At 41.6% G+C, this 57,671-nt stretch carries 46 protein-coding genes and 1 pseudogene (1 of these 47 only partly in view); 21 read left to right on the top strand and 26 right to left on the bottom strand.

Annotated elements, in window-relative coordinates; genetic code table 11:
- Positions 1-259 precede the first annotated feature (259 nt).
- On the top strand, positions 260-1,144 hold the full coding sequence (locus ACM0OW_RS12480; protein WP_414550418.1) for a ParA family protein: 885 nt from the start codon (positions 260-262) through the stop codon (positions 1,142-1,144).
- Positions 1,145-1,304: 160 nt separating this feature from the next.
- Here the strand turns inward: ACM0OW_RS12480 and ileS are convergent, their stop codons facing one another.
- Positions 1,305-4,181: an isoleucine--tRNA ligase gene (gene ileS, locus ACM0OW_RS12475; protein ID WP_414550417.1), complete on the bottom strand. Its 2,877-nt coding sequence runs from the start codon at positions 4,179-4,181 to the stop codon at positions 1,305-1,307.
- A 226-nt stretch (positions 4,182-4,407) separates the two neighbouring features.
- On the opposite strand from ileS, the gene ACM0OW_RS12470 reads away from it, so the two are divergent.
- Positions 4,408-5,430: an endonuclease NucS domain-containing protein gene (locus tag ACM0OW_RS12470; protein ID WP_414550416.1), complete on the top strand. Its 1,023-nt coding sequence runs from the start codon at positions 4,408-4,410 to the stop codon at positions 5,428-5,430.
- 96 nt (positions 5,431-5,526) lie between these two features.
- Here ACM0OW_RS12470 and ACM0OW_RS12465 read toward each other — a convergent pair whose 3' ends face one another.
- Positions 5,527-6,069, bottom strand: a complete 543-nt coding sequence (locus tag ACM0OW_RS12465) for an REP-associated tyrosine transposase (RefSeq protein WP_414550415.1) — start codon at positions 6,067-6,069, stop codon at positions 5,527-5,529.
- Positions 6,070-6,229: 160 nt separating this feature from the next.
- Here ACM0OW_RS12465 and ACM0OW_RS12460 point away from each other — a divergent pair, with 160 nt between their 5' ends.
- Positions 6,230-6,445, top strand: a complete 216-nt coding sequence (locus ACM0OW_RS12460) for a DUF4926 domain-containing protein (RefSeq protein ID WP_414550414.1) — start codon at positions 6,230-6,232, stop codon at positions 6,443-6,445.
- Positions 6,446-6,559: 114 nt separating this feature from the next.
- On the opposite strand, the gene ACM0OW_RS12455 is transcribed toward ACM0OW_RS12460, so the two are convergent.
- The 5 genes from ACM0OW_RS12455 to ACM0OW_RS12435 all read right to left on the bottom strand — a co-directional run bounded on the left by ACM0OW_RS12455 (position 6,560) and on the right by ACM0OW_RS12435 (position 12,388).
- Positions 6,560-8,593, bottom strand: a complete 2,034-nt coding sequence (locus tag ACM0OW_RS12455) for a caspase, EACC1-associated type (protein WP_414550413.1) — start codon at positions 8,591-8,593, stop codon at positions 6,560-6,562.
- A 1-nt stretch (position 8,594) separates the two neighbouring features.
- Entirely contained in the window at positions 8,595-8,981 is a 387-nt protein-coding gene (locus tag ACM0OW_RS12450; protein ID WP_414550412.1) for a sugar ABC transporter permease, read from the bottom strand.
- Positions 8,982-9,704: 723 nt separating this feature from the next.
- Entirely contained in the window at positions 9,705-10,436 is a 732-nt protein-coding gene (locus tag ACM0OW_RS12445; RefSeq protein WP_414550411.1) for a Ycf66 family protein, read from the bottom strand.
- Between the two features lie 53 nt (positions 10,437-10,489).
- Positions 10,490-11,098 (bottom strand): VWA domain-containing protein, encoded by a 609-nt coding sequence (locus ACM0OW_RS12440; RefSeq protein WP_414550410.1) that lies wholly within the window; start codon positions 11,096-11,098, stop codon positions 10,490-10,492.
- A gap of 36 nt (positions 11,099-11,134) precedes the next feature.
- Positions 11,135-12,388, bottom strand: coding sequence for a cation:proton antiporter (locus ACM0OW_RS12435; RefSeq protein ID WP_414550409.1), 1,254 nt, complete (start codon positions 12,386-12,388; stop codon positions 11,135-11,137).
- 241 nt (positions 12,389-12,629) lie between these two features.
- Between ACM0OW_RS12435 and gndA the strand changes: the two genes are divergently transcribed.
- Positions 12,630-14,060 carry an NADP-dependent phosphogluconate dehydrogenase gene (gene gndA / locus ACM0OW_RS12430; RefSeq protein WP_414550408.1) on the top strand — a complete coding sequence of 477 codons (1,431 nt, stop codon included), beginning with the start codon at positions 12,630-12,632 and terminating at the stop codon, positions 14,058-14,060.
- A 332-nt stretch (positions 14,061-14,392) separates the two neighbouring features.
- On the opposite strand, the gene patX is transcribed toward gndA, so the two are convergent.
- Both patX and ACM0OW_RS12420 read right to left on the bottom strand, forming a co-directional pair.
- Entirely contained in the window at positions 14,393-14,626 is a 234-nt protein-coding gene (patX, locus tag ACM0OW_RS12425) for a heterocyst-inhibiting protein PatX (protein ID WP_414550407.1), read from the bottom strand.
- 107 nt (positions 14,627-14,733) lie between these two features.
- Positions 14,734-16,533, bottom strand: coding sequence for an FAD-dependent oxidoreductase (locus ACM0OW_RS12420; protein WP_414550406.1), 1,800 nt, complete (start codon positions 16,531-16,533; stop codon positions 14,734-14,736).
- Positions 16,534-16,854: 321 nt separating this feature from the next.
- Between ACM0OW_RS12420 and ACM0OW_RS12415 the strand changes: the two genes are divergently transcribed.
- Both ACM0OW_RS12415 and ACM0OW_RS12410 read left to right on the top strand, forming a co-directional pair.
- Positions 16,855-17,955, top strand: coding sequence for a HindVP family restriction endonuclease (locus ACM0OW_RS12415; RefSeq protein ID WP_414550405.1), 1,101 nt, complete (start codon positions 16,855-16,857; stop codon positions 17,953-17,955).
- 5 nt (positions 17,956-17,960) lie between these two features.
- Positions 17,961-18,965: a DNA cytosine methyltransferase gene (locus ACM0OW_RS12410; protein WP_414550404.1), complete on the top strand. Its 1,005-nt coding sequence runs from the start codon at positions 17,961-17,963 to the stop codon at positions 18,963-18,965.
- A gap of 86 nt (positions 18,966-19,051) precedes the next feature.
- On the opposite strand, the gene ACM0OW_RS12405 is transcribed toward ACM0OW_RS12410, so the two are convergent.
- Complete coding sequence (locus ACM0OW_RS12405) at positions 19,052-20,215, bottom strand: PIN domain-containing protein (RefSeq protein WP_414550403.1); 1,164 nt, start codon at positions 20,213-20,215, stop codon at positions 19,052-19,054.
- A gap of 109 nt (positions 20,216-20,324) precedes the next feature.
- Between ACM0OW_RS12405 and ACM0OW_RS12400 the strand changes: the two genes are divergently transcribed.
- The 4 genes from ACM0OW_RS12400 to hetR all read left to right on the top strand — a co-directional run bounded on the left by ACM0OW_RS12400 (position 20,325) and on the right by hetR (position 27,907).
- Positions 20,325-21,371 carry a zinc-dependent dehydrogenase gene (locus ACM0OW_RS12400; RefSeq protein WP_414550494.1) on the top strand — a complete coding sequence of 349 codons (1,047 nt, stop codon included), beginning with the start codon at positions 20,325-20,327 and terminating at the stop codon, positions 21,369-21,371.
- A 121-nt stretch (positions 21,372-21,492) separates the two neighbouring features.
- Positions 21,493-22,797 carry an inorganic phosphate transporter gene (locus tag ACM0OW_RS12395; RefSeq protein ID WP_414550402.1) on the top strand — a complete coding sequence of 435 codons (1,305 nt, stop codon included), beginning with the start codon at positions 21,493-21,495 and terminating at the stop codon, positions 22,795-22,797.
- Positions 22,798-23,397: 600 nt separating this feature from the next.
- Entirely contained in the window at positions 23,398-25,794 is a 2,397-nt protein-coding gene (locus tag ACM0OW_RS12390; RefSeq protein WP_414550401.1) for an EamA family transporter, read from the top strand.
- A gap of 1,213 nt (positions 25,795-27,007) precedes the next feature.
- Complete coding sequence (gene hetR, locus ACM0OW_RS12385; protein ID WP_414550400.1) at positions 27,008-27,907, top strand: heterocyst differentiation master regulator HetR; 900 nt, start codon at positions 27,008-27,010, stop codon at positions 27,905-27,907.
- Between the two features lie 734 nt (positions 27,908-28,641).
- On the opposite strand, the gene ACM0OW_RS12380 is transcribed toward hetR, so the two are convergent.
- A complete protein-coding gene (locus tag ACM0OW_RS12380) occupies positions 28,642-29,277 on the bottom strand; it encodes a hypothetical protein (protein WP_414550399.1) in 636 nt (211 codons plus the stop codon).
- A 558-nt stretch (positions 29,278-29,835) separates the two neighbouring features.
- On the opposite strand from ACM0OW_RS12380, the gene ACM0OW_RS12375 reads away from it, so the two are divergent.
- Entirely contained in the window at positions 29,836-30,777 is a 942-nt protein-coding gene (locus ACM0OW_RS12375; RefSeq protein ID WP_414550398.1) for an N-acetylmuramoyl-L-alanine amidase, read from the top strand.
- 223 nt (positions 30,778-31,000) lie between these two features.
- Complete coding sequence (locus ACM0OW_RS12370; protein ID WP_414550397.1) at positions 31,001-31,654, top strand: hypothetical protein; 654 nt, start codon at positions 31,001-31,003, stop codon at positions 31,652-31,654.
- A 9-nt stretch (positions 31,655-31,663) separates the two neighbouring features.
- Here the strand turns inward: ACM0OW_RS12370 and ACM0OW_RS12365 are convergent, their stop codons facing one another.
- Positions 31,664-32,647: a CHAD domain-containing protein gene (locus ACM0OW_RS12365; protein ID WP_414550396.1), complete on the bottom strand. Its 984-nt coding sequence runs from the start codon at positions 32,645-32,647 to the stop codon at positions 31,664-31,666.
- 409 nt (positions 32,648-33,056) lie between these two features.
- On the opposite strand from ACM0OW_RS12365, the gene argJ reads away from it, so the two are divergent.
- Both argJ and ACM0OW_RS12355 read left to right on the top strand, forming a co-directional pair.
- The gene (argJ, locus tag ACM0OW_RS12360; RefSeq protein WP_414550395.1) at positions 33,057-34,370 is read left to right on the top strand and encodes a bifunctional ornithine acetyltransferase/N-acetylglutamate synthase; all 1,314 of its coding nucleotides are present in this window, start codon (positions 33,057-33,059) and stop codon (positions 34,368-34,370) included.
- Between the two features lie 44 nt (positions 34,371-34,414).
- The gene (locus tag ACM0OW_RS12355; protein WP_414550394.1) at positions 34,415-34,948 is read left to right on the top strand and encodes an NB-ARC domain-containing protein; all 534 of its coding nucleotides are present in this window, start codon (positions 34,415-34,417) and stop codon (positions 34,946-34,948) included.
- A gap of 100 nt (positions 34,949-35,048) precedes the next feature.
- Here the strand turns inward: ACM0OW_RS12355 and ACM0OW_RS12350 are convergent, their stop codons facing one another.
- Positions 35,049-36,377 carry a proton extrusion protein PcxA gene (locus tag ACM0OW_RS12350; protein ID WP_414550393.1) on the bottom strand — a complete coding sequence of 443 codons (1,329 nt, stop codon included), beginning with the start codon at positions 36,375-36,377 and terminating at the stop codon, positions 35,049-35,051.
- A 78-nt stretch (positions 36,378-36,455) separates the two neighbouring features.
- On the opposite strand from ACM0OW_RS12350, the gene ACM0OW_RS12345 reads away from it, so the two are divergent.
- The 4 genes from ACM0OW_RS12345 (at position 36,456) to msrA (ending at position 41,213) form a co-directional block, all read left to right on the top strand.
- Complete coding sequence (locus ACM0OW_RS12345) at positions 36,456-38,615, top strand: recombinase family protein (protein WP_414550392.1); 2,160 nt, start codon at positions 36,456-36,458, stop codon at positions 38,613-38,615.
- A 76-nt stretch (positions 38,616-38,691) separates the two neighbouring features.
- Positions 38,692-39,231, top strand: a complete 540-nt coding sequence (locus tag ACM0OW_RS12340) for a hypothetical protein (protein ID WP_414550391.1) — start codon at positions 38,692-38,694, stop codon at positions 39,229-39,231.
- Positions 39,232-39,308: 77 nt separating this feature from the next.
- On the top strand, positions 39,309-40,448 hold the full coding sequence (locus tag ACM0OW_RS12335) for a radical SAM protein (RefSeq protein WP_414550390.1): 1,140 nt from the start codon (positions 39,309-39,311) through the stop codon (positions 40,446-40,448).
- Positions 40,449-40,544: 96 nt separating this feature from the next.
- Positions 40,545-41,213, top strand: coding sequence for a peptide-methionine (S)-S-oxide reductase MsrA (gene msrA, locus ACM0OW_RS12330; protein ID WP_414550389.1), 669 nt, complete (start codon positions 40,545-40,547; stop codon positions 41,211-41,213).
- A 190-nt stretch (positions 41,214-41,403) separates the two neighbouring features.
- On the opposite strand, the gene ACM0OW_RS12325 is transcribed toward msrA, so the two are convergent.
- The 4 genes from ACM0OW_RS12325 to ACM0OW_RS12310 form a co-directional block, all read right to left on the bottom strand.
- Positions 41,404-42,027 carry a 4Fe-4S single cluster domain-containing protein gene (locus ACM0OW_RS12325; RefSeq protein ID WP_414550388.1) on the bottom strand — a complete coding sequence of 208 codons (624 nt, stop codon included), beginning with the start codon at positions 42,025-42,027 and terminating at the stop codon, positions 41,404-41,406.
- A gap of 98 nt (positions 42,028-42,125) precedes the next feature.
- Positions 42,126-43,877 carry a CocE/NonD family hydrolase gene (locus ACM0OW_RS12320; RefSeq protein WP_414550387.1) on the bottom strand — a complete coding sequence of 584 codons (1,752 nt, stop codon included), beginning with the start codon at positions 43,875-43,877 and terminating at the stop codon, positions 42,126-42,128.
- Positions 43,878-43,927: 50 nt separating this feature from the next.
- The gene (locus ACM0OW_RS12315; RefSeq protein ID WP_414550386.1) at positions 43,928-45,943 is read right to left on the bottom strand and encodes a CHAT domain-containing protein; all 2,016 of its coding nucleotides are present in this window, start codon (positions 45,941-45,943) and stop codon (positions 43,928-43,930) included.
- 223 nt (positions 45,944-46,166) lie between these two features.
- Entirely contained in the window at positions 46,167-46,760 is a 594-nt protein-coding gene (locus ACM0OW_RS12310) for a Uma2 family endonuclease (protein WP_414550385.1), read from the bottom strand.
- Positions 46,761-47,036: 276 nt separating this feature from the next.
- Here ACM0OW_RS12310 and ACM0OW_RS12305 point away from each other — a divergent pair.
- A pseudogene (locus ACM0OW_RS12305) lies at positions 47,037-47,363 on the top strand (sulfurtransferase); the annotation flags it as partial.
- 67 nt (positions 47,364-47,430) lie between these two features.
- Here the strand turns inward: ACM0OW_RS12305 and ACM0OW_RS12300 are convergent.
- From ACM0OW_RS12300 to petB, 5 genes are all read right to left on the bottom strand, one after another.
- Positions 47,431-47,808 (bottom strand): hypothetical protein, encoded by a 378-nt coding sequence (locus ACM0OW_RS12300; RefSeq protein ID WP_414550384.1) that lies wholly within the window; start codon positions 47,806-47,808, stop codon positions 47,431-47,433.
- A gap of 122 nt (positions 47,809-47,930) precedes the next feature.
- Positions 47,931-49,082, bottom strand: a complete 1,152-nt coding sequence (locus tag ACM0OW_RS12295) for a glycosyltransferase (RefSeq protein WP_414550383.1) — start codon at positions 49,080-49,082, stop codon at positions 47,931-47,933.
- Positions 49,083-49,174: 92 nt separating this feature from the next.
- Positions 49,175-49,618, bottom strand: a complete 444-nt coding sequence (locus ACM0OW_RS12290) for an ATP-binding protein (RefSeq protein ID WP_414550382.1) — start codon at positions 49,616-49,618, stop codon at positions 49,175-49,177.
- 299 nt (positions 49,619-49,917) lie between these two features.
- Positions 49,918-50,400, bottom strand: coding sequence for a cytochrome b6-f complex subunit IV (petD, locus tag ACM0OW_RS12285; RefSeq protein WP_414550381.1), 483 nt, complete (start codon positions 50,398-50,400; stop codon positions 49,918-49,920).
- Positions 50,401-50,728: 328 nt separating this feature from the next.
- The gene (gene petB / locus ACM0OW_RS12280; RefSeq protein ID WP_414550380.1) at positions 50,729-51,376 is read right to left on the bottom strand and encodes a cytochrome b6; all 648 of its coding nucleotides are present in this window, start codon (positions 51,374-51,376) and stop codon (positions 50,729-50,731) included.
- Positions 51,377-51,954: 578 nt separating this feature from the next.
- Here petB and ctpA point away from each other — a divergent pair.
- Positions 51,955-53,208 carry a carboxyl-terminal processing protease CtpA gene (gene ctpA / locus ACM0OW_RS12275; protein WP_414550379.1) on the top strand — a complete coding sequence of 418 codons (1,254 nt, stop codon included), beginning with the start codon at positions 51,955-51,957 and terminating at the stop codon, positions 53,206-53,208.
- Positions 53,209-53,329: 121 nt separating this feature from the next.
- Here ctpA and ACM0OW_RS12270 read toward each other — a convergent pair whose 3' ends face one another.
- On the bottom strand, positions 53,330-53,986 hold the full coding sequence (locus tag ACM0OW_RS12270) for an MBL fold metallo-hydrolase (protein WP_414550378.1): 657 nt from the start codon (positions 53,984-53,986) through the stop codon (positions 53,330-53,332).
- A gap of 290 nt (positions 53,987-54,276) precedes the next feature.
- Between ACM0OW_RS12270 and ACM0OW_RS12265 the strand changes: the two genes are divergently transcribed.
- The gene (locus ACM0OW_RS12265) at positions 54,277-55,752 is read left to right on the top strand and encodes a site-2 protease family protein (RefSeq protein WP_414550377.1); all 1,476 of its coding nucleotides are present in this window, start codon (positions 54,277-54,279) and stop codon (positions 55,750-55,752) included.
- A 131-nt stretch (positions 55,753-55,883) separates the two neighbouring features.
- On the opposite strand, the gene ACM0OW_RS12260 is transcribed toward ACM0OW_RS12265, so the two are convergent.
- From ACM0OW_RS12260 to ACM0OW_RS12250, 3 genes are all read right to left on the bottom strand, one after another.
- Positions 55,884-56,450 (bottom strand): phycobiliprotein lyase, encoded by a 567-nt coding sequence (locus ACM0OW_RS12260; protein WP_414550376.1) that lies wholly within the window; start codon positions 56,448-56,450, stop codon positions 55,884-55,886.
- Positions 56,451-56,521: 71 nt separating this feature from the next.
- Positions 56,522-57,202, bottom strand: a complete 681-nt coding sequence (locus ACM0OW_RS12255; RefSeq protein ID WP_414550375.1) for a HEAT repeat domain-containing protein — start codon at positions 57,200-57,202, stop codon at positions 56,522-56,524.
- A gap of 199 nt (positions 57,203-57,401) precedes the next feature.
- Positions 57,402-57,671 carry the final stretch of a TolC family protein gene (locus ACM0OW_RS12250; RefSeq protein WP_414550374.1) on the bottom strand. Its footprint extends 1,941 nt past the window's final position, so the window shows 270 of its 2,211 coding nt (coding positions 1,942-2,211); its start codon lies beyond the right edge, outside the window; it ends in the stop codon at positions 57,402-57,404.

Here is a 57,671-nt window from a genome sequence, read left to right as displayed (position 1 = left end):
TACTCTCCGCGCCTCTGCGCCTCTGCGTGAGCCAAAAAAGATTAAAAATTACAGTAAACAAATCAAAAAACCAGACTTTGAGTATTTTTCCCTACTAGTATTTCACAACTCAACCCGTACTGCTATAATCTAACTGCCTCAATGGAGACAAGCTAACTTTTAAGCTTGCGGAAAATATTAAATTTAATAGAAGTTTTAATTATTCAATAAGAGTATACGCTACCTAGATATGGGAATGCGTCAACAAAGGACTTAACCAATGGGATATGTAATTGCTACTGCAAATATGAAAGGTGGCGTTGGTAAAACCACCCTCACTGTCAACATCGCTACTTGTTTAGCCAAAAATCACGGAAAACGCGTGCTTGTGCTTGATTTAGATAGCCAAATCAGCGCTACGCTTAGTTTAATGTCGCCCTTAGACTTTGCCAAACTTCGCAAACAACGCAAGACGTTTCGATATTTGATAGACCAAGTTATCAATCCTGAACCAGAAGCAAAACTGACAATTCATGATATTATCAAATCTCAAGTTTGTAACCTGTCTGGGCTAGATTTATTACCCGGAGATATTGATTTATATGATGAGTTTCTAGTCTCCGAAATGCTGCACCAACAAGCAATTGCTTTGGGTGAACAGGACTTTGAAACTGTGTGGAATCGCTTTGAAAGAGTCTTGATTAATAACATCTTAAAACCAGTGCGTGAGGAGTATGATTTCATTCTGCTAGATTGTGCGCCTGGTTATAATTTATTGACTCGTAGTGCTTTAGCCGCCAGCGATTTTTACATTCTTCCGGCTAAACCAGAACCTTTGTCTGTAGTAGGTATTCAACTATTAGAAAGACGCATCGCTCAATTAAAGGACAGTCACGAACATGAAGCGAAGATAAATATCAAAATGTTGGGAATTGTCTTTAGTATGGCTAGTTCTAATCTGTTAAATGGCAGATATTACAGACAAGTTATGCACCGGGTTGTGGAAGATTTTGGTGTAGATAAAATCTGTAAAGCACAAATACCAGTTGATATGAATGTGGCTAAGGCTGTTGATAGTTTTATGCCGGTTGTTTTAACAGCATCTCAGTCATCTGGTTCCAAAGCATTTTCTCAATTAACTCAAGAGTTGTTGCAGAAGTTGTAATATCAAGTCCGGTTAATTAGTTACGATTACCACAATCATTCTACCCCACCCCCAACCCCTCCCCGCAAGCGAGGAGGGGAGTAGTAAGTGTCAAACCATACTTGATATTTTCCCCTCTCCTTAGTAAGGAGAGGGGCTGGGGGTGAGGTTCTGTATTTTATTAAAACTCTCCCGCTAAGGCTGGAACGCACCGTTCACACAGCAAGGGATGCTCTGCTGATTCTCCCACATGGGTAGAGTAATTCCAACAGCGATCGCACTTTTTCCCCTCTGCATCTATTACACCAATTCCCCAGCTATCAGACTGCAAATTATATTTCAAACCTTGCAATGCTTCCGGAGTATCTAATACTTCCACTTGGGAGGTAATAAACATATAGCGCAGTTCGTCGATACCATTACCAATTTCAGGATTTCGGGCTTTTACCGCAGAACGTAAATGCTCATCCTTGACATATAGCAGGATTTTTGCTTCTAGGGAAGAACCAATCATTTTTTCTCCCCTGGCTTGTTCTAATACCTTATTCACATCATCGCGAATTTTGCGGATTTGTTGCCAAAATTCTGCCAATTCAGGATTCCGCCATTTTTCATCTACCTGCAACCAACCAGCTTCAAATACTGATTTGCATGGTGTTTGGTAAGGGATAAATTGCCAGATATCCTCAGCAGTGTGACACAAAACAGGTGCGATCGCTCGTGCTAAATTCTCCAAAGCAATTTGCAAAACCGTTTGACAACTGCGGCGACGGAAAGCATCCGGGGAACTGATGTATAATCTATCCTTGGCAACATCTAAATAGAAGTTGGATAAATCCACCACGCAGAAATTCAGCACAGTTTGGAAAAAGCGGAAGAATTGGAAACTGTCAAAAGCTGCTGTAACTTCCTGAAACACCTCAGTCATCCGGTGTAACATATAGCGGTCAAGTTCTGGCAAATCTGACAAAGGTACTGCATCCTTTACAGGGTCAAAATCATGCAAGCTACCCAACAAGAACCGCGCTGTATTGCGGATTTTGCCTCTGACATCATTCATTTGCTTAATGATGTTACCACCCAGACGCACATCAGAGGAATAATCTACCGACGAAGCCCATAACCGCAGGATATCAGCACCATAAGGGGGTTCTTTTTTCTGGTCTTTCCCGCCATTAATCACAATTTGGGGGTCAACCACATTCCCCACAGATTTACTCATTTTCCGCCCTTGTTCATCTAAAACAAAGCCGTGAGTTAAGACAGTTTTGTAAGGTGCAATACCATTTACCGCTACACTAGTCAGCAGACTTGACTGGAACCAACCCCGATGTTGGTCAGAACCTTCCAAATACATATCAGCAGGATAGCGTAACTCTGGACGCTGTTTAACTACAGCCGCCCAAGATGAACCAGAATCAAACCAGACATCCATTGTATCTGTACCTTTGCGGTAAGACTTGCCATTATGGCGGTAAGACTCTGGTAATAACTCCTCAACCGACATTTCCCACCAAGCATTAGAACCTTTTTCAGCGATAATTGCTTGGACGTGGTTGATACTTTCCTCATTCAGTAATGGTTCCCCAGTGGCTTCATCGTAGAAAACCGGAATGGGTACACCCCAAGAACGCTGACGGGAAATACACCAATCAGAACGTTCTGCAACCATTGGTCTGATGCGATTTTCACCTTGGGCTGGAATCCATTTTACACTAGCGATCGCCTTTAAAGCCTCATCCCGAAATCCAGCCACAGAAGCAAACCATTGTTCAGTCGCCCGAAAAATCGTCGGCTTCTTCGTCCGCCAATCATAAGGATACTTGTGGGCGTAAGCTTCCTCCTTCAACAAAGAACCAGCCGCAGTCAGCGCATCAATTACCGCCTGATTTCCATCACCCAAAACATTCAACCCAGCAAACTCACCCGCCTCCTGAGTAAAATCACCATTGTCATCCACAGGCGCAAGAATCGGCAAACCATAACGCTGACCAACAATGTAATCTTCTTGACCATGACCCGGTGCAGTATGTACCAACCCAGTACCAGACTCAGTAGTGATATAATCACCACCCACCACAACCGGACTTTCACGGTCAAACAAAGGATGACGATAAGTAGAATGTTCTAAAACCTGCCCCTTAAACGTAGCCTTCACAGTCAACTCAGCATCCAAAGTAGCAGCCAACCTTTCCACTAAATCAGTAGCCACAATCAAAAACTCTCTCTGCGCCTCTGCGCCTCTGCGTGACACCTCCACCACAGAATAATTCAAATCACCATTCACCGCCACAGCCAAATTCCCCGGAATCGTCCAAGGAGTAGTAGTCCAGATAGCCACACCCAAATGGGGCAAAAATTCACCCAACACAGGTTTAGCAGCCTCAGACAGCCCGGTAACAGGAAAAGCCGCATAGATACTGCGCGAAGTGTGACCTTCGGGATATTCCAACTCAGCCTCAGCCAAAGCTGTTTTAGAACTAGGACTCCAGTGAACCGGCTTCAAACCGCGATAGATGTATCCTTTTAACACCATCTCACCGAACACACCGATTTGCGCCGCCTCATATTCCGGCTTCAGAGTCAGATAAGGATGCTCCCAATCACCCCAAATACCGTAACGTTTAAAACATTCCCGTTGGTCATCTACAGTAGCTAGAGCAAACTCTTTAGCTTTTTCCCGCAATTTTAAAGGCGTTAAACTTTGCCGTTCTGCCGACTTCATCTTTTGCAGAACTTTCAACTCAATGGGTAATCCGTGACAATCCCAGCCAGCCACGTATCTAACTTTACGCCCTTGCAGTAGTTGGTAGCGGTTAATAATATCTTTGAGAATTTTATTTAAGGCATGACCAATATGCAATGAGCCGTTGGCGTAGGGAGGCCCATCATGGAGTATAAATAATTCGCCGGGGTTTTCTTGGGAAAGGCGATCGTAAATGTTATTTTCCGCCCAGAATTTTTGGATTTCAGGTTCGCGCTTGATAGCGTTAGCCCGCATATCGAATTTAGTCTTGGGTAAGTTTACCGTATCTTTGTAGCTTCCAGGTTCTGTCACAGTCTCATGCCTAAGATTATATGTGCAGGTTATCCGATCAATTATAAGAGATGGGCATGATTCTAGTTCGTAGGTTGGGTTAAGCGCAGCGCAACCCAACGCAACCCATCGGTATATTGCAGTTAATGTTGGGTTTCACTTCGTTCTACCCAACCTACGGGACTGAACAGGTATAATCAGGCGGTTTTTAGTATAAATTAAATATATTATTACTGCTATCACCACGATGAAAAACAAAGTAGCATTACAAAAAACTGCTCAAGGCTGGAAATTTATTGATGAGGCTGAATTAGAAACCTTTGTTTGGGATAATTTGGCAGAAATATTTGAACTAAAGCCTTTAGCACGGCAATTATATATAAAAGGAGAGGTTTGTGACATTATAGGAATTGGCAAAAATAATCAACTAACTATTATTGAGTTAAAAAATACAGAAGATCGTTATATTATTAATCAACTGACACGGTATTATGAGAATTTAAGAGAAGAACGACCTTTTAAAGATAATGTTGATTATGAGCAAGAGGTTCGGTTATTGGCAATATGTCCTAATTTTCATCGGCATAATTTAATTGATGAGAAACATAGCCGTTTAAACTTCGAGCTATTTACTTTTTCTATTATATGTAAAGAAGATAACGAATTTTATTTTTCTGTATCTCAAATTTCTAACCAGTCAGAAGCAAAGCTGATAAAAATTAATTATCAACAAGTTAATTTACAAAATCAACAAAATGATAAAATTCCTGAAGCACCAAGATTATTGTTAGATTGGTTAGGTGCATTGGCAGAAACAGAATTAGAAAACTTAAAACAAATCAGACAGCAGATATTAAGTTTTGATCACAGAATAGAAGAAATCATAGTCAATAAAAGTATTGTCTATGCAAGTAAATATGGCAAGGATAAGTTGAGACAATGTGCAGAATTTTCATTTGATAGGAAATCAAAAAAGATTATATTATTTTTGTGGCTAATTATTCCCAACCGACAAAATAAAACGATTGTTAGAATGCAAGTTGATACAACAGAAGAATATCTCACATATTCGCGATATGCTCCTGTGAAAGAAAAAAGTATATTGTGGGAAAAATTCTTTAATAAAATATTTTATTCTGTGCCAAAACATTCAGGAAGATTATTGTCAGAAGTTATACATTTAGGACAAGCATACAACCAAATATTTGTTGATGAAACTAAAAATATTGTTAATAGAGCATTAAAAACATGGTTGGAAAGAATCAATTAAAATCAGTTTAATTGTAGGTTGGGTAGAGGAACGAAACCCAACACAACCCATCGGTATATGGCGGTTAATGTTGGGTTTCACTTCGTTCTACCCAACCTACTCATTGCCAATATGATCATCAAAAATAATATCCTCCCCTGCACCCCACATAATGTCATAAATACCTTGACGTACAGAACGATGAAAACTGGAATATTGCCAATCTTTTGGTGATTTTACCAAACCATGTTTCACCGGATTATAATGAATATATTCAATATAATTTTGAAAATGTATTTCATCTTTAATTAAATGTTCCCAAAAACGATTTTGCCATACTGCACGTTGTTGTTTATTTTGTCTAGATCCAGATAAATTTTCTGGTAGAATAGTTTCACATTTACGACTAAAGTAACTTTTAATCAAACGCCAACGCGTGGAAAAATCCTGATCGTTTTCTGGTAATGTCCAAATACAATGAAGATGATCAGGCAAAATAACAACAGAATCTATAATAAATGGATGTTTCTCCATTACATAACGAAAAGCATCTCTTAATAAAGAAACATTATTTGGTAAACATAATATTTTCTGTCTTTTTTCTGTGACTACTGTAAAAAAATATGTTCCTCCTTGCACCTTGGCGCGACGATATTCCATAATGAAAATATCTTTTGAGTAAATTTGTGTTTTATTATATTTATTTTACCCCGTAGGTTGGGTAGAGGAACGAAACCCAACACAACTCATCGGTATATTGCGGTTAATGTTGGGTTTCACTTCGTTCTACCCAACCTACAAATATTGGAGGTTAGAGAAAGTGAGTCAGAACACACCGAAGTTACTAGATATAATAGCACTCACAGATGATATACCTGAATATAATTTGTTGCGTGGTCAAGTTGGTACAATAGTCGAATTATTAGCCGATGGTGCTGCGTTTGAAGTAGAATTTAGTGACAAAAATGGACAAATCTATGAATCTGTTGGTTTAACTTCAGCGCAGATTATGGTGTTATATTTTGAGCCAGCATAACTTAATTTAGTGTCGGCATAGGTGAGTTAGAGGTGGAGTCATGCGATCGCCTACCCTCATTGAGCTAAAATTATCCGAGATGATGCGATCGCAGACGAATACAAGAAGACATAACTAAGGACTGACCCGCATTACCACCACCCGAAAACCGACAAAGATGTACCTGTTGCCACGCACATACCTATCGCGAAACGCTGAACGGTAACGCCAGGGGTCGTAGTACCAAGAACTACCAGGTAGGTGCATATATTGATTATTGTGATGACTTAGCCATGCTCTCTTATCCGTGAGCGCATCATTACTATGATCGTGCCACTCATCCTGACACCATTCCCATATATTACCGTGCATATCATATAACCCAAAGGAATTGGCAGGAAATGTTCCCACATCGGTTGTTTGCTCCCGATATTCACCATTTGCCCCTTGACCATAATTACCTGGGTACATGGTTCCTGGATAAACCCAGTTTGTGCCGTCGTAATTTGCTAAATCTGTGCTAATTGTGTTACCAAAATAAAATGGCGAAGTCGTTCCCGCCCGACAAGCATATTCCCATTCAGCTTCACTCGGTAAACGATAGGTTTTTCCAGTCCGTTGAGATAGTCGAGCGCAAAATTCAACCGCATCATCCCAAGAAACACATTCCACAGGTCGATTAGCACCTTTAAAATGAGATGGGTCGGGATTTAAATCAATATTAACCCGATCAAAGCCAGCCACAACTGCCCATTGGGCTTGAGTGACGGGAAATTTTCCCATGAAAAAGGGTTGAATAATGAAGCTATGCGGAAAACTTTCTCTATCAAGTCTTTCTTGATTATTTTCTGGCGAACCCATGAGACAATTACTACCGGGAATTGCCACCATATCTAAAACAACACTATTACCCAGACGTTCTGTAAAAGACTCTGTATTTATCCGCTTGGGGTTGATGGATTGCTCTGGGGCTGGAATTTGAGCAATGGATTCAGATAATTTTTCCTGATTGAACCGGCTGGGGTTGATGTATTCCTCTGGGGCTGAAATTTGAGCAATGGATTCAGATAATTTTTCCTTGGATGCAGTCGATTTTCGTTGACTAATAATCCGTGCTTCTATTGGTGCAACATCTTCATCTCTCAAACCTAAATGTTGCTGATAGTCTATCAGGTCGTTGAGAGTTCTTTCACTTAGCGTCGGCTCAACTTCCATTGTCTCAATCAGTGTCGCCTCATATTCTTCTAATTTGCGCTGATACTCCCGATATGGTTGTTGCACTTCAGCCTCAATAGCATCAGCAACATCAGGTTCAAGGTGCAACTGAAGGCGCAACGAGTTTAACAGACGACGGGCAGGAATAGTAAATTTACCACGACGATTGATGCGGCGTTCAACTTCTTTGCGATACTTCAGCCTGGGGTCATCTTTGGGCGACTTCGCCAGAAAAATTCGATAACCGTCCTTATGAGGATAAAACTCTGGGGTCATGGCGGGGGAAGCCTCTTGCACCTTGCTTTTCGCATACTGATGCAACTCATCGGCTGCAATCAAACCATCCCCATCTTGATCCGCTGCACCTGTCGAAATCCCTTCCACTAAATAATTAGTATAAATCGAAAGGTCTAAGTGATCAGACTCAAACGCATATTGTGTGGAAGTAGAAGCTGTGAGAATAGCCCTACCCTCTCCCCCTAAATGCTGTTGTAGGTCTATAGTCCCACTATCTTTAGCTGTCAAACCCTTGGCAAAAGCACCACTAAAGCAACAATCTAAAATGACCACCAATCGCTTAGACTTGCTCTTGTTCATCCAATTATGGACATTTGTTGCGGCTACAGCTGTGGTAGGAATCAATCTATTTTGATTTTTTTGGGTTTGGCGAGTCGAAAAGTAAAAATCACCACTCTCATCAGTCACCCCATGACCAGAAAAGTAAAAAAGTACCAAATCATCTTTATGACGATTGGCATATAAGTGATAAATAGCATCTTCCATGTCTTGACGTTGGGGATTTTTTAGCACCGTGACATCTTCTTCTGCAAAATTACCCATTTCTGGGTTTAGTAAAACTCGCTGCATAGCCTCAACATCTTTTTCCGCCTTGGGTAGTGATGCTAATCCTGCCTCATATTTACTAATCCCGATCAGCAGTGCTATTTTCGACATATTAGCTGTTTGATGTATTGTTCAAAAAATTCTGTGCTTTTTGGCAAGCAAATTCAAATTCTTCTCGACTATTGGCTTCTAGGTTGAGTTCTCTACCATCGGGCGCTTTCAGCACCATCTTAATAGGTTTGTTACCAAAGCGATCGCTCAGAAATTGAAATAAAGTCTTGATATTAGCCGGGTTAACTTCTGCATTTAACAACCCCAATAAAAAGCCACCTAAAGCCTTAGTTTTCTTGGGTGCATTTTCTACTGCTATTAAATCTGCATCTTCTACCCCGTCCACATCTCTTAACTGGGGGAGCAAATTTTGGACTTCTGCTTGTAAATCTTCATCGTCTAAATCCAGTTCAGTTAGAGAAATCGTCATCAAAACATTAGATTTCATGATCATATACCCTATACGCTTAAATATAGTTAGAGCCGTTTTAAACGATTGTATTGGTTATTGTAAGTGTTTTAGTAAATATTCAGCAATAAAACGCTAAATTTGCTCAGGAACGCACAATTTATGACGTTAAATTATACTCTCTCTAGAGAACTGTAGATTTTTTCAGTGCATCACTAAGCCCGGAATGTATAGAGTTACTCAAAACCGATTTATAACTTAACTCTTAAAAATATGTTTTTAAAGGACTCAAATCACAGCCGGCGCGAAAAATGCAAAAATTTGCGGTTTTTAATGAGTGCTGAGTAGGTAGGGGCGGGTTTAAGCAGTGAGTTTGCGGTTCGTCGAAATCCTTAGCGCTCTTTTATTACTCTCGTCATATAAAAATCATAAACCCTTATTTTTTATGACTTTGATCAATTCAGACGTAGGTTGGGTAGAGGAACGTTAACGTAGTTTGCCGAAGGCGTAACCCAACACCCACAATCCTTGGTTTCGTTGGGTTACTCTACGAGAAGGCTACGCCTACACAAGGCTCCAACCCAACCTACTCTTTTTTCTTTCATCAAAGTCATAAAAGAGCGTTAGTAAACCCGCCCCTACAGTAGTGCTTGAGTGCTGAGTAAGTTTCTTCCCCCCTGCACCCTGCACCCTGCCCCCTGCCTCTTTTCCACTGCCCCCTGCACCCTGCACCCCTGCCTCTTCCTAGACGCTGGGTTGAAGTCAATCAGCCTGATGTGGGGGTATGTTTTCCGGTGGTACTTCTGCTGGGGGCGCGAGTGCAGCATCTGGTGCAATTTCTGCAACCGGGATCGGTGCTTTCTCTTCAGTCTCAGCCTCTGCTTGGGCTGCTGCTAATACTTCAGCAGGCGGGGGACTGGGTGGGGTTGCTTCCTCAGTTTGAGATTCAGTTACAGTGGGAACAACTTTTTCCTCTGTTGCTGGTTCTGGTATGGGAGAAGTTTTATCAATAATCTCAACAACAGGTTTTTGGGCGGTGACAGAGGTGATTGTCTCTGTTTTGGGAGTTTCAGGTGTTTTCTTGGTTATAGTCTGTTGCGCCTTACTTTTTGCGCCGCTAAAGATATTACCCAGACTCCCTTGTACCTGACCTAGCCGTTCCTGGAGAGATAACTTATTCACTTGCTCCTGAATGCCAGTTTTTACCGTCTCAGGACTGGGTAATGGGGTTTGTTCTGTTTGCGGAGTGAGTTGGCGACGTAATGAAAGAGTTTGCCAGCCAAACCAAACCAAAAGAGCGACGCTAGCCACATGACCGAGCAATAAGCCGCCAGAAATGCGGGGCGCAAACACCCATAAGACTAAGGCATAGAAAAGTCCGACACCACTCCAGATAAAATCATTCTTACGGTGGATTTCTGGAAAAAAGAAAGCTGCTATGTAAATAGCTAAACTACCCAGTCCGACCACAAAAGCTAGAACGTATGCCAGCATTTTTTGGTTACTCCTTACTGCATCATTTGACGAGTGATTGGGAATTAGAAATTTTAGTCAACGATCGCTTTCTCTAAAGCTGCGGCAAATCCTATATCTTCTATATCATCAGCAGTTGTCACGTCAGCAATATCAAACTTTGCGCCGGCGTTGGTCAACTCATCGTCTATTGTCCGCAGAAACTTAGTTGCGCCTGGGTCATCACCAATTTGAAAGAACAGCACTGCTAATTCTTCATCACTATCTATTTTGCGACTAGCTAGGATAATCTGCTCATACACAGGCTTACGATCATCTGGCTCACCATCGGTGATCACAATAATTGTCTCACCGTTTGGCGTTAAACCTTGTTCTCTGCGGTTGAAAAAGTCATCAAAGGCTGCTTTCAGAACCCCAGCTAAGTTGGTGCTTCCAGCCGGGTGATTTTCTTGGAATATCTGCTGAACTTTACTTGAAGTCACCTCGGAGTAAAATTTGTGTCTGCCAGAGAACAGGTAAATGTTGATACCATCTGGGTCTAGCTGCTCACACTTGCGCGCTAAGGCTAAGGTGTTCTCTTGCATAGCTTCCCATCTGGTTTTGCCTGGAAGTTCACTAGGGCTTTCCATGCTGCCGGACTTGTCTATGATTAGAGTGTATTGTCTGCCCATAATTTCTGTCATTTTTTCTTTTGTATGGTTATCTTTTTGAGCGTGTCTTTAGACCTGGTTTGCCGATGATGATGATTCTTCTGGTTGTGTTTGTGGCCACTGCTCCAACATTCGGTGCAGAATCAAGGGAGTGACGATACTAGTCACAGCACATACGGCAACCATAGCAGCAAATACCTGTGGAGAAATTGCCCAATTCCCCAATGACAGACCTCGTTGCATGATAATTAAGGTGATTTCGGCTCTGGGAACCAAGCTGACACCCAGTAATATCCCTCCCACCCATCCGGTCATAAATATCGCAGGTACACCAGCACCAATAATTTTACCTAATAGGGCTACAATCAACAAAGCACCACCCAAACCGAAAGCTGTGGTTAAGGCATGAGGCTCGATTTGCAAGCCGATGCCAATAAAGAAAAACGGGACGAAAAATTCATAAAGTGTGGTGAAAGAAGTATCTAATTTGACCGCTTCCGGGTCGCGGCTGAAGACGAGTCCAGCAAAAAAGGCTCCGATGGCTACGGAAAATCCTAATAAACCAGCGATCGCCGCAATGATAAATCCAATGCTGGCCACAGTCAACATCGGATCTGGGGGTTTTTCAATCCTCCTGATAAAACCTGTAACTGCTGCCTCAAAGTTACGCGAAAATACGTAACAAAAGGTGGCAAATAAGATAGATTTAATCAGGAAGCTGCCTGCGGTTTTAGCTAGAATGGGTAAAATAGAAGCATCAACACTGTTTTTTAAGGTAGGTGCAATCGCAAACAGCAACGCCATCAAAATCACACCAGAAATATCATCCATTTCCGCCACATCTAGCAGTAACTGACCATTGGGCGAGTCTGTCGCTTCCTCTTCGTGCCAAACTCCAACGGCTACCCCTACACTAGTAGCTGTCATGGCAGTACTGACAAACAAACTGGAAATTAGCCCCAGTTGCAGCCACCAGTAGGAAACCACAAAAGCCAGTCCGCCGCTCAGTAAAACATCACCAGCTAAGATGATGCTGGCGCGGGAAAGCTGGCGCATTAGTCCAGCCAAGTCACTTTCTAATCCCACCCGGAATAGCAAGGCGATAATTCCCAACTGTGCCAAGAACTCAAAAACTTCTGCTCCCTCTGGGGAAAGGATCTGCCATTGATTATCAATCAGGCGCAGGACAAATCCCAGGACTAAATAGCCAACCAGCGCCGGAACACCAATGCGCTCTAAACCAGATTTAATCAGAATAGCGATCGCGATCGCCATTCCCACCAGCAACACCAGTAATGGTAGCGCCTGCACCGATTCATTCATCTGCGCTCTCCTGCTGCACCTTTGCCGACCTTCTACTATGTCTAAAGCAGTGGAGACAGTGAATTCATCCTCTATTTGACAGAAATTAATCCTATACTCAAACTTGCCACAATTAATTCTTTGTGTTAATTGTAAATTTTTGCAGTTTATTCAAGTCTTAAGGTCTTCTTTAGGAGAGAAGCCAAAATCTCGGTCTACCCTAAAGATAAAAGGATCTGCAAGAGTTAGCCAAACATAATTTATGACACTACAAAGCTTTGGTGTGATTGGATTAGCCGTAATGGGCGAAAATATAGCGCTTAACGTTGAGCGTAATGGCTTCCCAATTGCAGTTTATAACCGCTCCAGAGAAAAAACGGATGCGTTTATGGCGCAGCGCGCGCCAGGAAGGAACGTCAAAGCCGCGTTTACCCTAGAGGAATTTGTCGCATCATTGGAACGTCCCCGCAAAATCTTAGTGATGGTGCAAGCTGGTAAGCCAGTGGATGCGGTGATTGCCCAACTCAAACCCTTACTAGATGAAGGCGATATCATTATTGACGGTGGTAACTCTTGGTTTGAAGATACAGAAAGACGTACTCAAGAGTTAGAACCTGCTGGATTGCGGTTCTTGGGTATGGGTGTCAGTGGCGGTGAAGAAGGCGCTCTCAATGGCCCCTCACTCATGCCTGGTGGTACTCCTAGCTCTTATGAGTATCTATCTCCCATTTTCAACAAAATTGCTGCTCAAGTCGATGATGGTGCTTGTGTTACCTATATTGGCCCTGGTGGTTCTGGTCACTATGTGAAAATGGTACACAACGGTATTGAGTACGGCGATATGCAGCTAATTGCAGAAGCCTACGACTTGCTGAAAAATGTGGCTGGATTAAATGCAAATCAGCTGCATGACGTGTTCACTCAATGGAACACCACAGATGAACTCAATTCGTTTTTGATTGAGATTACATCGAATATTTTCCCTTACGTTGACCCCGAAACCAAAAAACCCTTGGTGGATTTAATTGTTGACGCAGCAGGTCAAAAGGGAACTGGACGTTGGACTGTCCAAACTGCTTTGGAATTGGGTGTAGCAATTCCCACAATTACTGCCGCAGTTAATGCCCGGATTATGTCTTCGATTAAAGATGAACGGGTAGCAGCTTCTAAGAGTTTGACAGGCCCTAGCGCTAAGTTTGATGGAGACGTGAAGGACTTTGTGAACAAGGTTCGCGATGCTCTTTATTGCTCCAAAATTTGTTCTTATGCTCAAGGTATGGCGCTGTTATATACAGCTTCTAAAACCTACAACTGGGATTTGAATCTGAGCGATATGGCGCGGATTTGGAAAGGTGGTTGTATTATTCGGGCTGGCTTCTTGAATAAGATTAAGAAGGCTTTTAACGAAAATCCTGCATTGCCTAACCTGTTACTAGCTCCCGAATTTAAGCAGACTATTCTCGACAGACAAGATGCTTGGCGGGAAGTCATCATGACAGCAGCAAAAGTGGGAATTCCAGTTCCTGCATTTAGTGCATCTTTGGATTATTTTGACAGCTATCGCCGCGATCGCCTACCTCAAAACTTGACCCAAGCACAACGCGACTACTTCGGCGCACACACTTACAAGCGTCTTGACAAGGAAGGAACATTCCATACTGAGTGGGTTCCCATCGCTGAAGCTAAAAAGTAAGCTTTCAGTCCTTAATATTAGCCTATTGTGAAAGTTGCCAGTTTTTAGGCTAGATATTTAAAAGTGACTCTGAATATTCAGAGTCACTCTCTTTATATAAGCGTTTCATCACATCATTGCATGGAATATGCGCGTACCGAAGGCCAGTCAGCCATCGCCTGATAATTGAGATTTAATGAGTCTAGGGATGCAACAGTGCTGATTGCAGCATGAAGTACCGTGAATATTTTTAGTGTTATGTCTTTGATAGAGAGGCAGTATTTGATTCCCTGAGAATTAGACAATTGCTGATTCTACAAAAACACGACACGAAGACATAGGCTCATGAGAGGTTAAGCATTACCGCCAAACCGTTTCATGAAGTTGATTCGTCCACTACCCCGATGTAGCCGTGGTCCTTCTGACTCGCTCAGTTGTGCTTGATACAGAGATAAATCTGTGTGTAACGGTTGCGAAACAGAAGCAGATAGCAACATCTGAGATAAGCGATTTACCTTTGCTTGGCAGTTAAAAGCTAAGGAACTGAAAACCAAACTCGAAACTAAAAGTGAAATCGTAGCTCGCATAACAGATGTTTATTTTAGAACTCTCTTATCTATTGCTACGGATCTTTAGGTAGCATATCCGGAAAAATGATCAAAAAGTAGTGTGTTTTACTGAAATTAAATTACTTTCACGCTACTGCAACATTTTCAGCCAATAACCAATGACCAGCATGATTTAAGTGACCCCAAATAGTCAGCAGTTGCTCATGCACAGCCGCTTCTAGTTGCTCTTGTGTATGCGATCGCAAAGTTACAAGCTGCCAAGTTTGACCATCATAGGCCGCTGGCGCAGTGATAGTAAAACAGTAATCTTGCTGATTTATCCGCCGGAAAATCCCGACAAAACAATCGCTTTTACGTGTTAATGCTTGGTCTTCTCTTAAGTAATTACACGTATTGAGCGATGAGCCAGGATAATTGCCATTTAATGGATAGGCTGGCGGGTCATTTAAGTAATACACTTGCGAATTTAGCCATTCCGGATTTTGGGTTGAGATATCTAAGTTAAATAGAGGTACAACTATCGCAGGATCTGGTAAAGATTTTAACAAAGCATTTTGTAGTTCCTTGACAGGTAAATCCCTCGGCTGACAGTTCAACTCAATGCACATAGCCGCAGCCATTCCCGCAGCTTGACCGATACCCATAACTACGGGTTGTAATCTGGTTGCGCCATTAGCAATATGAGATACCGAAATATTCTTTTCACAAACTAAAAAACCATCTATTTCCGCCGGAATTAAGGAACGGTAGGGAATAGTAAAGGGTGTACCAGTCCAACGTCCCCCCCAACGCATCGATTTCGGTTGCAGTGGCAAGTCGAACCCAGGATAATGATGATCGTTGGCATAGTTACCCACAGCGATTGCTTCGCAAACACCTTCGGCGAACGCATCGGGTAACAGAGATGCTACCTGACCCCCAGCCATTGGCAAAATATCCTGTTCTCGCACAGTAGTTAGTCCCACCAAGCGACGACTCTCACGGTAATAAGGATGCAATGCAAAAGCACCAGCTTTACAAGGAAAAACTGACTCAGCCAAACCATAGCGTCTCCCCAAGTTTTTTTGGATGAAATGAGCGAAATTTTGGCTATGCCAGCGAGATTCTTGTAAAAATTCCTTTTTAGCTACTTCTGACTCGATTAATCGCCCTACACCTTCGCCATAGTCATTACCACAGATAGGCCAATTAATCATAAATCGATTTCCTGGCCAGCGTCCATAATTCAAGAATTTCTCTGCACCATAGTTATCCCAAGCACCTGCAAACAGGGAAGGATCATAATTAGGCGCAGGTGGAATTTCTGGAGCAACATCTTTACCAAAATCTTGCATCACCACGACCCAAGTAGGGGCTTGCACCGGATATCTTTGTGTGAGATGATTAAAATCTGCTGGGGCGCTAATTTCTCCCCACTCAGATTGCAACTCCCAGCCCCAACGGTGAGGTATTTCTCCTAAAGCCAATAAATCACCTAATTCTGTACCATCGAGAATAATTTTGGCTGAAACGGTGAAGTCTGCAAACCTGACACCAGTTACACAATTACCCTGTTGCAACACTTCTAAAGGCACTTGTCCAGAAATCCAATGCAGATTTGATAATTCCTGCACCCAATCTGCAAAAATCTCGGCTCCAACACGGGGATCATAACTAAAAAAGCTCACCCAGCTATTATCTAATCCTTCTGGTTGACGCTGCCGTAATTCTTGTAAAAATGCGCCCCATAATCCGGTTTGAAATGCCATTAATTCATTACCATCAGGTGCAGATACTCCAGCAGAGGTGAGCATTCCCCCTAACCAAGGAAATTCACTCACCAGAATAGTATTTGCTCCCCGTCGCGCCGCTTGGATAGCCGCAGCCGTTCCCCCGGTTCCTCCGCCCACAACTAGGACATCGGCTGTGTATGTTTGTTGTGTCATTTGGATATAAGTCTCTAAAATAGTTGAGAAGAGGAAATGAGAGAGGATTTTTTAAACGCAGAGGTACGCTAAGGTTAGCGCAAAGATACGCTGAGTTTTTGTTTGAGTTTTCGTTACTAATTTTATCCTCTGAGTTACAATTTTGGAACTTTGTAATTTAACTCAGGGGACTCATGCTACCTCTATGAATGATCAAGGGATAAAAGTTAAGGTAACAGCACGGGTATACGCTAGAAAATATTTATAGCGCTTCTGGTTGTTTTGCGATATTGCAAATTTATACTAAAATTGTTGTCTGATATCATTGTTAAGATAAATCTGATGAACCCCAAAAAAATAGAAGCCAGTTTATTTGGTTTAAATCATTCTAATAGAGATTTTTCTCAAAGGGAAAGCTGGGGTAAAAATCAATTTAATAATTCTTTTCCTGTCTCATTAGCTTGTTATATGTATAGTCAAGGGTTAAAACTTAATTATTTAACTTTGGACGAACAATTAAAAATCAAGCATAAAGAAATACAGGTGAGTGAAATCTTGGGAACTTCTCCTCTGTCTTCAAATTTATTTTTTTCCTTTGAAAGTGATTATGTACCTTATAGAAAAATTATTATAGGTAAACTTCCAAGAGTTGATCTAGTCACTCATGACATGAATAGAGATAATGCTTGTCTAGGAAGAATAGAAATTAAATTAACAGCATTACCCGATAATTCTACATATAGATTACCAGATAATCAATACGGTTGTGAAATTGTGATCAGACCAGATACTATTGTCTATCTGGCTCTGAGTATTGCTTATGAATTTCAAAATAATAGAGATAAATTACTAACTTATCTTCATCCCGTGTGTAGTCTAATTGAAGACTGGTTAAGTATACGCCAGGTATTACCTTTTATTTCACAACTGGTAGAATGCTTGGATAAATTACTAGCGGATCATTTAGAACTCCAATCTCCATTAGTTATGCAGCCTATATGGAAAACTGTTGGTAAAACTTCAAAGCTTTATCAAAACTGCTTAGATATTTTTGTTTGGAGTAACTTTGGCTTTACTAGACTCTTCTTCGATATATGTAAAAGATTAGCTAAATCAGAAGAAACTATACAACGACCTATGCGTTCTGTGATATGGCTAGCAAAAATGTTATATGAATTTGCACTTGATGGTAAAGTAAATCATAAATTAGTTATAGATACATTAACATACAATACAAAAAATGATAAGGCTTTCGCTTTAAGTGGATCTAAAACTCGTCCATATATGATTTGTGATAATTTGATTAAACCCAGAATCAGCAAAGAAGAAATCAATAATATAATTTTAGGCGGGGGGCAAAATTTTTTAAGCCCTGAAAGAAGATTTGATGCCATTGTATTGAGTAATCCAGAAATTTTTGATGCTAAATTAAATGATGTGTAATTAGTATGCAGGAAAAATTTTTATTGCAGTCTTCATCATTAAAAGTTATAGATTTATTTGCTGGTTGCGGCGGTTTATCACTAGGGTTTGAAAACTCTGGATTTGAAATTGTAGCTGCTTTTGATAATTGGCTCTCTGCAATTAATGTTTATCAGCAAAACTTTCAGCACCCAATTTTTCAATATGACTTGAGTCAGGTAAACAGCAATTATGCATTATTTCATAAATTCTTACCTGATGTGATCATTGGTGGTCCACCGTGTCAGGATTTTTCTAGTGCTGGTAAGAGGAATGAAGATTTAGGTAGAGGCGATTTAAGTATTACATTCGCTAAAATAATATCTGGTGTTCATAGCCAATGGTTTGTGATGGAAAATGTCCCCAGGTTTAGCAAAAGTAATAAATATAAAGAATTCCGTCAAATCCTTAAAACTGCTGGTTACGGTTTAACAGAAAAAGTATTAGATGCGAGTTTATGCGGTGTACCACAAAAGCGAAAAAGATTCTTTTGTATAGGAGAACTTGGTGGTGAGGACGAAAAACTGCAACCTTATCTAGACGCTAATTTGTCTACAAAACCTAAAACTATTAGAGATTATCTCGGAAATAGTTTAGGGCTGGAATATTATTATAGACATCCTAGAACTTATCAAAGAAGAGCAATTTTTAGTATTGACGAACCCAGTCCCACGGTTCGAGGTGTAAATAGACCAATACCAAAAAATTATCAACAACATCCGCGAGATGCTGCGCCAGTAACACCTAATTCACGTCCTCTAACTACTCGTGAAAGAAGCTATATTCAAACTTTTCCCGATGATTTTATTTTTGCAGGTTCCAAAACTGATTTAGAACAGATGATTGGTAACGCTGTACCTGTAAAGTTAGCAGAATATATTGCTAAATGTCTGCTGATGTATATTCAAGACCAGAAGAAGTCTCAAATATTATATCCTGCCTCTTTGAAGAAAGAAAGAAATTCAGCGCAGCTTTACACAGATTATTCATGACAATAAAATCTCTCTCGCTTATTTCATCCTAACTTGAAATTTTATAGTAATTATTTTAGGGTGTAGGCGGATTGTTATGCCGCTTTTTAGTAATCATAATCTTCACCCATCCAATCTGGCTCAATCTCGCCAAAATCAACGGCATCAATCGTTTTAATCTCAATTTCAACATCGGCAACCTCAATCTCTGCGCCAACTTTGTCCAAACTCCCTACAAACGAAACTAAAATATCTACGTCTAAATTAGTTTGAATATTTGCACTACCACTTCCAAATGGAACTTCATCTTTATCTATAGAATCGTACACAGAAAATGAAAAGCTACATTCAATGTAGACATCAACGCTCAATCTCGATTCAACCACCAAGCTTTCATCATCAAAATTGACTGGTCTAAAGATTAAATTGGGAGTCTCTAATAACTTAAATTCAAATCCGTTTAAAGTTACTTCTGTTGAATCCTGCTCATATATGTAAGAGGAAGTCACTTCTGGATATATTTCAAGATCGCTCATTTGATATTCTAAAGCATTAGAAATAGCCTCTTGGACATTTTCTAATTCACCTTTTTCATACTTTTCCGATAGATATTTGCAGATGTCATCAGCATCTTGAAGCTGAAATAATCCTAAAGCTCCTGCAAAGTCATTAACAGCAATCAGCCTTTCAGAGTCTTTGCAAAAACTCTTCCAATCGTTATCGGATGTGACAACAATAATCTTTGTTTGATTTTTACTCGCCCATGTCTCTAACGACATTAGAGCAATGGCATCAGGAAACTCGTTTTTCTTTTCTCCTGTTTCCGAGAACGGCGGTCTAGCTTTGAAATATTTTTGTATCAAGTCGCCGAGCATCACATGGTTTTGGGCTTCAACTATTTCTAATGATGTAAGCTCTGCAAATTGATTAAATCGATCAAATACCACTTCCTGCGCTTCACGCTCACCAAAAACTATTTCTCTTATCTCTTTAATATCCTGATCCTGGATGCGCCAATGCTCCTTGGCTTGTTTCAAAGATTTTTCAATTTCCTTTTGTGCATCTCTCGCTTTTTTCATGAGATGCGATAACGTCTCTTCTTTGACTATTTCGGAAAGAATCAGTCTTGTTGAACTATCTTGAAATTGTTCCAACTGCTTAAGTAATCCTGATTCCAGTCTTAAACCTTGAGCATCAAAAATTGACGTGTCTAAGGTAATCGCCCCAAACTCTCCTGCTCTCACAGAATTTTTAAGTTCATCTAGTTCCATATATATAACTTAAAGCAACACCCTAATATATCCTGCTTCATTGACAGCTATCTGAATTATGATGATTTCGTTGATTGCGTTTAATAACAACGAGTGGGGAAAAACCAAAGTGAAAGCACAGGTATTTAGAGGTGTTAATCAACTGTCTTACGAAGAAATTCCAGTCCCGACCCTAGAACCCGATGAAGTGCTGGTACAAGTGGGAGTCGTGGGATTATGTCAGTCAGATATTAAAAAAATTCGTTATCCTCTGTATGAACCACCACGCATATTTGGACATGAAACTGCTGGTACGATCGCCGCAATAGGTTCTGAAGTAAAATCTTGGCAGGTAGGACAACGGGTGGCGGTGATGCACCACATTCCTTGTATGCGTTGCGCCTACTGCATGAATGATAATTTCTCCATGTGCGATGTCTATAAGAATATCTCTACCACAGCCGGATTTAACGCTAGTGGTGGCGGTTTTGCTGAGTATGTCAAGGTTCCCGGACATATTGTCCAGAATGGCGGGTTAATTCCTATTCCTGACCATATCAGCTTTGAAGAGGCGAGTTTTGTTGAACCAACTAACTGCTGTCTGAAGGCTGTGAAAAAAGCCCAAATTGCCCCCGGACAAACTGTTTTGGTGACTGGTGCGGGACCAATTGGCTTAATGTTTGTGATGTTAGTCAAGCATTTTGGGGCGAAAGCGATCGCCACTGATTTGCTACCATCGAGAGTAGAAAAAGCCTTGGCTGTCGGTGCAGAAGCGGCTTTTGATGCCCGTGATCCTGATTTACCTGCCAAAATTCAAGCCTTGACTGGGGGGATGGGCGTTGATGTCACCCTGCTAGCTGTTCCCAGTGACAAAGCTTTCTTTCAAGCCCTGGAATGTACCCGCAAAGGTGGTAAAATTTTGTTTTTCGCAGAATTCCCCGATGAAGTGGAAATCCCCATTAACCCGAATATTCTTTACCGTCGGGAAATTGATTTGATGGGTAGTTACAGTTCGTCTTATCGGCTGCAAAATCTCTCGGCGGAGATTGTGTTTAATCGGCGGATCGATGTCCAGGCCTTGATTAGCGATCGCTATCCATTACAAAACTTATCAGCAGCTGTAGAGCAAGCGATCGCACCAAACCCCACAACATACAAAATTTTAATTTATCCGTAATCCGGGCAAACAAGATAACAGTAGAAAATATTTATAGCGCTTCTCGATATTTTGCGATAAGCCCTTGCTTTTGATTTATCTGAGAATCGCGCTATTTTCTTTCCATCTACCCCAACGCTAAATGTCCATTACATTAATTTTCATCGCCCTACTAGCCTTCTACGTCGCCTGCAATCTCGGCGCTAACGATGTCGCCAACTCAATGGGAACCTCAGTTGGTTCTAAAGCCATCACCTTGAAACAGGCGATCATTATTGCTGGGATTTTAGAGTTTACGGGCGCGGTATTATTTGGGCATGAAGTATCCCAAACCTTAGCCACGAAAATTGCTAATCCTGTTTTATTCGCTGCTACACCAGAAATTTACTTAATTGGGATGGTGACGGTGTTAATTACCTGTGGTTTATGGCTGCAAATCGCCACCTCACAGGGTTTACCTGTAGCCTCATCTCATGCAGTTGTAGGTGCGATCGCTGGATTTAGTTGGGTAGCTGTGGGAGTAGATGCAATTAATTGGTCATCAATTGGCTTAGTCACCATTGGCTGGATTTTCACGCCAATCATCAGTAGTGCGATCGCCGCTTTATTCTACAGTCAAATCAAGCACTGGATTTTGGATCAACCAAATCAATTAGCACAGCTACAACAATGGATTCCCTGGCTGAGTGTAATTCTGCTAGGAATATTTGGTGTAATTGTCTTACCTTCCTTAACGCAACCCCTAACTAATTACTTGAATGAACGCATTGGTTTAAACTTACCTAGTTACGACATTCCCTTATTCACAGGTGCAGTTGCAGCCATAGCACTCACAGTCATTAGTTGGCGACAGTTAGAAGGAGTTGCGGATACGGCAGACAAAGAGCAAATACTCCCCACTCAGAACTCCCCTACTAACCAGTCCCCACTCAGTACTCCTATTGAACGCCTATTCGGTCGCTTTCAAGTTATCAGTGCTTGCTTTGTGGCCTTTGCTCATGGTTCTAATGATGTAGGCAATGCGATCGCTCCTTTAGCTGCCGTTATCTATATTAATCGCACGGGTAACGTACCGATTAATGGCATCACTATCCCCATCTGGATTTTAATCCTTGGTGGTGCTGGTATTGTCGCTGGTTTAGCTCTCTGGGGTGAAAAGGTGATTGCCACAATTGGCGAAAACATCATTACTTTGCAACCTAGTAGTGGATTCTGTGCCGAACTTGCAACCGCTACTACCATTCTCCTAGCCTCACGCTTTGGTTTACCTGTCTCCACCTCTCATGCTCTTGTGGGTGGTGTAGTCGGTGTTGGACTGGTGCAAAATATCAAATCCATTAAATTTCAAACACTACAAAGTATTGCAGTTACATGGCTAATTACACTTCCCGTGAGTGCAATCCTCAGCGCCGCCATCTTTAGCACTGCCAGGATGTTATTCCTCTAATATTTATTCTGGATTTGACAATTTATATTTGTCTGACTGTTCTGTTGAAAAGCATCATGCTAAAACACCAAAAACCGAGTGTGTTTTTGCAGAATTGCAGTTAATTCACTAAAATAATGTACAGGGGATAGTAATACTTTAAATTTCTGCGGAAGGCTAGTTTAATATCTATTCAGAATGTAAACTGTCACATAAGTTACATTTTGTCAAAATAGACACAAAAAGCCATAACTTTGACAATCCTGTTGTGGCAATACACGTATTGATCAGCTTTCGATTTACTGTTGCTACTAAAAAAACAAGTATTTATATTAAGTGTTTTGTTTTTCCTAATCAACTCTCACTAGAGAAACGTTCATTTAAATCAGTCTAATGGCAGGCATTTCTGTGATGCTCAAGGGAAGACAGTATATTAGGGCTGTTAGGCAAATAAACTAGATACTTTGCCAACCTTGTACTCAGCATGACAAAATTACATTTATGTACGCAATTCCTGCAAAAGTCTTGAATTTACCTGACAAAATACAGGAAATCACTATGAGTACCAAGCAAGTTTACGGAAAGCAGCTTTATCTTCAAGGTGTTAGAGGTTAGAAGCTAATGGGGCGATTTGAGAAGCGACCAGACAACCCACGAGTCAGAGGCGAGCTATCCAGAGCAGCAGAGACAGCTTTATGGGCTGTAGTGGAGGATTTAGAAAGTCTCCAGCAGAATATGCTCAGATCGTTTCAGGAAGAAATAAAACGGCTTCAAGCCGATAAAACCCGTTTATCTGACGAAGTTCAACAGTTGCTAGAGGAAAAGGAACATTTACAACAGGTACGACAAATAACTGAACAGCAAGTATTAATTCGTCAGTTATCAGAAGCCTTAGCAAAGCATATATCCTCCCAACTGCAATCATCGCTGGCAAATTTAGCCAGTAAATCAGTAGAAGGTAATTCCCAGGAACGATCTGCTATGAAGTCAGCCGGGGATAACAATGAGAATGCCAAACAAATGCTTGGCACTTTGGATGATACCCTGACGATTACCTTTAACTCGTTACAGCAGGAACTGAAAAATTATCAAAATAATCTTTCCCAACAGTTGTCTCGGATGCAGAGCCAACAGCAGCAAGGGGAAGCGATTGTAGAGAATTTTATTAATCATCTGCGCGGTGAACTAGGCAAAACAACACAAGAAATCTCGCAACCAGCCGAAAAAGCATCACCACCCACTCCTGTGCAACCGACGGAGCCACAGCAGCCCCGTTCGTCTCAGACACGTTTACAGGTAGGAGTGATCCCAACCAGCGCCACCAGGAGTAGTTCTATAAGTACTGGTAATTTATCTGAAAGCAAAAGTACTGATGCTTCTACAGCACCATCAAACAAAACACTGCCAAAAGCTAGCGAACCTAGTTCAGTAATCATTCGGGGGTTGTCAGAACGTGAGACTAAAATTCCTTCAGAGTCTCCAAAAGCTAGCGAACCTAGTTCAGTAATCAGTCGGGAGTTGTCGGAACGTGAGACTAAAATTCCTCCAGAGTCTCCAAAAGTCAGCGAACCTAGTTCAGTACTCAGTCGGGAGTTGTCGGAACGTGAGACTAAAGTTCCACCAGAGTCTCCAAAAGTCAGCGAACCTATTTCAGTAATCGGTCGGGAGTTGTCGGAACGTGAGACTAAAGTTCCACCAGAGTCTCCAAAAATCAGCGAACCTATTTCAGTAATCGGTCGGGAGTTGTCAGAACGTGAGACTAAAATTCCATCAGAGTCTCCAAAAGCTAGCGAATCAAATTCATTACCCAGCCGGGAATCATTTGAACGCAATACTAAATTCTCATCAAAGTCAGGAAAGGCTAGCGAACCCAGTTCAGTAATCAGTCGAGACTTATCGAAACCTGAGACTAAACCCCTAAGTTCTAACTCAGTCACCAAGCAAGAAGCAAAACCGACATCACCAAAATCACCTAACTCTCAAAGTTTTTCGCCTGTTCAGATAGGTTTCTTACTAGTTGTATTGTCAACAGTCGTATCATCGCTGTACAACATAGCCATCAAGGGGATGTTTTTTAAACCTTTCGACAATTTGGGCGTTTTAGAGATTCAGGGAATTATTTCGCCAACACTGGGAAATGTCCTGTTAATTTTAATGCTTCGCCTGCTGGTGGTTGTGCCATTAATGTTGCTTTTGGCTCCCATGATGCATCCACAAGTATGGCAAGATATGCAAAATCTGATCGCACCATTACGTGGTAATTCCCCTGCTAATAGTAATGTCAAAAAACAGCAAACTTTACAGTTTGCGATCGCCAGTGGTTGCTTTTTGTTTTTATCTCAGGTGCTGATCTACTTGGCTATTGGTCAGGTCGCAACTGGAACAGCGATCGCGTTGTTCTTTATCTACCCGATCATTAGCGGCCTTCTCTCATGGCTACTGTTCCGCGATCGCCCCAGTGGATTCCACTCTGCGGCTATGGGTGCTGTCTTCTGCGGTGAATTACTGGTTTTAGGCGGTTCTACAAGCCTTGGTATGGCGAATTTCTCCCTGGGAAGCAGCACAGCCATCTTCGCTGGGGTAGCTTTTGCCTGCTACGTGATTTTGACGCGGGTATGTGCCACCAAACTGCATCCAGTGTCTTTTACGTTAATTAACTTTAGCACCATGTTTGTGTTGAGCTTTATCTGTCTGATGCTACCTTTACCAAGTAATTTGAGTATTGCTGTTCCCCAATCTAATTTGCTGGAACTAATTCTGACAGCTTTTATTTTGGGTGTTCTAACTCTCGTAGGCTATGTACTTAACCATGTTGGTATTCGCAAATTAGGTGCATTACGGTCAGCGATTATCGGAGCAGGTGTCCCAATTTTAACCGTAGTTTTTGCTGGTTTAATACTTCAAGAAACCCTGGAAGTTATTCAAATTATGGGAGTAGTGTTCGTAAGTTTTGGCGTAGCAGCTTACAGCTTTGAGAAAATGCGAACTCAGGTTAAACCTTCTAGCTCTGAAAATTAAATAACGGATTTTGAATTCAAAATCCCCAAAAAATAATTCAAAATTGAAACAAGAAAATTTGAATTAATTACTTCAGAATGCAAACGCCCAAATTTATTCCTGGAAAATTACCAACATGAAATAAAGCCTTCACCTTGATTTCTCAGTCCTTGTCCTTACTTCCAAGCCCTAGATTGAGGTATAGCCATCACCAAGGATATTAAAAAAGTGTTGATGGCTCCAATCCCTCAAGAAACTGGGTTTTTACTCAATCCTCAGCACTCCTCACTCGGTGTCCGGGCGGGTTTACTAAGGATTTGACAAACCTCAGACTAACTGCTTAAACCCGCCCCTACTCACTTAGCACTCAGCACTAAATCCTTTGAATTAATAATTTTGAATGGGATCGGAGCGATTTCAGCCAGCCAGTAAATACACAAATAAAATCCAATTCCTATAGTCTTTGAAATTTTACTTTTACCTGTATCCTGCTAAAGCTGAATAATTCAGTAATCATACCCCTTGACACTATACGTATAAACGATACAATTTGAGTGTTAAGTAGTTTGATATGCCTCAGAGGTTTCTTTGTCATCCTGTTAATACCAAAGAACTTATTAAACTTTAACTCATACTCTTTGGTGGAACATCAGAGAATCCTAATAAATAGTTGCATATTAAACAGTTACATGGTAATGATAGAAGTATTACCAATAATTTGCTTTATACAAAATTAATACAAAAACGACCAAAAATAGAATATCATGTTGTAATAAAATAAAAGGTAGTTTGAATTTGGAATTATCCACCTTATTTCAGGTAGATGATTGTCCCTCCAATCAACTGCCGATACTGCCAAAAAATTGCCGTAATTTGTAAGCAATACATTGGGTTACAAATTCTGCTTAAACCTGCCAGTGTTTTTAGGTCAGTAGATAACCTACTCCTAAATAACTCCCAAGCATCTGCCGGAAAGTTTTACACAAGCAGCAGTTATTCTGAGCCTAATAAAAAGTAATTCTTTTGAAAAGACATACTTTTTGTGAAAGCCACCAGATATTTATTGCGGTAAAGCCTACCCTCTGAAGAGAAATTATCATGTTTAACTCCCGACCACATCGGAGTTTAAACACCCTCTCAGATTTGGATCAAGACATTGGCTTCAATTGGGTGTATACTACTTGTTTCTGTGCGAATAAAAAATCTGTAAACGTGCTATTCAACTGTCTGTAATATGAGTAACGACATAGATCTGATCAAGCGTCTTAGCCCCAGTGCGATGGATCAGATTATGCTTTATCTGGCTTTTAGTGCCATGCGGACGAGTGGGCATAGGCATGGAGCATTCTTAGATGCAGCCGCAACCGCAGCTAAGTGTGCGATATACATGACCTATCTGGAGCAAGGGCAAAATCTGCGGATGACCGGTCACTTGCATCACCTAGAGCCAAAACGGGTAAAAATCATTGTAGAGGAAGTCAGACAAGCGCTGACCGAAGGCAAATTGTTGAAGATGCTAGGTTCTCAAGAACCCCGCTATCTGATTCAGTTACCTTATGTCTGGATGGAAAAGTTTCCTTGGCAACCAGGAAGATCCCGTGTTCCTGGTACAAGTTTGACCAGCGAAGAAAAAAGGCAAATCGAGCAGAAACTACCCAGTAATCTGCCTGATGCTCAACTGACCACTTCTTTTGAGTTTTTGGATCTAATTGAATTTTTGCACAAGCGATCGCAAGAAGTATTGCCACCTGAGCATCAAATGCCTTTGAGCGAAGCTTTAGCAGAACATATCAAACGTCGCCTACTCTACTCCGGTACAGTAACGCGCATTGATTCTCCTTGGGGAATGCCCTTCTACGCTCTGACCCGCCCTTTTTATGCCCCAGCAGACGATCAAGAACGGACTTACATTATGGTGGAAGATACCGCCAGGTATTTCCGCATGATGAAAGATTGGGCAGAACGGCGACCAAATACCATGCGAGCCTTAGAAGAGCTTGATATCCCAGCAGAAAGATGGGAGCAAGCAATGGAAGAATTAGATGAAATCATTCGCTCTTGGGCAGATAGGTATCACCAAAGCGGTGGAATTCCCATGATTTTACAGATGGTGTTTGGCAGAAAAGAAGACTGATAGTTAAGGTGTTATACCATTAACACCTTGTACTAGTACAGCAAGTTGTAAATAGAAATACTATGTCCTACGGGAATCTGCTTCTCTTCTCCTGCGGAGACGCTAACGAGACGCTCCGCGAACACCTATAGAGACTGATAAATAAAAATAGCCCATTACCTAGACAAGGAGGACACGGAATACAAGTTTGAGTTTTGACTTCCAGGCAGTAATGCTAGGCAATCCACTTACATAGAATCCAGTTCTTGGTGAATTTAATCCCAAGATATTAAAAAATAAATACTTTCAGTTTGCTGCTGAAGACTTAGAGGTTTGGTTTATATGCCTAGCCTGACAAAACATAGTCGCATTTTTATTTTTCTATTAGCTAACTTTATTTCTTGGTTTGCAAGGTTTGCTAAGTTTAAGTATTTCAGTCACTAAATCGATGTTTTTATCAGGAAAATGCTGAAAAACCCACCAGAAACAGCAACTAAGTTGCGTATTGTCAAGTATCAACCCCATTGCTTCAAGTCTTTAAGCAATCAACACTGTCTTAAGCTATGTAGCCAAGGTTGTACTAGTGTTTTTTTACCACACAAGAAACTAGGCGGGCTATAAGCCCAGCCTAGAAACAATTCGTCAACTTACATCAGTTTTCATGTATTTGAACCACATCTGTCGTAGGGGAGCAAGGCCTTGCGCCCCTAGCGTGTGGTCTATTTACCTGAAAATAGCTGTAAAGACGTAATATTTTATTGACCTTCCGAATGCCCTGGAATCGGAGTCACCTCAAAAGAGGGACTAAATTCGGTGGGGACTCTATTTTGTGGTGTAGATGCAGGTGAAAAGCCACTAACACGGTCACTGGCATCGATACAAGTATCCATCGCTTGGGTAGGTGCAATATCAAGCGCACTACGTAAGCCCACCACACACTGAGCAAAACGCTCAGGCAATAAACTACGGACACAGTAGTTTAAAACTGTTGTGTGAATAGCGTCTTGAGTATTTCTGGTGATACCAACAACACAAGTAGATAAGTTCTCAGGTCGCCGGGCTTGTTCACAGGAAGAGAGAGCATCTACAGCACTAATTTGTGTTCGCTGATTAATTTTCACCACGCAAGCAGACAAGTCTCTCGGACGCAGTGCTTTTGCACATCCTTGTGATACTGCTTGTGCGGTTAGACCCAAATTCAAGAGTCGAGCTGTACAGACACGGTAATCATTGGCGGAAGAGGTCTTCACAGCTACACTTGGAGCAGTCATCGCCAACAATCCAGCTATAGCCAAAACTGGTGTTGTCAGCCGAATCATTTTTGTCTTAAACATTTCGACAGCTAAACTGCCTTTTTCGTTCCCAGTTTTACGCAACTTTTTTTTGCTCATCACCTTTCTCCAAACACCCAAAGTTATGCTAACTCAAATGTACGGCAACTCTTCTCCAAACCAGGAAATTCGGTAGTTAAGCTGAAATAAACCTAACTATGTAAAGCAACCGCCAAGGAGGTTAGGACATTGTTGATTGCCCAAAGCCTTGATGTAGGGGCGGGTTTACAGATATTTTCAATTATCAATAATAATTTTAATAAACCCGCCCCTACTTGGTTTCTACTGGCTAACGCCCCACTTCTCTACGAGACGCTACGCGTTAGCGTTAGCTTTCGCTTTAGCGATACGATCTAAGCGCAGCCATGCCCACAGGGCTTTACAGCATATTTAAGCTACTGCTCAGTATAAAATATATTTCGTATATTATAGTATGATCTAATGCTTGACTGCGTTCGCGTACCATCTAATTAGCGTAGCCTTTTGTAGACAACAAACCTTTCTATGCCTTGATTGCTTCGTTCTTTTATTTGCCATGATTATTGGAGTGGTTTATCCGATACACTACCTTTGATGACGTAATCGGAATTTATAAGCATAACTGGTGAGGTTCAACAGATGAAATTTGGCATTGATATTGGGCATAATTCTCGTCCAGACACAGGTGCTGTGGGAATCAAGTCTGAAGATGTTTTAAACACAGATGTAGGAAACAGAGTTATTTCCAAGTTACGGGCTTTAGGGCATGAAGTAATACCGTGTAAACCAGATAGGTCTACTTCTGTAACGAATTCACTCTTTCAAAGAATTAATACGGCGAATACTAACAGAGTTGAGGTTTTTGTCTCAATACATTTTAACGCTTTTAATGGTCGGGCTAATGGTACGGAAGTATTTGCAAGTAGTGATGCTGGGAGAAGAATTGCTCAACCAGTGTTAAATGAAATTGTCAGATTAGGATTTTTTAATCGTGGCGTTAAAAGTGGTTCCCACTTATATGTCCTCAGAAATACGAGAATGCCTGCAATTCTTGTAGAATGTTGCTTCATCGATTCACCAAAAGATATGAATATCTTTGATTCCGAAGCAACTGCTAATGCCATCGTTAAAGGCTTGACGGGTCAAGTATCTAGCACTCCCGTTAGTCCAGTCCCAGATGAAGAGTTGAATACAGATACTACAATCATCAGACTGCAAAGAGCCTTAAATCAATTAAAAATCAACGATGCAAATGGTAGACGCTTGGTAGAAGATAATATCACCGGACCGGCAACAAGGTCTGCAACAGTAAATTTTCAAAATATTGTTGGACTAGCACCGACTGGAATTGCAGACACAAATACGTGGGATGCAATTAATCTGATTTTAGCTAAACGAATAGTCAGACCTAACCATGCTGGCGGTCCAGTTGTGAGATATATACAATCCCGTGTAGGTGCTGGTGTTGATGGTATCTATGGTCCTCAGACAGGTACAGCGATTAGGACATATCAACGGCAAAATGGTTTACTTGCCGATGGCATTGTCGGAGGAATGACCTGGCAAAAATTAATTGGTTAGTTAAACAGAAGAGGCAGGGCAGAGGGCAGGGGCGATTGAAATCGCTCTGCGCTGATTAGGCTTATTTCCTAGGCTTCTTGTCCTCTGCCCTCTTTTGTAAGCATCTGGTAGATAAATTAGCTCTAAACTGATATGTCTGATTTATAAATCTAGACCTATCTTTTTTGACTATGAGTTGCTGTATCCTTGATTTAATAAGCGTTTGAGGCTAGTTTCTCGCCCCATGAAAATGCAACTGTTGTTCAGCCTTGCCTATTCTCTTTGTCTGTTAGGTTCCTTTACATTGCCAGCTAGCGCTCAACCTCTTCCTATTCAGCCTGCTGGGCAATCTCCAACTCAAAGAGTTAGTGAAGAGATGACAATTCCTCAAGATACAGCAATTATTATCAGATTTCCAGCATCTGTTACCATTGATGTTGGACAAAACAAGGCGTATCCTCTAACCGTGCCTTTAACTGATGCTATTCAAGATGATCAAGGTAATATTATAGTGCCGAAAGATGCCCCTGTAACTATTAACCTCAAGCCTACAGATGGGGGTGCAATCATTGTCGCTAAATCTTTGGTGATTAATGGTCGCATTGTTGCTATTAAAGCATCGAGTCAGACAATTCCCGGTACTACTATTACCTATAAACGCGCTAATGACAAAGCTGCGGAAAATAGTTCGATTTGGAGCCAGATTGGTGGAGATACTTTGGGCTTTTTCAGCCAAGGTAATCCCAGACAGTTTGACCGGGGTGCAATGCTGGGAAGTATTGTTGGGTTCCTGACAGGCTTAGGTTCCCCAGAAAATATCCGTGTTGTCCAGATCCCTCAAAGTAGTACTTATGTTTTATCACTTGAAGCCCCCATCAACTTGTCTACTCGCCGCTAAAATGATTGTTTAAGAAATAGCTGTGGGGATGGGATTTAGTATTGTTAAATGAAAATTGTGTCGGTGTTCAGCTTGCAAATAGCGCTCTTGTAAAGGTTGCCATTGTTGCCATAATTGATGACGATTTTGCTTTAATAAAGTAGCAATTGTTGGCAAATAATCATCAAGTTCTGACTTAAACACATCCTCAAGCCAATCACCCATAACTACACTATCTTGCATATTTCCTAAAATGTCTTGGATGCTTTTGACTTCGGCAACATAAGCTGCATAAGTCTCATCATATAAGTCACTAAATAATTCCATTTGGTAACGCACTCGTTTGGCTTGTTTCCGTAAATCATGAATACTTTCGCCTTGAGTGGTTAATTCTTGTTCTATATTTTCTGGTTGCCAATTTGTGCAAACCTTTATTTCTGAGTCTACAATACTAGTTCCTGCTAGCCATCCCGGATGTAGCAAAAAATTACTCACTTCAGGTAAGAGTAAATCTGGTAGCACTTGTTGAATGGGTAGATAAGCTAAAGGCTGATAAATGGGTTGTTCTAACCAATCTACTAATTCTTGTTTAAGAGAATTGTATTCTTTACTTTGTAAAGTTTTCTGCGTCTTGGATAATGCCTGTTTACGTTGCTTATCTAAAACATTGAAAGCTGTTTGCAAAACCTTTTGTTCTTTGTGAGGTAAATGTGGTTGGTAATGAGTCTCCAAGGTTTCTTTGAGGACATCTATATCTCTGAGATTGCCAAGACGACGAGCAATTTTACCAATTTTTTTATCGTTGGCTGGTTGCGGTAAATTCAGGACTAAAGTAAACCTACTGATTGCAGTGCGTAGGCGACGCATCCCGACGCGCATTTGATGCAATGCTTCTGGGTCTTCATCTTTCTTAACGGGTTTCTCCCATTTTAAGGTTTTTTTGAGGTGTTGTTGAATTGCCTGGTAAGCGTAGTCTTTAAGACTTTTTACAGGGGGTTTTATTGCCAATGTCATACTCGAAAACTAATTACTTGGTCAAATAGTTTTATACTAGCATTAGTGAAAAATGTATATTTCTTGTAGTATCTATCTATCTATATAGAAATGCTCAATAAGTTATGAACATAAAGATCCCCGACTTCTTCAAGAAGTCGGGGATCTGAGCCTATAGATGAATAAAATAGGATTGCTCTATATCTCTTAATGAATAGAAAGAAATATTACTATTGATATTTAATAGTAAAAATTAATAATGGGTATTACACCTCACTGCAAAAATGCTATACTGTGCTATGTAGATGCACCCTGATGATCTGGAGAGCTGCTCATGTAGCTCTCCTTATTTCATGATCGGCGAATATTTGGCAGTGAATACTTGGTATAATCGCCAGTCAAGCAGCTAACAGTTGTGGAGAGAAGAAGAATGGCAGATTGGCAAGAAATCTCTGGTGGTGTTACTGCACCAAGAGGTTATCAAGCGGCGGGAATCACCGCAGGACTGAAGCCTTCGGGATTGCCCGATTTAGCTTTGATATGGTCAGATGTAGAGGCGATCGCAGCTGGTGTATTCACCACTAGTCAAGTCAAAGCCGCCTGTGTAGATTATTGTCGTCAACGCTTGCAAGCTAAACACAGCGCCCGTGCAATTCTCTGCAATGCTGGTCAAGCAAACGCCTCCACAGGGATACAAGGTGTGCGTGATGCCGAAGAAACAGCCGAAATATTAGCACGGGAGTTGAAGATTTCCCCGGAATCGATTTTGCTGGCTTCTACTGGCGTAATTGGTCAACGGATTAAGATGGATGCCTTACGCAGTGGTATTCCCAAGGTAGTAGCAGCACTCTCCCCAACGGGTTCAGATGCCGCAGCCGGGGCAATTATTACTACAGACTTAGTAACAAAATCCATTGCTTTAGAAACAACCATAGGCGATCGCCCCGTCCGCATTGGTGGTATTTCCAAAGGTTCGGGGATGATTCATCCCAATATGGCCACGATGTTGGCGTTTGTGACTTGTGATGCAGCAGTTTCATCTAATTTGTGGCAGCAAATGTTAAGTAGGGCTGCTGACCAAAGTTTTAATGCCATTACCGTAGATGGTGATACCAGCACTAACGATAGTTTAATTGCTTTGGCTAATGGTCAATCTCGCACCCCAGCAATTACCGAAATGGGTGCAGAAGCCGAGAAATTAGAAGCGATGTTAACAGCAGTATGTCAGCATTTAGCCAAAGCGATCGCACGTGATGGCGAAGGTGCAACTTGCTTAATTGAAGTGCAAGTAACTGGCGCTTATGATCAAGTTTCCGCCCGTCAAATTGCTAAAACCGTTGCCGGTTCATCTCTAGTTAAAGCTGCCATTTTTGGCCGCGATCCCAATTGGGGACGTATCGCCGCTGCCGCCGGACGTGCAGGTGTAAATTTTGAACAAGACAACCTGCAAATAAAATTAGGGGATTTCTTATTATTAGAAAATGGTCAACCAGTACCATTCGACCGTGCAGCAGCCAGTGCATATTTAAAACAAACTGTGGCTGATTCCTCTTTACCACCAGACTTTATTGCTACTAACAGTAGTAATGATTTGTCTGTGGATAGAAGCATAATTAAAGGTCAACGAGTCGATAATCCGGTGATTATTGCCGTTAACGTTGGTAATGGTCATGGTTCTGGTAAAGCCTGGGGTTGTGATTTGAGTTATGACTATGTGAAAATTAACGCTGAGTACACAACTTAAAAGATATCGAACCACACCAGGCGCAGAGAACACAGAGAAAATCAATGCAGCGAATATCTGTAGTTGGTACAAGTGGTTCTGGGAAAACGACTTTAGCACGTCAAATTTCCCAGCGCCTCGCCATTTCTCATGTAGAACTAGACTATCTACACTGGGAACCGAATTGGGTAGAAGTGTCAGATGAAGTTTTCCGCCACCGAGTTTCTCAAGCACTATCCGGTAATACCTGGGTAGTTGATGGGAATTACAGCATGGTACGGGATATTGTTTGGGGAAAGGCGGATACAGTTATTTGGCTAGATTATCCTTTGTCAGTAGTAATGAGTCGTGTATTATGGCGAACTCTTTTACGGGTAATCACAAAAGAAAAAGTTTGCAATGGTAATCAAGAAACATGGCAAACAACTTTTTCTAGCCGCGATTCTATCTTGTTGTGGGCGTTGCAAACTCACAGCAAAAACCGCAAAATATATCCTTTGTTATTCAAAGAATTGGAATATGCCCATCTAGAAATTATCCATTTTCAATCATCATCATCAGCAGAAAATTGGTTATCAAATTTATCTCCTGTAGAGTGAAAAGAGCTATAAAAGCCATTATAAAGTGATTAACCTAGATTTGATATGACCTTCTTAATTACGAATTACGAATTACGAATTACGAATTACGAATTACGAACTATTCATTCATATTCCGATATGTAGCAACTGCGGAAGGTGATATGCGGTTTAAATAACGGAAAATCCAATATTTAACGATAGTATCCAAAATCACGGGAAAGGTGGCAATAAACAAGAAGATAAAATCTCTATTAGCTGGTAAGCCCCAATGACGTGATACACCTTCTAAAATTACTTCCCAGCCGTGTGGAGAGTGAAACCCGACAAATACATCCGTGAATAAAATAATTATAAATGCTTTAGCACTGTCACTCAGACCATAGACAACATGATCAAAGAAATCTTTTAAGACTGCAATAGAAGACTTGCTGATAATCAATAGATAAATAAAAGCACCCACTGAGAAAATATCAGAAAAAACATTTTTAATCGCATTGGTACTTTGACGGCGAAATTTTTCAGCAACTTCACGTGCTTTATCCTCCATCTGGATTTCTATCTCTTCAGCAGATAATGCAGGGGCGTGATTAATCAGGTTTTTAAACTTGATTTTTTCTTCAAATTTGTGTAATTCTACTAATGCTTCTTCCTCCATTTCAAAATTAAGAAACATGGGTGCTGCTTCAGGGTTTCTAAAATGGTTAATTATCGGACTTACTATTAAGACTTTTGAGATTTGATGAGTTAATAAAGGTACTATAATTAAGAGTAAAATAAATCTAATAGATATTATAGTTCTTCTTTGAGTCTGACGAAAATTTTTAACAACATCTTCTTCAGCATTGGGATCTAATTCAACTTGCAGACGGCCGATAGTGCTTAAAATCGACCGAGGCAATATTCCCATTGTATCAGCCTTACCTCGCTGCTTTTTCTGCGGTTCTTGATTTGGATTTGGTATTTTTTTTGGTGAGGATACAGAGGTAGTTGGATCAATTTCTATGATTTGAGGTTGATTTAGTAAAGCCGAAGCATTGATTTCATTCTCTAAGTTGTTATATTTTGAAATGACTTGATCAATGAATTGTAATTTCTCTAAAATTAAGGCAGAACTAGGATATTGTATTCCTGTTTTCTGAGCCGCTCTTTGATGAGATTCATTAGAAAATAAACGACTGGCACGAAACTCTGTCAGTCGCATCCTGGCAATTTTTAATTGTTGCTTTAACTCTGACTCAAAATAATCCATTACACTGTTACTGTAAATGGCTAAGTTTAAGTCTATTTTATGACCATTAAAATGTTCGTCTTCTATGGATTTAATCTGTAGTGCGGCTTTATAAGCTGCTTCTAATGAACGCTCTGGGGTGAGTAAGTACCATCTGTAAGCAGACAGTAAAAAAGGGTAAACTTTCTGACTAAAAAACGGTATTCTCATCGTCGGCAATTATTCAGCATTTAATAGTGCTTCTGATCATTAAGTTAACGCACGCAGTATACTAGCAAATCTATAAGGGGAGGATTTGTGATTTCTCATTCTATTTGGATTGTTGGTGCTAGCCGTAGCGGTAAGACGGCTCGTTTGGTAAAAAGTTTTTGTGCTTGGTTGCACAGTGAACAACATACTTTTGATTCATTTTATACTGAAAAACCAAGTCAGCCACAAGGTTGGGGAACATCACAAATCTCATCTCTCCCCAAGATAGAGCCAGGAATTTTGGTTTTAGCTGCCAATAGTGAGAATCGCCGTGATCTGGCTGATAAAATTGTGACGGCAACTCAGGGAAAATATCCAGTTCGTGCCAAAACGATGCTCGGTTTTTTTCAAGATGAAGTTACTTTATTTTGGCCTTTATTGATTCAGTCGTTAAAACTCAAAGCACAATTTCCGGTAAGATTACGCCCGGAAACTGAACAGGAATTAGCAACGAAATTTTGGCATTCCCGATTAGATGCAGCCACTTTGCAACCTGCGGGAGTGAATGAGTCTCGTTTGGTACGTCGCATCTTGGATTTATTCCAATTGGCGGCTTATAGTGGTACACCCTGTGAAGATATTAGCCAGATTTTGCAAACAGGCTTACAAGAAAATGCCATAGATTTAGAACCGGATTTTTTGGCATCTTTATTACTTGATTGGCGCAACTGGTGTTTAGAAAGGGGATTACTTAGCTATGGGATTATTACTGAACTTTATAGTCAGAATTTATTAAGCGATCGCCATTATCAACAACAATTAACTCAACGTTATCACGCCGTACTAGCAGATGATGTCGATGATTATCCGGCGGTAGCCCGTCAACTGTTTGATTTTTTGCTAGATCAAGGCGCAGTAGGGGCTTTTAGCTATAACCCTGATGGCGCAGTGCGTCTGGGATTGGGAGCAGATCCCAAGTATTTAGAGGGTTTAGCAGGGCGTTGTCAGATCGAAACATTAACGACATCACCTGTACCTAGTCTAGCAGAGCAACTTTTACCCCCAATGCTAGAGTTAGTTACAGAATCAATGATGATATCGAGTTTACCAAACTCATTACAGTTAATTCAAACCAAATTGCGCTCCGAATTGCTGCGGAAAACAGCAGCAGAAATTGTTCAAGCCATTGATTCAGGAAAAGTACAACCAGAGGATGTGGCAATTATTGCACCAGGTTTAGATGCGATCGCTCGTTATACTTTAGTAGAAATCCTGGCCAAGAAAAATATCCCAGTCGAATCACTCCACGAGCAACGCCCCTTAATTAGTTCGCCTGTGATTCGAGCCTTACTCACCATGCTGGCTCTAGTCTATCCCGGTTTAGGTCGCCTCGTAGATCGAGATGCCGTAGCCGAGATGTTAGTTATCTTAAGTAGAAAACAAGAAATCTCAGAAGACTCTCTTGTACAGACGCGATTCATCGCGTCTTCCCCCACTCGCATCGACCCAGTACGCGCCGGATTAATTGCAGATTACTGTTTTAAACCTCATCCCGACAATCCTAATTTACTACCAGTATCAGCATTCGAGCGCTGGGATCGCATTGGCTATGCAGCCACCACAGCTTATGGTGAAATTTTACAGTGGTTAGAAAAACAGAAGACACAGCCTTTGATTCCCAGTCCAACTTCTCTGTTATATCTAGCAATTCAGGACTTTATTTGTAAGGATAGCAACCCCCCTTACGACCAAATGGCAGCACTGCGGGAATTACTGGAAACTGCTCAACACTACTGGGAAATTGACACCCGTTTACGACAGATAAACCCCAGTACAGTAGGGGAAGAAGCCAGCGCAACTGTTGCCGAATTTATACACTTATTGCGACGTGGTACGATTACCGCCAACCCTTACCCTTTGCGTCCCATTGGTGTAGCCAGAAAAGCTGTCACTTTAGCAACTATATTCCAATATCGCTCTAGTCGAAGATTTCACCGTTGGCATTTCTGGTTAGATGCTGGTTCCCCTCTATGGACAAAAGGTGGTGCTGCGTCGCTATTTGCAGCGCCATTGTTCTTGAGAGACAGGTTAGGGGAACCTTGGACAGCAGAAGATGAAAATTCACTAGAAGAAGCAAGATTACGCAAGATTTTTGCAGATTTACTGTCTCGCGTGGCTGAAAAAGTTTACTTATGTCACAGTGACTTAGCCGTAAATGGTCAAGAACAATTAGGTCATTTGTTGCCTTTAGTACACGCTTGTCTTTAAAAATTATGTGCAATTCTCATTGATAAATCGTACATGAGTTATACTGTATCTGTCTGATCATATACAAGAAAAATTCATGTCTGAATCAAAGCAAGAATCAAATACAGTGATTGCCTTGATTGCGATCGCCGGATTTTCCGCAGCAGCTCAAACTGGTTTAGTTAGCGAACTATTCAGCGTTTTAGGAGAGGGGATAATTCCCTCAGCCCAGGCTCAAATCCTCATGGATAAGCGACCTACCACTACAGAAAACTTTAGATTAGAGAAATTTGATGCCAGCCGCATTAGTGTGGAAAAGGGTATTGTATTATTCCAAACAAAGTCAGGTGAACTTCGACCAGCAGCAGACGGATTTTATCAATTGCCAGACCGTCAAACGCTGACAGTCAAAGATGGTAGAGTAACTGACCACAAATTATCTTCCAGTTGTTCCGGGACACAAGCAGATTGCAAACCTGGTAAATGGGGAGAATGGTTACGGGATGCTAGTAACGATTCTCCTAAAAACCAAATTCTTCAGAATGGTAGAGTGATAGACACCTGGAATAAGATTCAGCCAACAAATATCCGTAATTTTACTCCCACTAGACAAATTCCTGGCAGCATTTCCAAGTAAGCTTCAACAGGGAACAGGAAAATTAAATTCCTGTTCTCTCCATATTTTTCAAAGCCATAAATTAATAAATCAAAGTTATGCATATCATCATGAAACTCAGCAAGCTATGTAATCTTCGCTGCACTTATTGCTATGAATATGCAGAACTTGCCAATAAAGAACGGATGCCATTAGCAGGGGTAGAATATTTTTTTCGCCATCTAGCTGATTATGTCAAACAGCGCCAAAAGCAGACACCCATTCATCTGATCTTACATGGGGGAGAAGCCCTACTTTTGCCCGAATCATATTTACGAGAGTTCTGTGAGTTAGAGCGTAGATATTTAGGAGAGGCTGGAATTGAATACACCACCTCTGTGCAGAGTAATTTAGTGAAAGTTGCAGATCGGACACTGGATTTACTAGCAGAACTGAATATTTCGTTAGGAGTATCCCTGGATGTCTTTGGTGATCAGCGCGTAGATATTAAAGGTCGTCAATCCCAAGATACTGTACTGGAAAATCTACAAAGACTCATAGATCGGAATATTGGCTTCGGTGCGATCGCAGTACTACACGCTCAAAATATTGATTACGTAATTCCCACATATAAATTTTTTAATGAACTCGGCATTAATTACCGCATCCTGCCGATTTTTAGCCACGAAGATCCCCCAGAAAGAATACGTCCCTTGTTAATTTCCACAGCCGCCACCGTCAGCGCCCTGCAATCCGTAGCCAAAGCCCAATTTGCTGAACCAACCAATATTCGCGTCATGCCTTTATGGATTTATTTCACCGCCGCTATCCGGCATCTGCAAGGCCATAAAATTGAGGCTTATGAGCCGGCAAATGAAGAATGGGCGCTAATTATGAATACTAACGGCGATATCTACAATCACGGTGATGCCTACCTACCAGAAGGCTTGATGGGGAATGTGTTTCGTCAGCCCTTAGCAGAGATTTTTGCCACCAAATCCTATGAGGATACTCTCAAACTACGACACCAGCGTTTAGAAACCTGCCATCGTTGTGTATTTGACCGCCAGTGTAATCAAGTTCCCATTGCTGAAGCTATTCCCAGTGAGCGAACCTACGACAATATGGGAACTCTTCAATGTCAAGTCGCCCAGCCGATGATTCAGTTTATGGTAGAGCAAATCCAGGAATGTGTAGATGCTCAACTACTCCTAAAGCACTATTCCTCCGAATCAGTTCCCGCAATGATTGGACGCTAAACAATAAACTAATTCCCATAACTCCCCAACCTGTACAAGATTCTTTACAATATTAAGTAAGGTAAAGAAATTTATGAGAAATCAGAGTTAAAAATTATGGGACTATTTGGATTTGGTAAAAAGTTGGCTATCCCCACTCCTGAAGAAGCTTTACCAGGAAGAGCAAAATCGATGCCAGTACCCAATGAACACTATGTCAATAAAAACCCTTTAAAAGCACCTTTTCCCGAAGGATTGGAGCAAGCAGTATTTGGCTTAGGTTGCTTTTGGGGTGCAGAACGTAAATTTTGGCAACTTCCAGGAGTCTATACAACTGCGGTGGGTTATGCTGCTGGTAGTACCCCCAACCCCAGTTATGATGAAGTGTGTACTGGAATGACTGGTCATAACGAGGTAGTCTTAGTTGTGTTTGACCCCAAAGTGATTAGTTACTCTCAACTACTGAAAGTCTTTTGGGAAAGCCATAACCCCACCCAAGGAATGCGCCAAGGTAATGATGCTGGCACTCAATACCGTTCCGGAATTTATGTTTATTCCCCACAGCAGAAGCAGCTAGCCGAAGCATCACGGGAAGCATATCAGGAACCTCTGAGCAAAGCAGGGTATGGCAAAATTACCACAGAAATTTTAGATGCGCCTGAATTCTATTACGCAGAAGCCTATCATCAGCAATATTTAGCCAAAAACCCCAACGGGTATTGTGGCTTAGGAGGAACAAAAGTTGCTTGTCCCATCGGCTTAGTAGAATCTCAAATTAGTGGTTAATTCATAAATAACCTTTGTAGAGACGTTGTATACAACGTCTCTACATTCTTGCTTGGAGATGTTCAATAATTCGTAGTTGCAACCATTGGGGACTTGTACCCTCTTAATAATTACGTTAGCGTAGCTCTCCCGTTCGCGTAGCGTTCCGCAGGAAAGGGAGCATTACGAATTACGAACTACGAACTACGAACTACGAATTACTCAATCCGCCTTGATAACCAGTCACAATCCTGCTACCATTTTTAAGGATATGGACTTCTATCTGGTCACTCGCCCAAGTCATCTGGTCTGCTAAATCTGGGTTAAAAACATTAACCCCTTGATTGCTAGAAGAAACCAAAGACGTGGGAGAATTAATTGCGAGAGAGTCCACAAAAGGACCATCAATCAAAATATCTAATTCTGCTAATAGTGCAGCCGAATCTGGTGGTGCTGATTCAGACTGTAACTGCTTAAGGGTAAACCCAGAAAAAGACATTGTATTTAATCCCGCAGCTTTCAACTTACGAGCCAAAGAAGCTAATGCAGTAGCTTGCCAAAAAGGTTCTCCACCAGAGAAAGTCACACCTGTATTATTAGGTTTACTGAGGATATTTTCAGCCAGAGTATCAACAGAAATTAATTGGTTAATCCCAAAAGACCAAGACTCAGGATTAAAACAGCCAGAACATTCACGCGGACAACCTTGAACCCAGACAACAGCACGAGTTCCAGGGCCATTAACTTCCGACTCATCCACATAACCCATGATATTCAGATAGCCAGCCGGAATTTCAGTGAGTGCTGCTGATGGTTCCGTTAATTTAGTTTCCATCTGTTTCCTCTGCTTCAATAGTAAAATCATCCAGATATTTCGCTCAATATCCGGTAAATTAATTTTTGCTGTAAACTGCTAAACTCGCTGCCATTAATTTAACTCTTCTTCTTCTTCTTCTTCTTCTTTGCGTCTTTGCGCCTTTGCGTGAAACTAACTCTTAACGGCAGCAAAACTTGAGAAGGAAAATCATCTCCACAATTTACTGTAATTGTGATTACCTGAGCATTCATCAACTCCCCACTACTTCTTACTGTACCACTTCCAGAATTCATCGCATAAGCAGGAAAACAAGCAGCACTCAAACTTAAACGCAGGGCATTACCTTGAGCAATTCGCGCACAAATAGGTTGCAGTTGAATTTTGGTCGGCGCGTCTTTTGAACCTGGAGGACAATGGACATAACCTTGAGTTAAGTTATACACACAGCCATCAGGATGCACTTCTGACAGCACCGCACACAAATCATAACTGGGTTGATCGGCACTACAGAAGATTTCCACGGCGACATTCCCTAGTAAATGGCAATTTTCTGTTAAGGGTTCGCTCGTATAAGTTAAAACATCAGCACGACAGTCAAGATGCGATAGCGAAGCGCTGCTGCAAGCAGATCGCTCAAAAACACCCGCCGGCATTGCTGCATGACCACCCAAAGCGGGAACAGGTCGCCAAGGGTCATGTACTAAGACATCAAAGGCATTGGGAATTTGGGCTTGGGAATTTGGACTGAGGGTTCCGGAGTCTTCTCGAATATTAGCCAGTCCAGTGGTTGACAAAAAATAAGATTTCTGGTTTACTATAGGGATAGTTGGATAACTATGCCAAATATTGCTTCCTATCTCAAATAGACAAACAGGATCTTCTTCGAGTAATCCTGTATTAATACCTTTGAGAAACTGGTCAAACCACCGAACTTGCATCTGGTCTACAGGACTGACAGCATTAACACCAAAATCAACTTCACCGACTTGGCGACCCCAAGGCAAATGCGCCCAAGGACCGATGATTAAATGTTGGGGTTGAGTGCTGCGATCGCCGTTCGCGGAGCGTTCCGTAGGAAAGGCGGGGCTTTGCCCATCGCTCATATCTTGATATAAATGCCAAGTTCCTCGCAGGTAAGTATCAAACCATCCCCCGATATGGAATATGGGCAAATCAACATTTTGTAAGTGGGTTTTAGGCGAAAGTTTTTCCCAGTATGTATCGGGATGAGAATATGTCAGCCACTGATGATAAAATGATTCTGGGGCGAGTTCCTGGAGAATTTCGGGATTAGTTACAGGTAAATTACGAGACGCAGCAAATAATGCTTCGTAGGCTGTTTGATCTTTTCGTAAACGGGCGGTTTCTGTAGCTAATTGAATTGCCCAAGCGAGGTTAGTTTGTAAACAAAATGCACCACCTTCATAAGCCCAATCTGTATATAAATCATAGCCAATCATGGCTGGGCAAATTGTTTTTAATGCTGGTGGTTTTGCAGCTGCGGCATATAGTTGAGTCATTCCTTGATAGGAAAAGCCATACATTCCCACTTTGCCGTTACTACCAGGGAGTTTAGCAGCCCAGTTTACGGTGTCTTCTCCATCGGCGATTTCGTGGGTAAAAAGTTGAAATTCGCCTGCAGAAGTGCCTCTTCCTCGGACATCTTGAATAACTACAATATAGCCATGTGCAGCATACCACTTGGGATGGGCATAGACAACGGTAGATGCGATCGCTCTTCCATAGGGTTGGCGCATCAATAAAACGGGAAATTCTCCCTCAGCATCGGGGCGATAGATATCTGCATCTAGGCGGATACCATCACGGGTGTACATGGAAGCTGTTTGTTTGGGTAGGATTTTGTGCATGAGTTGAGGGGGCGATCGCTATAATAGGATTAGCATTTAGGCAAAAGTTGTTAAAAAGCACAGAAACCCGCCCAATTTACCGATTCGTTGAGGGGTTTGTCGTCTGGTTTATACCATTTGAGATACTGCTGAATAGTTTGCTGATTTTGTTCATTGATTTTTGAGTGATTTTTCATCCAGTGGATAAACTGAGATTTGGTAGCATTGCGTAACCAGGACTGCGCTTCACGAAGTGCTTGGGCAACGGGTAGAGAGTGCAAATTGTCGTAAAATCGAATCATTAATAAAGCAGTAGCAAAGTCATTCACAGACCACAAACTACTAACTACGCTAGAACTGCCGGCTTTGAGAAAAGCAGTTGGTAAACCAATATACTCATCAGTGTTACTTACGTAATTAGCAAGTATTGTTTCACAGGCGGAAAGAGTTACGAGGCGGCATTCTGGTAAATTGAGTTTAAAAATGTCACCTAAAGTTAAACATTTTTCTAAGTTAATATTTTTACTATCAAAGTAGCAGCGACCAGAAAAATGCACGACTTGCACATCCGGGGAACTGGCGACGACTGTTAATAAAGCTGATTTGGTGGTTTGTGCTTTTTCTAAAATAATAGTGGGATTGAAGTAACCCTGAATCGCTTCAACTTCCAGATTCGTATAACGCCGATTTTCGTGGAAATATTGGATAGCTAATAAGCTTTGTTGAGGCTGATATTCTCGTTGTTTGGCAAACTTTAATAGTTGACAACTGGGTGTATATCTCACTCCTCCAGCAAATTTGTCTAACAGATAATTATCTCTATTTCCCGTTAGAGGTAAAGCATGAAGCGGTAATAAATGCAGGTAACAATGGGGGACAAAAATTAAAGATTTGCAGGTATTTGGGATTAAATTGAGAACATCATTAATATGTAAAATTTGTGCTAATTTTTGCAGTTGTTCAGTTAGCTGATTTATCCACAAAGATTGATTTTTAGAGTAAGTTTCTAGATATCTGTGATACCAATTATCTAAAGCTTGTAAATCTTCAGCAGTAGATTTCCAGATGCGGGGTGTTTGGTCTTGTTTAGTGATGATAAAAGCCCGAAAGCAATCATCAAAGATGAACCACTGCACAATCGCAGTCTGGTTATCTAATAATCCTTGAATTTCAGTAAAGCTGATTAAGGAGTGTAGTTTTGGTAAACTTTGATTTGCCAGCAGTTCGGCTAATTTCTGCGTTTTGCTACGTTCGATATATTCAACTGCTTGGTTGTAGTATTTTAATTCCAGACAAACTTCCACCATACAGTGATAGAGTTCATGCCATTCTTTTGCCAGTTTTTGTTTAATTTGACTGCTAGAAATAATTCCACTAGGCAAAGATTCTAGAACGTTAATGGCAGATTTTAAAATGTTGTAAGCATCTGCAAAACGTTCAGCGACTTTGTAAGCCAAACCCAAACTGAAAGCAGTTCCGGCATGGTCTTGAGGAAAAGCTTCGGGGGTGTATTCTTGCAGTGCTTGTTGGTAGTAAAAGATGGCATCTTCTAAATTTGCTGCTTTCTTGCCTTGGATGCGCTGACTGTAAGCATTACCCAGGTTGTTTTGAGTTCTAGCCCATTCATTGGGAAAGCGATCACGTGCGTATTCTTGCAGTGCTTGTTGGTAGCAAAAAATAGCCAGTTCTAAATTTTCAGACTTCGTTCCTTGAATGCGGTTACTGTAAGCAGCGCCCAGGTTGTTTTGCGTTGTCGCCCATTCATAGGGAAAGCGATCCTGGGTAAAAACAGTGAGTACAATTTCATAACCTGCGATCGCAATTTCTAAATTATCTGCCCGGTTTCCCCTGGGAAAGTCCTGCATATAGTTGCTGAAATTGCCGATAACCACTACAGTATTTTTGCGCGTTTTTTCTATTTCCAATGCTGCTAGAGTTACATCTGCCCAACTCCGTAAAACTTGGGCAAAGTTCATAAGCTTCTCTTGGTTTGCCTCCAGCAGTGGGTCTATAACCTTGGCATCGCCCTTACTATCTGCTGTTGCTTGGAGTACCTGTAATAAAAAGTCAAGCTGGGATTCAGACATAAACGCTTTCTTCGCGATCGGCAATCATATTGTATCTTATTTAACTCAAAGCAATTTTCCCTGCTTCTAGCTTTATAGTTCGTAGTCAGGGCTTTAGCCCTTTTTTATTCAATTTCTAACTCATAAAACAAAACACCAATACCAATATTAACTGAGGTGTTGCCATAGCTGGGTACACTTGATTTGGAGTTGTACAATAAACAGGTATTTTCTGTAACCTACTCTATGGATTTAAAATAATCGCCAAATCTAAAACAAAACCAGGTAGAACTGCTTCACCAGAAAGTTGAGGAGGTTGATCAAAAGAGAAATTTAAAACTTCTACATCTTGTCCTGGGCGATAAATTTCTACCGCAGGTGTTTGCGGATCAATTAACCAACCTAACCGCGCACCATTTTCTTGATACTCCTGCATTTTAGGGCGTAATTTAGTTAAACTATCACTTTCTGAACGCAGTTCAATGACAAAATCAGGACAAAGCGGTGGAAAACGTCTTTTTTCATCTTTGGTTAAAGCTTCCCAACGTTCTAACTTCACCCAAGCCGCATCAGGACAGCGATATGCACCATTAGGTAATTTAAACTCAGTGGAAGAGTCAAAAACTTTGCCTAACTTGGTTTTACGGTTCCATAAACCGAGTTCTATATTAATATCTGAGTTTCTAATTCCGCTTTCTCCACCTGTTGGTGGCATAATAATTAATTCTCCAGTCTGGGTAAGTTCTAATTGCCAAGGTTCGTTAGCAATGCAGAGTTGATAAAACTGCTCATCGGTTAAACCTACGCTTGGAGGTATGTTTAAGGTGAGGGTTTCCATGATCATTTTCACGACAGGGTTAATTCTATTATCGTGGGTAAAATTCTGCTTAAGTTAAATAATTTTGAGTGAATGCGATCGCATCAACCACAAATGAACACCCATGAATACCAATTAAATGCAATTCATCTGTGTTTAGATATTCACCTCACCAGAGTATGTAATTAGTCTTTTGTTGTCTTTAATACGGTTGAGGAGATCAAGCCAGGAAACGGGAAATACTTCTTTGAACATTAACCTACCAGTCCAGTCTGTTTCTGTTCCTGAACCAGCTAAGGACTAAATTCTTCTCCCTACAGCCCTGATTTTTGTCCTCGCAAAGGCAGAATCCCGAATGCAGTCTGGCTAGAATGGCATCGTTTAATGAATTGCGACTCGGAAATCCCGATGTTTCGCTCACCAACAGAAATTTTAGAAATTTGTCAATCTGTGGGTATTACTTCCCAGTCGATTGTCTATATTTACTGCTTTAAAGGTTCCAGGGCTGCTAATACAATGATGGCTTTACAACAAGCTGGTATTTATAGCAGAAATTATTTTGGTTCTTGGAATGAATGGTCTCGCGATTTTTCTCTACCAATTGATGACCGAATCATCTCATAATATAAATCTTGTGGGTGAGGGCAAAGATGCCCGCCCTGATTTCAGTAATTATACATATACCGTCGGATCACTTTTGTTCTTCCAGTGATTTGGCTGGTATTTCAATTGCTTTAATGTCAATTGTACCTTCTGGTGTGAAGCGTTGAAAATGACCTTGTTTGACTGATAATTGCTCTCCACAATTAGGACACTGCAACTGGGTGTTATTCAAGCCTGTAAATTCATAATTGCAGACAGGACACTGATCATTAACTAAATTGCGTTGTAGCCACCAGCGAAACCCTAAGAAGGCGACAACGGGTGTCAAGAACAGCAAACCAAAGATAATTAACAACGAATTCACCAACCACCCTAAGCCTAATGATGCTAGCAACCAGAAAACTGCTAACACAGTGAGCCAAGGGCGAAGATTTTCAAGACTCAATTGCAAAGATTTTAGGCTCATTTTTTAAATAATTGTCTTGCTCTTCCTCTAGGATAGCGAGTTTAATGGAGAGTCAAAAGCCCAGAGTCAACTCCCAAAAGTCAAGAAATATTAATTGAGTCTTGGGACTATGGGCTGACTACTTAGGATAAAAGTAGTTCTTGGAGACGCTGTTGAAAGGCTTTCATACCAAAAAGTGCGATCGCCTGTTCTCTTAACCATTCCCCATCACAACGCTGATCGTTACCTTGCAAAATTTCAATACAAGCTGTTGCTACCGCCTCTGGGTCGCGGTGGGGTACTCGCCATCCCAGTTTACCATCCTGCAAGGGGTCAGCCGAGCCATCATCATCTCCAGATAGCACGGGGATACCGCAAGTCATCGCCTCTAGATAAACAATGCCAAAGCCTTCCTGAGAGGGCATAATATAGGCATCAGCAAGGCGATAGTGGGCGATTAACTGTTCTGTCGGCACAAAACCCGCAAACACTACGCGATCGCTCACCCCTAAATCTTCTGCTAGCTGGGCTAATCGTGGTTGGTCATCGCCCCGACCAATTACTAAATATTTGACTTCTGGGAATACTTGTGCTATTAGGGGCAGGGCGCGAATTGTGACATCTACACCTTTGTAAATATCTCCTGACCACAATCGCGCCACGGTCATTAATACTTTAGTACCATCCAAGCCATACTGTGCAATTAATTCTGGCTGTTTAGAACCAGGAGTAAATTGATTGCCATCAATGGCACAAGGTAGCATCTTGATTTTATCAGGATTTAGACCATTGGCAGCACAAGCGCGATCGCGACTGTAGCGGCTAATTGTCCAAATGGCATTTGCTGAGGCTAAAGCTTTTCTTTCACTGTTTTTCAGTGGTTCCCAAACTTCCTTACCATAAGTCAGGACTGTATAAGGAATACCCAAAGGCTGGCATAGGGTTTTAATTAGTACAGCTAAATTAATATGACCACAATAAACGTGCTGGGGGCGTTTTTGCACCAGAAACTTGAGCAAAGCCCCTGCCATTTTCAGCCTTCCTATTTGAGGCGACTTATTTTGAAAGTAATGAAATTGTAAACTATCGGACTCTATGGGATTTGAGTTGTCAGCACTATCACGCAACAAAAGAACTTCTGCTTTACAGCCAGGATTCAATCCCGCATAAGCACGAAAAATATCCTTGACATAAGATTGAATACCGCCTTCACGGGCAAAAATCTCTAAAAATACAAAGATATGCTGAGGTTGATGATCTGAATGTAACTTTTCTTTAACTGTATTAATCCGCATTTAAATTTCACTAAATTACGGTAAAAATAACCAAAAATTAAGTAATTTTAGGAACAAACTATTTTATATGTCACGATTTCTGATCAAACCTGCTATTTTGAATCTTCTCTAGCATATTTTAATATCAGTAAACAATTTTTACCATCTTCGCTGCGTTCATAAACAACGTGGTCAGCCAGTCGTCGCAGAAGAAACCAGCCGTATCCCCCTACTTGGAGTGTACCTGGCTGTGGTTCTGCGATCGCATCGGGATTGAAAGGTTTTCCTTGATCCCAAATTCTCACCTCCAGTCTGTCAATCCACAGACTCAGTTCAATTTCTATGGTCGTTTCTGGTGGTAAAGCACCATGAGCGTGGCGAACTGCGTTGGTAAAACCTTCAGCTAATGCTAAATTGAGGCGATAAAGTTGGCTTTCTGACCAGCCAAATTGAGACAAATATTTTAAACAGAATTGCTCAAACCATTGTTGTACGTTGTTCAGGAGCTTTAGTTCGCTCTTCACCGCCAGATGGTCTTGCTGCACTATGGTAAGCATTGACCGTGACTTGAATAAAAGTTTAGTAAAAAATGACTGTACTTGTAGCTTTCTAGTGAATTTCGAGTGGAAAATGTATTTTATATCCCACACCAACAATCCTAAATTCGACTTGGATTAATAAAATTGACACCTGTAAGTTTCAAAATTACATCTGCCAAAAGTATGAGTAACTTTTAAAGAATACTTCATTGGTGATTGCTTCAGCCGTTTTTAGTAAATCAGCTTTCTGCAATCAACTGCTAAATTTGGGAGATGATCTGGAAAATACAGGTGTCAAAGGCTATTTGCTACCTAGTTTAGAACAATCCCAATGTCAAGGATTTATCCAATGGTAAAGCAGCACCAATACCTAGCCAAAGGGTAACAAGTGTACCAACGAGGAATACTGTAGTCGCAACTGGACGACGGAAGGGGTTTTGGAACTTGTTCACGTTCTCAATAAAAGGAACGAGGATTAGTCCCAGAGGCACAGCCGCCATTGCTAACACTCCTAAAAGTTTGTTAGGAAGCGATCGCAAAATCTGGAATACAGGGTACAAATACCACTCTGGTAAAATTTCCAAAGGTGTAGCAAAAGGATTTGCTGGTTCACCTGTCATTGCTGGGTCTAGCACAGCTAGAGCCACAATACAAGCAAATGAACCCATGATCACAATGGGAAATACATACAGTAGGTCATTAGGCCAAGCGGGTTCACCATAGTAGTTGTGACCCATACCCTTGGCGAGTTTAGCTCTTAACTGAGGATCACTCAGATCGGGTTTTTTTTGCGTTGACATATTTTAATTCGCTCTCCTGCTCAAATTCAGTTAAAGCATTTGTGTCAGCCATCAGCTATAAGACCAACCCATTACTGTAAGGCGTAAATAGCCCAACTGTCTCAAATCATTTTTGACTTTTGACCCCTCGACTTTGCTCAGGGTAGACTTCTGGCTTTTGACTTCCGCCTTGCGGTTGGGGTTTACAGCTTTCAGCTTCAAATACAAGTGTTTGTTCTTATTGTCGCTTATAAGATATTAATTGCTGATTTCTCATAAGTTTAAAACAAACATCTGCATCTGGAAACTGAAAGCTGTGGCCTTTTTGCATTTTGGCTTAATTATGAGATTACAAAGGACCGGAAATACCTTGTTTGCGGATCATTAAGAAGTGGAACAGCATGAACACAGCAATTAACCAAGGTAGTACAAAGGTGTGAGCGCTGTAGTAGCGAGTCAGCGTTGCTTGACCAACACTAGAACCACCCCGTAACATATCAGAGATAAAAACGCCAACTACGGGAATTGCTTCTGGTACGCCACTAACGATTTTTACCGCCCAGTAACCAACTTGGTCCCAAGGTAGAGAATAGCCTGTAACACCAAAAGAAACGGTGATTACAGCTAGGATGACACCACTTACCCAAGTCAACTCACGGGGCTTTTTGAAACCGCCTGTGAGGTACACCCGGAAGGTGTGCAGAATCATCATTAATACCATCATGCTGGCAGACCAGCGATGAATGGAGCGAATCAGCCAGCCGAAGCTAACATCATTCATGATGTACTCTACCGAAGAGTAAGCTTCAGCCACTGTCGGCCGATAGTAGAAAGTCATCGCAAATCCAGTAGCGAACTGGATTAGAAAGCAAACCAGGGTAATTCCGCCCAAGCAATAAAAAATATTTACATGGGGTGGGACATACTTGCTAGTTACGTCTTCAGCGAGCGCTTCAATTTCTAAGCGCTCCTCAAACCAGTCGTAAACGTTGGCCATACAATCTCAAATTCCTAAAAATCGGTTGCGGTTGATCAATCTCCCAATTAACAAGTTTGGGATTTTCACAAAGGGGAGTTTTTTCGTTTGCTTTTCAGCCTTCAGAATGATAAGACTTTTCAGAAACTTAACACTCTGTAAATATGGAATATATTGCGTTCTCTTGGCAAGCTAACACCCAAAATGCTTGTTACCAAGCGGATCTTATCGTTTGTTGAGTGGAATCCACTGCATCAGTTTTTGGAACAACTTGATGAGAGGAATGCACCACTTCTATAAAAAAAGTAACATAGTTGAGATATAGATTTCATCAACGACGAGGTAAACGGTACAGCAAGGCGTTCGTTAAAAGTCAAAAGTTCACCCTGAGCGAACAACTTCGCGCAGCCTCCCCTAGGGAAGTGTCAAAAGTCAAAAACCTTATATAACAGGCTTTTGAAGGGTTTGAAGTGGTGAAACATCGCTACTTGAGGGTTTGCCCGATCCAGGCGACTGGTGAACCCAAAGCATCGTTTTATTTACGCCTGGCTGTATTACGGCAGTTTGTTTGGCAATTTGGGATCAGGTGAAATTTGGAAATGGGGTTCATGCAAAAACAGGTTTTTAGGCTAGGATTTTCACTGCTATTGGCGTTTGTGTTGGCGCTGGGCGCTCTCATCCAACCAGCAGCAGCTTTAACAGATGAGCAAAAACTAGTTTCAGAGGTTTGGCGAATTGTCAATCGGACTTATTTAGATGACACATTTAATCATCAAAATTGGTCGCAGGCGAGGCAAAAGGCGCTGGAGAAGCCGTTAAAAGATCATGAAGCTGCTTATGCCGCCATTCAGAAAATGCTCAAGACTCTGGGTGATCCTTTTACCCGCTTTTTAGACCCAGAACAGTATCGCAGTTTGCAGGTGAATACGTCTGGTGAACTGACTGGGGTGGGGTTACAAATTGCGCTCAATCCAGAGACGGGAAAACTGGAAGTAGTCACTCCCATTCTGGATTCACCAGCAGATGCAGCCGGGATTAAACCTCGCGATCGCATTATCAAAATTGAAGGACTGCTCACAGAAAATTTGACTCTTGACGAAGCAGCCACCAGAATGCGGGGGCCTGTGGGTAGTTCTGTCACACTTGTGATTGAACGAGATGGCATCGGAGAAAAAGAAGTCAGAATAGTGCGCGATCGCATTGAGCTTAACCCTGTGGTAGCAGACCTGCGTTCTTCTCCTCAAGGCACGCCCATTGGCTACCTGCGCCTAACTCAATTCAACGCTAACGCCTCAATGGAATTAGCACACGCTATTTCTAGTTTAGAGAAAAAAGGCGCATCTGCATATATTTTAGATTTGCGAAATAATCCAGGGGGGCTATTACAATCAGGAATTGAAATTGCTCGTCTGTGGTTGAATTCCGGTACTATAGTCTACACGGTAAATCGCCAAGGTATTCAGGGCAGTTTTGAATCATTTGGCCCAGCTTTAACAGACGATCCTCTGGTAATTTTAGTCAATGAAGGAACCGCCAGCGCCAGTGAAATTCTCGCTGGAGCGCTACAAGATAACGGTCGTGCGAAGTTGGTTGGAGAAACCACCTTTGGGAAAGGCTTAATACAGTCCTTGTTTGAATTATCCGATGGTTCTGGTTTGGCAGTCACCATTGCTAAGTACGAAACACCTCAGCATCGGGATATTAACAAATTAGGCATTAAACCAGACACAGTAATTTCCCAAGAATCAATTACCCGCGCCCAAATTGCCACCCCAGAGGATCTGCAATATCAAGCAGCTCTGGATTTATTGAAAACAAATTCCGTATTAGCCGGAGTCGGAACTGGGGAGTAAGAGGCAGAGGGGCAGGGTGCAGGGGGAAAGAAACCTCTCAGCATTCGGTGTCCGGGCGGGTTTACTAAGGATTTCGACGAACCACAGACTGATTTTAAACCCGCCCCTACTCACTCAGCACTCAGCACTCAGCACTCAGAAGACGTTGGTAAGCATTATCTATGACACGTTTACCTCTGAGGAAACCTGTGTTAGCACCGGGACAAATGTACTGGAGTGTTTCTGGTGTGAAACGTTCTAGTATTAATTTAAGACTTTTCATTTGTCTAGGCCAGTGAAAGGTTTTGGCAGTGCGAAATGGTGCTGGTTCGCCTTCAGGGTTGGGTACTAAATGGCGACCAGAAAATAGCACACCTCCCAAATCACTGTAATAAAGGCAGGATGAACCGGGGGAATGACCAGGTGTCCAAATTACCTCAGAGGTGGAATTGAGTGTGAACTCCTGGGTAAAATTGGTGACAGTTAATCCAGGTAATAAATAAGCTTCTTGCTCTTGAATCAGCACTTCACAGCCAAAGGTTTGCTGAATTGCAACTGTTTTACCAATAGCATCTCTATGAGTGAGAAATAACCACCGCACTCCACCATGCGATCGCAAAAAATCTTGATTTGTGGAATCGTCCGCAGGAGAATCGATCAGGATATTGCCTTCGTTTCCTACAATAAGATAAGAGGTTCCCCCTAATGTGTCCCGATTTGGTGGAAAAGCAAAGACGCTATCTAGCACCGGACGTGGTTGCTTGGCTGTCTGACTTGGCTGTTGAGGTAAGGGGCGCATGAGCAAAAACCGAAACTGAGGAGTGGTAAAAGTTGAATAACAGAGTTTAATTTCTGAAGAATTAAAGCTGAAGAATTAATAACTTCTGTTAAGTTGTTCAAGACAAATGGGGGTTTAGAGTCTGTCTAGTAGTCAAGGCTGTGGTGCCGACACACTAGTACAGCACGGCGTAAATAGCAGCTCGTTGTATAAGCTTTTTAACTTTTGTCTCCGTAGTGTGCCGGAGGCTCCCTTTTGACTTCCGCCCTGCGGTGCTACTTAGACATTTTTTCCAAACTACTGAAGATGACATGACATTTTGGTTTCTCCTCCTACTGGGACTAGCTACTTATCTAATAGTGCAACGCAGCGTTGCTCAAATGACCAGCACGCCAGTTTGGTTGTTGTGGCTGGTGTTAATGACTCCAGCTTTGATATTGAGTGGATGGACACTGGTGTACGGGACACAACAACCTCCACCATCCGCACTGGTGATTTGGCCATCAATTATCTGCGTATTGTTATACTGGCTGTTGTTTCAATGGGGTCGGAGAACGCCAAGAGATACACAAACTGAACTCCAGGCTATTGAACCACAATCGGCTATTCATCCTACCGCAGAACCAGTACCAGTGCGTCCCATTGAACCAACTGAAGAAACCCAACTGAGAAATTGTTTTCCTTGGTCTGTGTACTACATCCACAACATTGAGTACAGACCCCAGGCTGTGATTTGTCGGGGTCAGATCAGAACAACACCGACTCAGGCTTATCAGCAGATTAAGGCCAATATTGAAGCGCAATTTGGCGATCGCTTTCTCCTAATTTTTCAAGAAGGTTCCAATGGCAAACCTTTCTTTGTACTTGTGCCGAATACTCAAGCCGCTAAAAATACTAGCAGCAAGCCCGAACAGGTAACACGTCCGAGATTAGCTTTATTTTTGGTATTAGCTACTTTGGCTACTACTACTTTCGTGGGCGCGAACTTGGACGGGGCTGACCCCAAACAACTGGCATCGGACCCAAGTATTTTGTTACAAGGATTGCCCTACGCTTTAGGGCTAATGACTATTTTAGGTATCCACGAACTTGGTCATTATTTGACAGCGCGATACTACAAAATTCGGGCGACGCTGCCTTATTTTATTCCTTTGCCTTTCTTTTTAGGCACTTTTGGCGCATTTATTCAAATGCGTAGTCCCATTCCTAACCGCAAAGCTTTATTTGACGTGAGTATTGCTGGTCCACTGGCGGGTTTTGTGGTTACTTTACCTTTACTCATCTGGGGTTTGATTAATTCGGAATTGGTGCCGATGACTGACCAAACGGGACTTTTAAACCCGGAAGCACTTAATCCCAAGTCTTCCATTTTATTAGCATTGCTCTCTAAGCTGGCATTAGGGAGCCAGTTAACGTCAACATCAGCAATTAACCTTCATCCGATAGCGATCGCTGGTTTTCTGGGGCTAATCGTCACAGCGTTGAATTTGATGCCTGTGGGACAACTTGATGGAGGTCATATTGTCCATGCGATGTTCGGGCAGAAAACCGCAATAGTCATTGGTCAAATTTCCCGCTTATTACTACTACTGCTTTCTTTAGTACAATCAGGATTTTTAATCTGGGCGATTATCTTATTATTCATCCCCTTGATTGATGAACCTGCTTTGAATGATGTCACAGAACTAGATAATAAACGTGACATTTTAGGATTGATGGCAATGGCATTGTTAATCATCATTGTCCTACCACTACCGCAGGCGATCGCTAACTTGCTGCAAATATAGGAAAGTGCTGAGTGGGGAGAGTGCTGAGTGTTGAGTAAGAACCCAGTAGGGGCGGGTTTACATCATTTTAATCAACCCGCCCCTACATCAACCCTGTTAACTGTTAACTGTTAACGGTTAACTGACTTCAACTAACTGGAGGTGGAATCAACTGTTTCTGACGCTTTGGCAGCTGTCGAAGTGCCACCCATCCGGATTTCCGAAGTAAAGGAAGCCATACTAAAGCCACCAAAACGCTTGAGAACACTAACCCGCATCCGTAAATTAGGACTAGCAAACCACAAGCGTTCTTCAGAAGACATAGTTTCGTATTCTGTAATCAGAGTCAAAGCGCCATCGCTACCCATCTGATAGCTACCAGCAACGGGGGCTTTTTCGGCATAGCCCATTTCTCGCAGTAACTTACCTTCATGAGGATTGTTCGCATCGGGTATGGTAGCTAACACAGTAGAGCCAGTGTGTTTTTCTTCATCCCATTCCATCGTGCCGTTCCAAGTGACTCTAGCCCCACAGGAGGCTGCACTGGGAGCAATTTCGTATTGTTCACACAGTTTTATTACCTCTGGATGATCTGCGGGTAGACTCTCAATAACCAGGTCTGATTTGCCGTCTTCAGATTGTTTAAAAGCTAAATGGTGACTAGTCCGATGGGAAAACCATTTACCAGCACTCAACTCAAAAAATTCTTCAATATTCATGAATAAAATTACCCTGAAACAAAATGCTAAACTTCCTACTTCTGATCAAAAATTCGCAGCAGGGCTTGAGATTAAGCTTGATTAGCTTTCTCTTCCAGCCGCACCAGAGAAATCCTCGCCGCTTCGGCAACGTTGGGATGCTGGTCTTTTTCTAAGTATTTTAGAGCTGAAACACTCTTAGTAGTAGGAAGATTTCCCAAGGCTTCTGCCAGACGTTGGCGCACTAACCAATCTTCTGATTGAGCAAAGCGCAAGATACTATCCACAGACTCGATATCTTGTATTTCCCCTAGTGCGGAAATCGCCGCTTCTTGCAAGACTGTTTCGCTGCTATCCAAGGCCTGAATTAAAACATCATGGGCGCGTGGATCTTTAATATTACCCAAGGAAACGGCTGCACTAAAGCGTACTAGCCAATCAGTATCTTCATAAAATGTCCGTGCCAAGACTTCAAAGGCTCTGACATCGCCCAGATAGCCTAAAGCTCCAGCAGCATCGGCACGAATGCCGTAATCCGGGTCATTTTCCAGAATTTTTACTAGAAGTGGATAAGATTCGGCTGTGGGCTTAACTCCCAGGGCAAATATAGCCATTGATCTTAGTTGCAGCGATTCATCATTTAATACCTTTTTAATTAAAGGTACTGCATCTTCAGGGGATAAATTACGCAAACTGGCCAGAGCTACCATGCGATCGCGCAGATTCGGACTTTCTAACTGAACAGATATTTCCTCTAAGGGTAGAGCAGCCATTTAATTTTAAGCGCTTTCTTTACTTTTCTTTACTTTAACGTATTCCCTTGTGAGGCAGGGGGCAGGGGAGCAGGGGGCAGGGGGAAAGAAACCTACTCATAACTTTCTTCACTCATAACTTTCCCCACTCAGCACTCAATAAGCCCCACGGATAAATCCGGGGGCTTGTAAGCAAGATGCAACAAGTTTTTTGACAAATTTACTCAGTAAATGCTCTGGAAGTGACGGCTCGTTGTAACTGAGCCAAAGCGCGATTGTAATCTAAAATAGCTGTAATGCGATTACCTTCGGATCTTGTCAACTCGTTTTCCGAACTAATCACATCAGTTTGAGTCCCTACACCGGCTTGGAATCGCAACCGAGCCAAACGTAGAGCTTCTCTAGCCTGTTCTAAAGCCACATTGGCAGTTTGAACATTTTCCAAATTAGATAACTGGGTAGAAAAAGCTTGTTCTACCTGAAAGCGGAT

The organism is Anabaena sp. CCY 0017 (genome assembly GCF_963920885.1).
Lineage (GTDB): Bacteria > Cyanobacteriota > Cyanobacteriia > Cyanobacteriales > Nostocaceae > Nodularia.
The sequence above is the reverse complement of the archived record's forward strand: the minus strand, read 5'-3'. Positions and strand labels throughout refer to the sequence as shown.

Excerpts from the sequence above, each read along its gene's own strand:
- ACM0OW_RS12480 (WP_414550418.1), top strand. The coding sequence starts at position 260 with ATGGGATATGTAATTGCTACTGCAAATATGAAAGGTGGCGTTGGTAAA.
- ACM0OW_RS12470 (WP_414550416.1), top strand. The coding sequence starts at position 4,408 with ATGAAAAACAAAGTAGCATTACAAAAAACTGCTCAAGGCTGGAAATTT.
- ACM0OW_RS12465 (WP_414550415.1), bottom strand. The coding sequence starts at position 6,069 with ATGGAATATCGTCGCGCCAAGGTGCAAGGAGGAACATATTTTTTTACA.
- ACM0OW_RS12455 (WP_414550413.1), bottom strand. The coding sequence starts at position 8,593 with ATGTCGAAAATAGCACTGCTGATCGGGATTAGTAAATATGAGGCAGGA.
- ACM0OW_RS12450 (WP_414550412.1), bottom strand. The coding sequence starts at position 8,981 with ATGAAATCTAATGTTTTGATGACGATTTCTCTAACTGAACTGGATTTA.
- ACM0OW_RS12445 (WP_414550411.1), bottom strand. The coding sequence starts at position 10,436 with ATGCTGGCATACGTTCTAGCTTTTGTGGTCGGACTGGGTAGTTTAGCT.
- ACM0OW_RS12440 (WP_414550410.1), bottom strand. The coding sequence starts at position 11,098 with ATGACAGAAATTATGGGCAGACAATACACTCTAATCATAGACAAGTCC.
- ACM0OW_RS12435 (WP_414550409.1), bottom strand. The coding sequence starts at position 12,388 with ATGAATGAATCGGTGCAGGCGCTACCATTACTGGTGTTGCTGGTGGGA.
- gndA (WP_414550408.1), top strand. The coding sequence starts at position 12,630 with ATGACACTACAAAGCTTTGGTGTGATTGGATTAGCCGTAATGGGCGAA.
- patX (WP_414550407.1), bottom strand. The coding sequence starts at position 14,626 with ATGCGAGCTACGATTTCACTTTTAGTTTCGAGTTTGGTTTTCAGTTCC.
- ACM0OW_RS12420 (WP_414550406.1), bottom strand. The coding sequence starts at position 16,533 with ATGACACAACAAACATACACAGCCGATGTCCTAGTTGTGGGCGGAGGA.
- ACM0OW_RS12415 (WP_414550405.1), top strand. The coding sequence starts at position 16,855 with ATGAACCCCAAAAAAATAGAAGCCAGTTTATTTGGTTTAAATCATTCT.
- ACM0OW_RS12410 (WP_414550404.1), top strand. The coding sequence starts at position 17,961 with ATGCAGGAAAAATTTTTATTGCAGTCTTCATCATTAAAAGTTATAGAT.
- ACM0OW_RS12405 (WP_414550403.1), bottom strand. The coding sequence starts at position 20,215 with ATGGAACTAGATGAACTTAAAAATTCTGTGAGAGCAGGAGAGTTTGGG.
- ACM0OW_RS12395 (WP_414550402.1), top strand. The coding sequence starts at position 21,493 with ATGTCCATTACATTAATTTTCATCGCCCTACTAGCCTTCTACGTCGCC.
- ACM0OW_RS12390 (WP_414550401.1), top strand. The coding sequence starts at position 23,398 with ATGGGGCGATTTGAGAAGCGACCAGACAACCCACGAGTCAGAGGCGAG.
- hetR (WP_414550400.1), top strand. The coding sequence starts at position 27,008 with ATGAGTAACGACATAGATCTGATCAAGCGTCTTAGCCCCAGTGCGATG.
- ACM0OW_RS12380 (WP_414550399.1), bottom strand. The coding sequence starts at position 29,277 with ATGAGCAAAAAAAAGTTGCGTAAAACTGGGAACGAAAAAGGCAGTTTA.
- ACM0OW_RS12375 (WP_414550398.1), top strand. The coding sequence starts at position 29,836 with ATGAAATTTGGCATTGATATTGGGCATAATTCTCGTCCAGACACAGGT.
- ACM0OW_RS12370 (WP_414550397.1), top strand. The coding sequence starts at position 31,001 with ATGAAAATGCAACTGTTGTTCAGCCTTGCCTATTCTCTTTGTCTGTTA.
- ACM0OW_RS12365 (WP_414550396.1), bottom strand. The coding sequence starts at position 32,647 with ATGACATTGGCAATAAAACCCCCTGTAAAAAGTCTTAAAGACTACGCT.
- argJ (WP_414550395.1), top strand. The coding sequence starts at position 33,057 with ATGGCAGATTGGCAAGAAATCTCTGGTGGTGTTACTGCACCAAGAGGT.
- ACM0OW_RS12355 (WP_414550394.1), top strand. The coding sequence starts at position 34,415 with ATGCAGCGAATATCTGTAGTTGGTACAAGTGGTTCTGGGAAAACGACT.
- ACM0OW_RS12340 (WP_414550391.1), top strand. The coding sequence starts at position 38,692 with ATGTCTGAATCAAAGCAAGAATCAAATACAGTGATTGCCTTGATTGCG.
- ACM0OW_RS12335 (WP_414550390.1), top strand. The coding sequence starts at position 39,309 with ATGCATATCATCATGAAACTCAGCAAGCTATGTAATCTTCGCTGCACT.
- msrA (WP_414550389.1), top strand. The coding sequence starts at position 40,545 with ATGGGACTATTTGGATTTGGTAAAAAGTTGGCTATCCCCACTCCTGAA.
- ACM0OW_RS12325 (WP_414550388.1), bottom strand. The coding sequence starts at position 42,027 with ATGGAAACTAAATTAACGGAACCATCAGCAGCACTCACTGAAATTCCG.
- ACM0OW_RS12320 (WP_414550387.1), bottom strand. The coding sequence starts at position 43,877 with ATGCACAAAATCCTACCCAAACAAACAGCTTCCATGTACACCCGTGAT.
- ACM0OW_RS12315 (WP_414550386.1), bottom strand. The coding sequence starts at position 45,943 with ATGTCTGAATCCCAGCTTGACTTTTTATTACAGGTACTCCAAGCAACA.
- ACM0OW_RS12310 (WP_414550385.1), bottom strand. The coding sequence starts at position 46,760 with ATGGAAACCCTCACCTTAAACATACCTCCAAGCGTAGGTTTAACCGAT.
- ACM0OW_RS12300 (WP_414550384.1), bottom strand. The coding sequence starts at position 47,808 with ATGAGCCTAAAATCTTTGCAATTGAGTCTTGAAAATCTTCGCCCTTGG.
- ACM0OW_RS12295 (WP_414550383.1), bottom strand. The coding sequence starts at position 49,082 with ATGCGGATTAATACAGTTAAAGAAAAGTTACATTCAGATCATCAACCT.
- ACM0OW_RS12290 (WP_414550382.1), bottom strand. The coding sequence starts at position 49,618 with ATGCTTACCATAGTGCAGCAAGACCATCTGGCGGTGAAGAGCGAACTA.
- petD (WP_414550381.1), bottom strand. The coding sequence starts at position 50,400 with ATGTCAACGCAAAAAAAACCCGATCTGAGTGATCCTCAGTTAAGAGCT.
- petB (WP_414550380.1), bottom strand. The coding sequence starts at position 51,376 with ATGGCCAACGTTTACGACTGGTTTGAGGAGCGCTTAGAAATTGAAGCG.
- ctpA (WP_414550379.1), top strand. The coding sequence starts at position 51,955 with ATGGGGTTCATGCAAAAACAGGTTTTTAGGCTAGGATTTTCACTGCTA.
- ACM0OW_RS12270 (WP_414550378.1), bottom strand. The coding sequence starts at position 53,986 with ATGCGCCCCTTACCTCAACAGCCAAGTCAGACAGCCAAGCAACCACGT.
- ACM0OW_RS12265 (WP_414550377.1), top strand. The coding sequence starts at position 54,277 with ATGACATTTTGGTTTCTCCTCCTACTGGGACTAGCTACTTATCTAATA.
- ACM0OW_RS12260 (WP_414550376.1), bottom strand. The coding sequence starts at position 56,450 with ATGAATATTGAAGAATTTTTTGAGTTGAGTGCTGGTAAATGGTTTTCC.
- ACM0OW_RS12255 (WP_414550375.1), bottom strand. The coding sequence starts at position 57,202 with ATGGCTGCTCTACCCTTAGAGGAAATATCTGTTCAGTTAGAAAGTCCG.